Origin of the sequence: Ornithinibacillus halotolerans (assembly GCF_014637405.1) — a bacterium.
Classification (GTDB): domain Bacteria; phylum Bacillota; class Bacilli; order Bacillales; family Amphibacillaceae; genus Ornithinibacillus; species Ornithinibacillus halotolerans.
The window spans coordinates 1-57,671 of the sequence record NZ_BMEY01000013.1; the positions used below are offsets into that span (position 1 = coordinate 1).

54 protein-coding genes and 1 rRNA gene (1 of these 55 running past the window's edge) are annotated in these 57,671 nt (G+C 34.1%); 11 read left to right on the forward strand and 44 right to left on the reverse strand.

Features of this window, described 5'->3' with window-relative positions:
• The 5 genes from IEV35_RS12720 to IEV35_RS12740 form a co-directional block, all read right to left on the reverse strand.
• Nucleotides 1-343: ribosomal RNA gene (locus tag IEV35_RS12720) — 16S ribosomal RNA — on the reverse strand; the annotation flags it as partial.
• 693 nt (nt 344-1,036) lie between these two features.
• The gene (locus IEV35_RS12725; protein WP_188385037.1) at nt 1,037-1,390 is read right to left on the reverse strand and encodes a DUF1360 domain-containing protein; all 354 of its coding nucleotides are present in this window, start codon (nt 1,388-1,390) and stop codon (nt 1,037-1,039) included.
• A 104-nt stretch (nt 1,391-1,494) separates the two neighbouring features.
• Complete coding sequence (locus tag IEV35_RS12730; RefSeq protein ID WP_188385038.1) at nt 1,495-2,133, reverse strand: DUF3889 domain-containing protein; 639 nt, start codon at nt 2,131-2,133, stop codon at nt 1,495-1,497.
• Nucleotides 2,134-2,336: 203 nt separating this feature from the next.
• Nucleotides 2,337-2,606 carry a GNAT family N-acetyltransferase gene (locus IEV35_RS12735; RefSeq protein ID WP_308419790.1) on the reverse strand — a complete coding sequence of 90 codons (270 nt, stop codon included), beginning with the start codon at nt 2,604-2,606 and terminating at the stop codon, nt 2,337-2,339.
• A 34-nt stretch (nt 2,607-2,640) separates the two neighbouring features.
• Complete coding sequence (locus tag IEV35_RS12740) at nt 2,641-3,624, reverse strand: ring-cleaving dioxygenase (protein WP_188385040.1); 984 nt, start codon at nt 3,622-3,624, stop codon at nt 2,641-2,643.
• A gap of 193 nt (nt 3,625-3,817) precedes the next feature.
• Between IEV35_RS12740 and IEV35_RS12745 the strand changes: the two genes are divergently transcribed.
• The gene (locus IEV35_RS12745) at nt 3,818-4,276 is read left to right on the forward strand and encodes a DUF2512 family protein (protein ID WP_268237929.1); all 459 of its coding nucleotides are present in this window, start codon (nt 3,818-3,820) and stop codon (nt 4,274-4,276) included.
• A 52-nt stretch (nt 4,277-4,328) separates the two neighbouring features.
• Here the strand turns inward: IEV35_RS12745 and IEV35_RS12750 are convergent, their stop codons facing one another.
• The gene (locus IEV35_RS12750) at nt 4,329-7,067 is read right to left on the reverse strand and encodes a UPF0182 family membrane protein (protein WP_308419789.1); all 2,739 of its coding nucleotides are present in this window, start codon (nt 7,065-7,067) and stop codon (nt 4,329-4,331) included.
• 143 nt (nt 7,068-7,210) lie between these two features.
• Between IEV35_RS12750 and IEV35_RS12755 the strand changes: the two genes are divergently transcribed.
• A complete protein-coding gene (locus tag IEV35_RS12755) occupies nt 7,211-7,801 on the forward strand; it encodes a DNA-3-methyladenine glycosylase (protein ID WP_188385042.1) in 591 nt (196 codons plus the stop codon).
• A gap of 64 nt (nt 7,802-7,865) precedes the next feature.
• Nucleotides 7,866-8,348, forward strand: coding sequence for a cyclic pyranopterin monophosphate synthase MoaC (gene moaC / locus IEV35_RS12760; protein WP_188385128.1), 483 nt, complete (start codon nt 7,866-7,868; stop codon nt 8,346-8,348).
• Nucleotides 8,349-8,412: 64 nt separating this feature from the next.
• Here the strand turns inward: moaC and IEV35_RS12765 are convergent, their stop codons facing one another.
• From IEV35_RS12765 to IEV35_RS12825, 13 genes are all read right to left on the reverse strand, one after another.
• Nucleotides 8,413-8,925: a MogA/MoaB family molybdenum cofactor biosynthesis protein gene (locus IEV35_RS12765; protein WP_188385043.1), complete on the reverse strand. Its 513-nt coding sequence runs from the start codon at nt 8,923-8,925 to the stop codon at nt 8,413-8,415.
• Between the two features lie 16 nt (nt 8,926-8,941).
• A complete protein-coding gene (gene mobA / locus IEV35_RS12770) occupies nt 8,942-9,529 on the reverse strand; it encodes a molybdenum cofactor guanylyltransferase (RefSeq protein WP_188385044.1) in 588 nt (195 codons plus the stop codon).
• A complete protein-coding gene (gene mobB / locus IEV35_RS12775) occupies nt 9,526-10,029 on the reverse strand; it encodes a molybdopterin-guanine dinucleotide biosynthesis protein B (RefSeq protein WP_188385045.1) in 504 nt (167 codons plus the stop codon). Before mobB ends, mobA begins: the two co-directional genes overlap by 4 nt.
• A gap of 1 nt (nt 10,030) precedes the next feature.
• Nucleotides 10,031-10,264, reverse strand: coding sequence for a molybdopterin converting factor subunit 1 (gene moaD / locus IEV35_RS12780; protein ID WP_188385046.1), 234 nt, complete (start codon nt 10,262-10,264; stop codon nt 10,031-10,033).
• Nucleotides 10,264-10,737, reverse strand: a complete 474-nt coding sequence (locus IEV35_RS12785; RefSeq protein ID WP_188385047.1) for a molybdenum cofactor biosynthesis protein MoaE — start codon at nt 10,735-10,737, stop codon at nt 10,264-10,266. Before IEV35_RS12785 ends, moaD begins: the two co-directional genes overlap by 1 nt.
• The gene (locus IEV35_RS12790) at nt 10,730-12,040 is read right to left on the reverse strand and encodes a molybdopterin molybdotransferase MoeA (protein ID WP_188385048.1); all 1,311 of its coding nucleotides are present in this window, start codon (nt 12,038-12,040) and stop codon (nt 10,730-10,732) included. The genes IEV35_RS12785 and IEV35_RS12790 overlap by 8 nt, the downstream gene beginning before the upstream one ends.
• A gap of 11 nt (nt 12,041-12,051) precedes the next feature.
• Complete coding sequence (locus IEV35_RS12795; RefSeq protein ID WP_188385129.1) at nt 12,052-13,062, reverse strand: MoeB/ThiF family adenylyltransferase; 1,011 nt, start codon at nt 13,060-13,062, stop codon at nt 12,052-12,054.
• Nucleotides 13,063-13,091: 29 nt separating this feature from the next.
• Nucleotides 13,092-14,099 (reverse strand): GTP 3',8-cyclase MoaA, encoded by a 1,008-nt coding sequence (gene moaA / locus IEV35_RS12800; RefSeq protein WP_188385049.1) that lies wholly within the window; start codon nt 14,097-14,099, stop codon nt 13,092-13,094.
• A gap of 83 nt (nt 14,100-14,182) precedes the next feature.
• Nucleotides 14,183-14,995 (reverse strand): formate dehydrogenase accessory sulfurtransferase FdhD, encoded by an 813-nt coding sequence (fdhD, locus tag IEV35_RS12805; protein ID WP_188385050.1) that lies wholly within the window; start codon nt 14,993-14,995, stop codon nt 14,183-14,185.
• Between the two features lie 11 nt (nt 14,996-15,006).
• Entirely contained in the window at nt 15,007-17,358 is a 2,352-nt protein-coding gene (locus IEV35_RS12810) for an FdhF/YdeP family oxidoreductase (protein ID WP_188385051.1), read from the reverse strand.
• Nucleotides 17,359-17,439: 81 nt separating this feature from the next.
• Nucleotides 17,440-18,732 carry an L-lactate MFS transporter gene (locus tag IEV35_RS12815; protein ID WP_188385052.1) on the reverse strand — a complete coding sequence of 431 codons (1,293 nt, stop codon included), beginning with the start codon at nt 18,730-18,732 and terminating at the stop codon, nt 17,440-17,442.
• Nucleotides 18,733-19,002: 270 nt separating this feature from the next.
• Complete coding sequence (locus IEV35_RS12820) at nt 19,003-19,632, reverse strand: helix-turn-helix domain-containing protein (protein ID WP_229740752.1); 630 nt, start codon at nt 19,630-19,632, stop codon at nt 19,003-19,005.
• A gap of 69 nt (nt 19,633-19,701) precedes the next feature.
• Complete coding sequence (locus IEV35_RS12825; protein WP_188385053.1) at nt 19,702-20,607, reverse strand: hydroxymethylglutaryl-CoA lyase; 906 nt, start codon at nt 20,605-20,607, stop codon at nt 19,702-19,704.
• 348 nt (nt 20,608-20,955) lie between these two features.
• Here IEV35_RS12825 and IEV35_RS12830 point away from each other — a divergent pair, with 348 nt between their 5' ends.
• The gene (locus IEV35_RS12830) at nt 20,956-22,536 is read left to right on the forward strand and encodes a peptide chain release factor 3 (protein ID WP_188385054.1); all 1,581 of its coding nucleotides are present in this window, start codon (nt 20,956-20,958) and stop codon (nt 22,534-22,536) included.
• Nucleotides 22,537-22,664: 128 nt separating this feature from the next.
• Here IEV35_RS12830 and IEV35_RS12835 read toward each other — a convergent pair whose 3' ends face one another.
• The 3 genes from IEV35_RS12835 to IEV35_RS12845 form a co-directional block, all read right to left on the reverse strand.
• On the reverse strand, nt 22,665-23,906 hold the full coding sequence (locus tag IEV35_RS12835) for an EAL and HDOD domain-containing protein (RefSeq protein ID WP_188385055.1): 1,242 nt from the start codon (nt 23,904-23,906) through the stop codon (nt 22,665-22,667).
• A 152-nt stretch (nt 23,907-24,058) separates the two neighbouring features.
• Complete coding sequence (locus tag IEV35_RS12840) at nt 24,059-24,508, reverse strand: hypothetical protein (protein ID WP_188385056.1); 450 nt, start codon at nt 24,506-24,508, stop codon at nt 24,059-24,061.
• A 23-nt stretch (nt 24,509-24,531) separates the two neighbouring features.
• Nucleotides 24,532-25,395, reverse strand: a complete 864-nt coding sequence (locus tag IEV35_RS12845) for a DUF421 domain-containing protein (protein WP_188385057.1) — start codon at nt 25,393-25,395, stop codon at nt 24,532-24,534.
• A 94-nt stretch (nt 25,396-25,489) separates the two neighbouring features.
• On the opposite strand from IEV35_RS12845, the gene IEV35_RS12850 reads away from it, so the two are divergent.
• The gene (locus IEV35_RS12850) at nt 25,490-25,828 is read left to right on the forward strand and encodes a DUF4363 family protein (RefSeq protein ID WP_188385058.1); all 339 of its coding nucleotides are present in this window, start codon (nt 25,490-25,492) and stop codon (nt 25,826-25,828) included.
• Nucleotides 25,829-25,878: 50 nt separating this feature from the next.
• Here IEV35_RS12850 and IEV35_RS12855 read toward each other — a convergent pair whose 3' ends face one another.
• The 3 genes from IEV35_RS12855 to cyoE form a co-directional block, all read right to left on the reverse strand.
• Complete coding sequence (locus IEV35_RS12855) at nt 25,879-26,922, reverse strand: FUSC family protein (protein WP_188385059.1); 1,044 nt, start codon at nt 26,920-26,922, stop codon at nt 25,879-25,881.
• A 236-nt stretch (nt 26,923-27,158) separates the two neighbouring features.
• The gene (locus IEV35_RS12860) at nt 27,159-32,354 is read right to left on the reverse strand and encodes a S8 family peptidase (protein ID WP_188385060.1); all 5,196 of its coding nucleotides are present in this window, start codon (nt 32,352-32,354) and stop codon (nt 27,159-27,161) included.
• A 529-nt stretch (nt 32,355-32,883) separates the two neighbouring features.
• Complete coding sequence (cyoE, locus tag IEV35_RS12865) at nt 32,884-33,780, reverse strand: heme o synthase (RefSeq protein ID WP_188385061.1); 897 nt, start codon at nt 33,778-33,780, stop codon at nt 32,884-32,886.
• Between the two features lie 295 nt (nt 33,781-34,075).
• Between cyoE and IEV35_RS12870 the strand changes: the two genes are divergently transcribed.
• Nucleotides 34,076-34,636 carry a cysteine hydrolase family protein gene (locus IEV35_RS12870; protein ID WP_188385062.1) on the forward strand — a complete coding sequence of 187 codons (561 nt, stop codon included), beginning with the start codon at nt 34,076-34,078 and terminating at the stop codon, nt 34,634-34,636.
• A gap of 46 nt (nt 34,637-34,682) precedes the next feature.
• On the opposite strand, the gene cspD is transcribed toward IEV35_RS12870, so the two are convergent.
• The 8 genes from cspD to IEV35_RS12910 form a co-directional block, all read right to left on the reverse strand.
• Nucleotides 34,683-34,883 (reverse strand): cold-shock protein CspD, encoded by a 201-nt coding sequence (cspD, locus tag IEV35_RS12875; RefSeq protein ID WP_188385063.1) that lies wholly within the window; start codon nt 34,881-34,883, stop codon nt 34,683-34,685.
• 231 nt (nt 34,884-35,114) lie between these two features.
• A complete protein-coding gene (locus tag IEV35_RS12880) occupies nt 35,115-35,570 on the reverse strand; it encodes a DinB family protein (RefSeq protein WP_188385064.1) in 456 nt (151 codons plus the stop codon).
• A gap of 108 nt (nt 35,571-35,678) precedes the next feature.
• Complete coding sequence (locus IEV35_RS12885; RefSeq protein ID WP_188385065.1) at nt 35,679-36,797, reverse strand: PcsB-like coiled-coil domain-containing protein; 1,119 nt, start codon at nt 36,795-36,797, stop codon at nt 35,679-35,681.
• Nucleotides 36,798-36,979: 182 nt separating this feature from the next.
• Complete coding sequence (locus tag IEV35_RS12890; protein WP_188385066.1) at nt 36,980-37,789, reverse strand: DUF6612 family protein; 810 nt, start codon at nt 37,787-37,789, stop codon at nt 36,980-36,982.
• Nucleotides 37,790-37,939: 150 nt separating this feature from the next.
• Nucleotides 37,940-38,215 carry a hypothetical protein gene (locus tag IEV35_RS12895; RefSeq protein ID WP_188385067.1) on the reverse strand — a complete coding sequence of 92 codons (276 nt, stop codon included), beginning with the start codon at nt 38,213-38,215 and terminating at the stop codon, nt 37,940-37,942.
• 91 nt (nt 38,216-38,306) lie between these two features.
• Entirely contained in the window at nt 38,307-40,277 is a 1,971-nt protein-coding gene (locus IEV35_RS12900; protein ID WP_188385068.1) for an elongation factor G, read from the reverse strand.
• 56 nt (nt 40,278-40,333) lie between these two features.
• Nucleotides 40,334-40,900, reverse strand: a complete 567-nt coding sequence (locus IEV35_RS12905; RefSeq protein ID WP_188385069.1) for an NADPH-dependent FMN reductase — start codon at nt 40,898-40,900, stop codon at nt 40,334-40,336.
• A gap of 178 nt (nt 40,901-41,078) precedes the next feature.
• On the reverse strand, nt 41,079-44,165 hold the full coding sequence (locus tag IEV35_RS12910; RefSeq protein WP_188385070.1) for an efflux RND transporter permease subunit: 3,087 nt from the start codon (nt 44,163-44,165) through the stop codon (nt 41,079-41,081).
• Nucleotides 44,166-44,270: 105 nt separating this feature from the next.
• Here IEV35_RS12910 and IEV35_RS12915 point away from each other — a divergent pair, with 105 nt between their 5' ends.
• The 3 genes from IEV35_RS12915 (at nt 44,271) to IEV35_RS12925 (ending at nt 47,996) form a co-directional block, all read left to right on the forward strand.
• Nucleotides 44,271-45,104 carry a TetR/AcrR family transcriptional regulator gene (locus IEV35_RS12915; protein ID WP_188385071.1) on the forward strand — a complete coding sequence of 278 codons (834 nt, stop codon included), beginning with the start codon at nt 44,271-44,273 and terminating at the stop codon, nt 45,102-45,104.
• Between the two features lie 142 nt (nt 45,105-45,246).
• Nucleotides 45,247-46,644 carry a TldD/PmbA family protein gene (locus IEV35_RS12920; RefSeq protein WP_188385072.1) on the forward strand — a complete coding sequence of 466 codons (1,398 nt, stop codon included), beginning with the start codon at nt 45,247-45,249 and terminating at the stop codon, nt 46,642-46,644.
• Nucleotides 46,644-47,996, forward strand: coding sequence for a TldD/PmbA family protein (locus IEV35_RS12925; RefSeq protein WP_188385073.1), 1,353 nt, complete (start codon nt 46,644-46,646; stop codon nt 47,994-47,996). Before IEV35_RS12920 ends, IEV35_RS12925 begins: the two co-directional genes overlap by 1 nt.
• Nucleotides 47,997-48,036: 40 nt before the next feature.
• On the opposite strand, the gene IEV35_RS12930 is transcribed toward IEV35_RS12925, so the two are convergent.
• From IEV35_RS12930 to IEV35_RS12950, 5 genes are all read right to left on the reverse strand, one after another.
• Nucleotides 48,037-48,792 (reverse strand): DUF4181 domain-containing protein, encoded by a 756-nt coding sequence (locus tag IEV35_RS12930; protein WP_188385074.1) that lies wholly within the window; start codon nt 48,790-48,792, stop codon nt 48,037-48,039.
• 138 nt (nt 48,793-48,930) lie between these two features.
• Complete coding sequence (locus tag IEV35_RS12935) at nt 48,931-49,794, reverse strand: NAD-dependent epimerase/dehydratase family protein (RefSeq protein WP_188385075.1); 864 nt, start codon at nt 49,792-49,794, stop codon at nt 48,931-48,933.
• 123 nt (nt 49,795-49,917) lie between these two features.
• Nucleotides 49,918-50,070: a hypothetical protein gene (locus IEV35_RS12940; protein WP_188385076.1), complete on the reverse strand. Its 153-nt coding sequence runs from the start codon at nt 50,068-50,070 to the stop codon at nt 49,918-49,920.
• 164 nt (nt 50,071-50,234) lie between these two features.
• Nucleotides 50,235-51,446 carry an MFS transporter gene (locus tag IEV35_RS12945; RefSeq protein WP_188385077.1) on the reverse strand — a complete coding sequence of 404 codons (1,212 nt, stop codon included), beginning with the start codon at nt 51,444-51,446 and terminating at the stop codon, nt 50,235-50,237.
• Between the two features lie 15 nt (nt 51,447-51,461).
• Nucleotides 51,462-51,863 carry a MarR family winged helix-turn-helix transcriptional regulator gene (locus tag IEV35_RS12950; protein ID WP_188385078.1) on the reverse strand — a complete coding sequence of 134 codons (402 nt, stop codon included), beginning with the start codon at nt 51,861-51,863 and terminating at the stop codon, nt 51,462-51,464.
• A 244-nt stretch (nt 51,864-52,107) separates the two neighbouring features.
• On the opposite strand from IEV35_RS12950, the gene IEV35_RS12955 reads away from it, so the two are divergent.
• Together IEV35_RS12955 and IEV35_RS12960 are read left to right on the forward strand one after the other, a co-directional pair.
• Entirely contained in the window at nt 52,108-52,935 is an 828-nt protein-coding gene (locus IEV35_RS12955) for an FtsZ/tubulin family protein (protein ID WP_188385079.1), read from the forward strand.
• Nucleotides 52,936-53,250: 315 nt separating this feature from the next.
• A complete protein-coding gene (locus IEV35_RS12960; RefSeq protein WP_188385080.1) occupies nt 53,251-53,871 on the forward strand; it encodes a YqaA family protein in 621 nt (206 codons plus the stop codon).
• Here IEV35_RS12960 and IEV35_RS12965 read toward each other — a convergent pair.
• From IEV35_RS12965 to IEV35_RS12985, 6 genes are all read right to left on the reverse strand, one after another.
• A complete protein-coding gene (locus tag IEV35_RS12965; protein ID WP_188385081.1) occupies nt 53,868-55,208 on the reverse strand; it encodes an ISL3 family transposase in 1,341 nt (446 codons plus the stop codon). The two genes, IEV35_RS12960 and IEV35_RS12965, sit on opposite strands and share 4 nt — an antisense overlap.
• 114 nt (nt 55,209-55,322) lie before the next feature.
• Entirely contained in the window at nt 55,323-56,219 is an 897-nt protein-coding gene (locus IEV35_RS12970; RefSeq protein WP_188385082.1) for a DUF2268 domain-containing putative Zn-dependent protease, read from the reverse strand.
• The gene (locus IEV35_RS12975) at nt 56,203-56,976 is read right to left on the reverse strand and encodes a MerR family transcriptional regulator (protein WP_144928813.1); all 774 of its coding nucleotides are present in this window, start codon (nt 56,974-56,976) and stop codon (nt 56,203-56,205) included. The genes IEV35_RS12970 and IEV35_RS12975 overlap by 17 nt, the downstream gene beginning before the upstream one ends.
• 293 nt (nt 56,977-57,269) lie before the next feature.
• Nucleotides 57,270-57,479 carry a hypothetical protein gene (locus IEV35_RS12980; RefSeq protein WP_188385083.1) on the reverse strand — a complete coding sequence of 70 codons (210 nt, stop codon included), beginning with the start codon at nt 57,477-57,479 and terminating at the stop codon, nt 57,270-57,272.
• 35 nt (nt 57,480-57,514) lie between these two features.
• The gene (locus IEV35_RS20210) at nt 57,515-57,634 is read right to left on the reverse strand and encodes a DUF6254 family protein (RefSeq protein WP_229740753.1); all 120 of its coding nucleotides are present in this window, start codon (nt 57,632-57,634) and stop codon (nt 57,515-57,517) included.
• Nucleotides 57,635-57,660: 26 nt separating this feature from the next.
• Nucleotides 57,661-57,671 carry the 3' end of a hypothetical protein gene (locus tag IEV35_RS12985; RefSeq protein WP_188385084.1) on the reverse strand. 157 nt of this gene lie beyond the right edge of the window, so the window shows 11 of its 168 coding nt (coding positions 158-168); its start codon lies off the right edge, out of view — the gene reads right to left on this strand; the stop codon is at nt 57,661-57,663.

Consider the following 57,671-nt stretch of genomic DNA (forward strand, 5'->3'; position numbering starts at 1 on the left):
TCCCAGTGTGGCCGATCACCCTCTCAGGTCGGCTACGCATCGTCGCCTTGGTGAGCCGTTACCTCACCAACTAGCTAATGCGCCGCGGGCCCATCTGTAAGTGATAGCTTACGCCATCTTTCATCTTTCCACCATGAGGCGAAAAGTATCATCCGGTATTAGCTCACGTTTCCGCAAGTTATCCCAGTCTTACAGGCAGGTTGCCCACGTGTTACTCACCCGTCCGCCGCTAGATCCACTAACATCACCTCAGATGAGGATCAGTTAGTTTCACTCGCTCGACTTGCATGTATTAGGCACGCCGCCAGCGTTCGTCCTGAGCCAAGATCAAACTCTCCATAAAAGACTTGCTTTTGGTTTTGCCAAAAAAGTAAAGTTTATAATAATTGAACGAGTCAATTACATTCTTAGCTACTAAAGCACGCTAGCTTTAGATTTATTTAATAGAAAAAACAGGGGATGTTTTTTCTTACATACTGGTTGTTTTGTTCAGTTTTCAAGGAGCAAAAATCTTTGTTGTTTTTCAGCGACAACTTTTATATCGTATCATTTTTCGATTCTCGTTGTCAAGAAGTTTTTAAAAGATTTATTTTCGTTAAGTTGTCTACTTTTTTAGCGACATTTAATAACTTAACACATTTCAAATAAATAAGTCAACAACTTTTTAATTAAAAACCATCAATAGTAGTATGAACTGATTACTACTGAGTGGCGGATATTTATAGTACTATCATTTGTACCATTGGTCAAGAGGTTATACATATTTATTTTTTGTAACCAAAAGGAAATATACCCACTTTTTTTCCAAGCAATCTTAAAATAGACAATGTCTGCTATCATCCTAAAAAAATATCACTCAAATCTCCCCTTCTATGAATACAGAGTTTCTGAGTGATATTTATGTCGATTACTTATTGTTAGCTTTTCTCTTACCGCAACCACAACCAGAACGTTTTACTCTTTTCCGTCTTGGTTTAGGTGAGGACGTATTCGTTTCTCTAATTTGTTTTTTCATGTCTGTCCTCCTCCAATGTAATTATTCTATTATTCGTTGTAAGATACTTTCAATAATACCTGCAGCACCAGCAATTGCTAGTAAAGTAATTAGTACATCACTACCAACTGGCCAGAGCCAGGCTATCAGTAATAAAACAGCAGCACACCAAATACCTGTACACCAATAGCAACTTAATAGTTCACCAATCCAAGCACGTAATCCATTTCCTTTAATCTCTATATAACTAATCAGTTCACCATCTGAATCAATTTCTTCAATTTCCTGATGGAAAGGTTTGCGAATCAAACTAGTTATTTTATCAAAAACAATTAATCTAGTTAGACGAAAGGTTGCTAATATTAAAATTGTAAATTCTAGCCATCCATTTATCATAAACGTCATCCTTGTATCCTTTTTAAAGAAAAATATGCCACTGTTTAATGCTCAATAATAGTATATTTCTTTAAATGAGAGTTTGACACGGTCTTTTACCTAGATTAAATCTCTGCTAAGTCAAAAGAAATAACTCTGTCTGTTTGGGGATTGTAGACAACATTGCCCCTAACTGTAATCTCTTCATTTTGTAAATGTAAAATAAAATCAAATGTTTCTTTTACCCGCGACTCAGAAAGTTCCTCTTTTTTAACTGATTTATAATCTGTCACTTCAAACTCTGGATAAGCGGTCTGAACTAGTTCAAGCAAATACTTCCCCCATTTTTCTGCTTCTAATTCAGGGGAACTGATAATCTCCACTTTCATTACCCCTTGGTTAAGATTCACCCCTAAAGTTTGAAATGCCCTACGATGTAAGTTAATACGATTTTGAGGATAACCAGGTGCTTGATCAACTACTGTAACAATAACTTCCCTACCATTTAAAGGATTTCTTACTTTTAATGCGTCTCCACACTGAAATAGCGAGTCTTCGCCAACCGCTACAGTCATATATTCATTAGTGGACCATGGTAGACCACATTTTGTAATTTGCCCTCCAGAAGTCCAAGTTGCTTCTCCAACTATTACCTGTCTAAATTGTTCTTTTGCATACACTTTATCCACTGTTGGATAATATGGATAAACAGGATAATGCGGCATTTGCCTGTATTGATACATGTATGGATTATAATAATACATTTCATATCCCCCTAATTAAGACGAGAATTGTCTTTAAGTTTTAAAATGAGCCATATTAAAAGAATATGAAAATAGATGGTTGGACTGTTACATTTTTAGCGCTAATCTGTAATATGATAAAGAGTTAAGCCAGTCCGGAAGTATAAACATCAAAAAAACCAGTGTGGCTATATAACCACACTGGTTTTTCTTTTCATCAACTATTAAAGAAGGTTATTTTTTTCAATATACTTTTTTGCATAAGAACATTCTGGAGTGAGTTTAACTCCTTCTTGCTTCGCATAGCCAACAACCTTTTCAACAAGTTGTCCTGCAATTCCTTGTCCCCTTAGTTCATCTGAAACAAACGTATGATCAACAATTAGATTTCCTTCAGAATCTTTTTTGTACGTAATTTCAGCTTTGGGACTATTTTCAGTATCCCTTACGTAGAACTTATTTTGACCATGAATAATTTCTGCCATATCGTGCACCCCTATTCTTTTGTAATACAACTAAAGTATAAAATTATTCATATTCTTTTTCAAAGTCTATTGTACTTCTTACTGTATCAATCGGTCTTACAAGTTTTTCTATTTCTTCTCTTTTCGATTCAAAGAATGGTGGTAATGATAATTTTTCACCTAAAGTTTCATAAGGTTCATCCCCCATAAATCCTGGGCCATCTGTTGCAAATTCGAATAGAATCTGTGGTGCAACATTGACATACAGCGATCCGAAGAAAAATCTATCAACAAAACCTGATGATTGAAAACCAAAGCTGTGCACACGATCCATCCAAGTTTCTAATTCCTCTCGATCCTCTACACGGAATGCAGCATGGTGAACAGTCCCATATCCTTGACGTGCTCTTGGAAGGATAGGATTATATTCTACAACTACTTGGGCTCCATTTCCCCCTTCCCCTACTTCAAATAGATGGAAAGCACCATTACTATCAATTTCCTTAAATAAAAATACTTTTTCGAGCATTTCTTTGAAGTAATCAAAATTAGCAACTCGAACAAAGAGCGGTCCTAATCCTGTAATTGCATACTCTAATGGTATTGGTCCTTTTTGCCATGGTAAACCAGATTTTACACCAACATTGTGTTCATCTGAAATCAATTGGTATTGTTGATCGTCAAAATCAACAAATTCTATATGTTTCTTTCCAAATTGCTCTTGAATTCCCTTATGCTTTACACCAAGGCGGTTGAAACGTTTTTCCCAATATATAAGCGCTTCGTCACTAGGTACACGAAATGAAGTCTTGTAGATTTCATCTGTTCCATGCATTCCCTTTGGTATGCCAGGAAAATCAAAGAATGTCATGTCTGTTCCTGCATTCCCCTCATCATCTGCAAAGAATAAGTGGTAAGTACGAATATCGTCTTGATTGACAGTCTTTTTGACTAAACGCATCCCTAAAACGAATGTAAAAAATTTATAATTCTCTTCTGCGCTACTCGTAATTGCAGTTACGTGGTGTATCCCTTTTAAATGGTTCAAAATATATCCCCCTAAAATAATTATAAAAATAAACAAAACAATTAATTAAGATATCTTTAATTCAAGATAAATATATCATAATTAATTTTCGGTGTCAATGACCTTAGTATGTGTAACATACTGCACATTAATGAATAAGAAAAGAATGAAATACTAGGGGTAGGGGAAATTAGTTAATAGTATGAATTGAATAATGGAAGATAGGGTGATTATTTTGAGACATGTTACACCATTTTTAATAAAATTCGCTATGACAACTGTAATTTTGTGGATAGTATTAGGAATTTTCTATAACGCTTCAATAGGAAATATACTAATAATTAGTTTGTTACTTAGTATTATTTCTTACATTGCCGATGTATTTGTATTACCTAATGTTAGTTACTTTTGGGCTACCATTGGTGATTTTGGTCTAGCTTTTATTGGGATTTGGTTTCTTGGTAATTATGTATTTGAAGGTACCACAGCTGTAGAAGATGCTGCTCTCATTTCTGCTGCAATAATAGCTATTGGAGAAATTCTATTCCACCGATATATGAAACAAAATGTATTTGAGGATATAAAGTTGGTTACTCCGAGAGAATTAGCCATTTCTAATCGCCTCCAGACAGAGTTTAGCAAGGAATTAGATGAAAAAGATAAAAAGGAATAATGATAAAAATAAATGTAAAAGAGGCTGAATTTTGTAATTCAGCCTCTTTTTATTATTGAATTTCTTCTAATATAGTTTCAATTTCAATCATTAATTCTGCTGCTTTTTGCCAATCTCCTTGTGTAAGGGACGACTGATAGTCATCAAACAATTCGGATAACTGCTGTAAAGTCTCCTCCGCATTCCGTAATGGTTCTTCCGTTTCTTCCTCTTCTTCATTATCTGTTTCAGGATCCTCTACGTCGCTTGGAGCACCATTAGGGTCGACAATTTCAAGCATTTTATCAAGTGCTTTTTCAAAACTTTCTTCCATAACAATATAATCTTCATATGCAACTACTACTTGTTTTACTTCAGGTAGTGAAGTTTCATTGGATGATTCAATATATATAGGTTCTACATATAGAATAGTATCCTCAATTGGAATTGCTAAGAGGTTTCCACGAATTACTTCGGAACCACCTTGTGACCAAAGATTCAATTGTTGAGAAATTACACTATCTTGGTTAATTCGATTTTCAATTTGCTGTGGTCCATAAACACTTTTATGTTTTGGAAAACGATATACGAAAATTTCACCATAATTTTCCCCATCATTCCTTACTCCCATCCAAGCAATCATATTTTGCCTATTCCTTGGTGAATATGGTTGCATTAAAATAAACTCTTCTTCATCACTATCTGGGAGTTTCATCGTTACATAATATGGTTCCATCTCAACATCTTCATTATAATATTTCTCCGTTGGAATCTCCCATACATCTTCTCTATTATAAAAAACTTCTAAATTTGACATATGATATGTTCCAAATACAGATGCTTGAACTTTAAAGAGCATTTCTGGATAGCGGAAATGAGATTGAACATCTTCCGGAATTTCCTCCTCGAAAAGCTCTGGGAATATATTTTGATATGTTTGAAGTAATGGATCACTAGAATCAACAACATAGAAATTCACATCACCACTATAAGCATCCACAACAACTTTAACAGAGTTACGAATATAATTATCCCCACTATCTGTATAAGGTTCTGCATATGGGTACTTTTCTTCAGTTAAATAAGCATCAATCATCCACGCTAAGCTACCGTCTTCTCGAATAAAAATGTACGGGTCAGAATCATAGGTGAAAAATGGAGCTATTCGATTGACACGATCCATGATGTTACGTGTATGGAGTAAATAACTATCCTTTGTAATTTGATCAGATACTAACATACGGAAATTTCCTGTTTCGATGGCAAAAAGTAATCTATTTAAACCAGTCATTGGAATACCTTCCGATGCCTCATAACGAGATGTGACATTATCTCCACCTTGTGGATAATCGAACTCTTCTTTTTTACTATTCACGATGATTTCATCATAGGACTCTTCACCAAAATATATTTGTGGTCTAGTAATATCCACTTCTCCTTGTGGTGGTAAATTAGTTACCATATACTCTGGTTGTCCCTGTGGTGTCACTTGATTTACATGGCTCATAACAATTCCATAACCATGCGTGTATCGTAAATTTAAGTTTTCCCACGTTTTAGCTTGCTCTGATAAATCTTCAGTACGTAATTCCCTTGCACTAATAAATACTTGTTCATAATCACCATCTATCATATAACGGTCGATATCAACATCATTAAATGTATAATAAGGGCGAATTGTTTGCGTTTGGTCGTATACATCTTGTAATGGTCTAACGTCATTAATACGAACATTTTCAATCGTTTTCATATTACGTTCAACCATAGCATTGTCTAATGTATCATTAGCTGGGTGTTCCTGTTCTTCAATACCAGCAAGTTGGTATGCTGCACGAGTAAATTCAAGATTATGCGCTAAATACTGTTCTTCTCTTGAAAATTCATTTGGTGATACAACAAAACTTTGTACAGCAATACTAGCAAGTTGTCCAATAACTACTAGTACTAAATATGCCGCAATTGGCATCACCATGGAAATGAGTTTGCCACGATTCATTGCAATGATAATCCAAATCGCACCGATTACAGCAACAGCAGCTAATACATAGGACTTCGGTATATTAATTAACTGATCTGTATAACTTAGACCATATACAGCACTTTCTTGAAAAATATTAACTTGATTGGTTAATAATGTTTCATATGGTGCTAGTAAGTGAAGTCCAGCAAGTAACAAACCAATGAATCCTACAGTAATTCCCATATGTACTTGGGCTTTCTTACTTTTTCGATACATAGAAAAAACGGAATAAAAACCAGCCTCTATGAAGAAGAAAAATATAGCAAGACCTAATAAAAGATTTAAAACAATTTTCAAGACTGGTAAAGTATACATATAAAATGAGATATCCATATTGAAATGTGGGTCTGTAATACCAAAACTTGCTTGATTTAAGAATTTTAATAATGGTTCCCAACCTATTCCTTGTACTAATGAACTTCCTAATAGACCGATGACGATAGAAATTCCATAAATAATAGCATTACTCTTCTTTTTTTCTAAAATTATCGACGGTAGTTGTTCTCTGTTTAAGTGACTTATATAAGCACTTCGAACCCAAAAAAAGGTAAATGCTGATAATACAAGAAATAATACAAAACCTATCCCAGAAAGTAATAATTTACTTCCAAGTATTGTTGTAAAAATAGTTTTAAAACCAAGATTATCCATCCAAATAAAATCAGTAATTAAACTTAACGATAATGCTCCAGAAATAAGAAGTATAATAATAACTGCCAATGCAATAATTTTAAATTTTGACATTGCAGGTTTCTTTTTAGAAGCCTTATTCTCAAAAACTGTAAAATCCAATGCTGTTCCTCCTAATTCACAAATTTATTGGCAAAAAACTCTAATAGTTATCATAACAGATTCACCAATATTTCTACTATTAATACGGTAATAGTTGCTACTAAGTTTCATATTTTTATGTAATAAAATGGAGAGAAATTATAATGACTAATTCATTCACCCCACTTCCGAAAGAATTTTATGAAGAACCAACTCTTACTTTAGCCCAAAAATTATTAGGTTGTGTGTTAGTAAAAATTACTGATGAAAGTATCACTTCAGGAGTAATAGTTGAAACAGAGGCTTATCTTGGTGCTATAGATAGAGCTGCACATAGTTTTCAAAATCGAAGAACGAAACGTACAGAAATCATGTTTAGTGAACCTGGTCTTGTATACACATATCAAATGCACACCCATTGTTTAGTAAATGTTGTTTCTGGACCAATAAATACCCCTGAAGCGATACTAATACGAGCTGTAGAACCGTATACAGGTATACATACAATGTTGAAACGAAGGCCAGTTCCTCTAATTAAAAATCTGACGAATGGACCCGGAAAACTTACAAAGGCTCTTGGGATTGGAATGGAAGACTATGGTAAACCGTTCTATCATTCTAATATTATTATTGCCAAAGGAAAGGAACCTAAGACAATTGTACGTGGAAAGCGTATCGGAATTGGAAACTCCGGCGAAGCAAAAGATTACCCTTATCGATTTTGGGTACTTGATAACCCATTTGTATCCCGGTAACCATAGTTGTAATTATCCTATTTCTACCATAAGATTAATATAATAGAAATTTGATAGGGGGAATATAAACATGCTAACTCATTTTAATAATGATGGGCGTGCTAAAATGGTAGACATTTCGGAAAAGAATTCTAGTAATCGTATCGCAATGGCAAAATCAAGTATTCAAATGAGTAGAAAAGTCTATGAAGCGATTAAAAATCAAAATATAAAAAAAGGGGATGTATTATCTGTAGCCCAAGTCGCTGGAATTATGGCTGCAAAACAAACGTCCTCCTTAATACCAATGTGTCACCCTATACCTATAAGCGGAGTAAATATTGATTTTGAATGGAAAAATGTCGATGAGCAAATTGAATTGATGATTAAAGTAGAAGTAAAAACAGTTGGAAAAACAGGGGTAGAAATGGAGGCTTTAACCGCTGCATCCATTACAGCCTTAACTATTTATGATATGTGTAAAGCCGTAGATAAAAGTATGATAATTGGATCTACATATTTATTAGAAAAAAGTGGTGGAAAAAACGGAGATTATAAACGAAGCTAAATTAAGTGTGATAGGAAGGGGGCATTTACATAAATTTAATGTAAATGCCTTTTCGTCATGATTCTCAATCCAAATCTTTGGTAATCTCCTTTACTGCATGACTAAGTTCCGGTAGAATTAATTTTTCCATTGCGAGTTTTACTGCTTTAGAAGATCCAGGTGTTGAGAAAACAATTCGATTATTAACCACTCCACATGTTGCTCTAGATAACATGCTTGCAGAACCAATATCAAACTCATAACTTAACATTCTAAATAACTCTCCAAATCCAGGAACCTCCTTTGTAAAAAGAGGTTGGATTGCTTCTATTGTTACATCTCGAGATGATATCCCAGTCCCTCCATTGATTAAAACTGCATCTATCTCTTTCAATGCTGTAATATCTTTAAGTGTCTCTTTAATTTCACTTTTTTCATCTGGAATAATTTTATAATGATTTACACGATGTCCATCCTTTTCAAGTAGATCAATGATTATTTTCCCACTTTTATCCGTCTCTTTCGTCCTCGTATCACTAACGGTAAGTACAGCACAATTGACAGATTTTTTTGCTTGGTTACGGTGTTTGCTTAACATACTCTCGCCCCACTCTTTATTCCTTGACGTATTGTTCATAATCAGCCTGATAATTTATATTCAGGAAGGCCCTATCATAATCCATTTCTACAAATCTCACATTAGCTTTTGAAAATAATTGCTTAGGAGATAATGCTTTCTGGTCTAATTGATCTTTAATTTTACTTTTTAATGATTGATGAAAGATAGAAGTAATTGGTTGCATTTTTCCTTTAACAACTGGAATAATTGCATCAACTCCATTTTCAAAATGGTTTAAAAGGGAATGATAAACGGATGTCTCTATAAAAGGTACATCAATTGGTGATACTAGATATAATTCAGCATCCAAATGGTCCATCCCAGAATAAATACCTGCAAGTGGACCAAGTCCTGCATAATTATCTACGTCCGTTATGATGCTTAAAAATGGTTTTGTTTCTTGAAATCGGTGGATTAGCTCATCATTCGTTACAAGTACCATTGAATCTACTATTGGCTTCATTGCATTAATGGCATAATGATAGAATGGTAGACCAGCTCGTTCTACAAATGCTTTCTGCTCACCAAATCGTCTCGACCTTCCTCCCGCTAATATAATTCCCCCAATTGAATTTTTATTCATATTTTCCCTACCTCCAGCATGTGACCTAACCAATCACAAACTTGTATGGAATCACTTTTATCAAATATTGGAATATCATTTCGTTCAATATGTAATTTTTTATTCGTTACAACAGCAATAATAGAAGTTATATCCTCTAATAATCGCATATCCTTTTCATCTTTTAACAATACAATCTTAGGGTATTCAAGTTTTTTAAACCCTTCTAAAAACAATACCTCAACTTTAAGAGTTTGATAGATTGTTAGTATATCTTCTATATTCCATTGTTCTAAATGTGAAAGTTGTAGTCTATTTTCACCTATCACACCCGCAATAAGTGAGCCTGCTCTTTGGTGTTTTTCACTATCTGTATTCTCAATTCCAACAGGTGCACCACCATGTCCATGGTTTTTTAATGATGCAACTTTTACACCTTTATTAGAGAAATAGTTAATTAAATCTTGAGTTAACGTAGTCTTTCCACTATTTTTGTACCCTACTATTTGGACAATCTTCATATTATCCTCCACTAACAGGTGGAATTAACGCTACTATATCTCCAGACGTAATGAGATCGTCCGGTAATGCATATTCCTCATTAATGGCTGTCATCACTTGATCTACTTGGGGTATATTATACTTCGATTTCAATTTCTCTTTTAATTCAGTTACAGTAAGTTCAGAAGCGTCGACTTGAATACGCTCTTTCCCAACTACCTCTTGAAGTTGTGCAAATAATAGAACAGTAATCATTAGTTACCCTCCTTTATAATTGGTGGTTCACCACTAGGATAATTTACTTTTTCTAGTTGATCACCTATCCAAGTTTCTCCATCTTCCCAATGTTCTTTTTTCCATATTGGTACTATTTGTTTAATTCGTTCGATTGCATATTCGTTTGCTTCATAAGCTGCTTTGCGGTGTGGAGAAGAAATTGCAATTGCTACAGCAATTTCGGATATATCAAGTCGTCCAACCCGGTGAGTTATTGCTACTTCTGTATTTTCCCATTGTTCTTTTATTTCTTTCCCAATTTGTGCCAGCATTTTTATTGCCATCGGTTTGTATGCTTGATATTCCAAGTAAATTGTTTTTCGACCGTTTGTCCATTCTCGAACCGTACCTAGGAAAGTAGTGATTGCACCTGCTTCCCTTCTTGTAACCTTTTTTATGATCTCCTCTACTTGGATAGGCTCATCAACAATTTCAAACATTGACTTAAACATGGCGCATACTCCTTCTAGTATTTATATCACTTTCAACAAAACCATCCAATGTTGTTCCCTCTTGATCTTCAAGGAGAATAACAGATACTTCCATACCTTTTTCATAACCCCTTGTTCCACCAGGAAGTTGGATTAATATATCCGCATGTCCAAGTGAAGATACAACGTTTGATTTATCAAGCCCAATTGGACTTGCAACTAATCGACCGTTTTCATATCCTAAATACCCACGAACAAATCGGTCAAATGGGTTTGCCTTTGTAAAGTCCTTTCCTAAAATAGCAATTTCTTTCTTAAGAAAAGATTTTTCCACAAATAAATACTCCCGAATGGTTGGTCTAGTAAATAATTCAAATCCAACATAGCAAGCTGAAGGATTACCAGATAAACCGAATAGTATCTTCCCATCTAGTTCTGCAACAGTTGTTACGCTACCAGGTCGCATAGCAATTTTATTAAATAGAACATTTGCACCAAGTTTTTCATAAATATCTGGTAGATAGTCATAGTCCCCAACCGAAACTCCACCTGTAGTAATTAAGAAATCAACCTTTTCCAGTGCCTCTTTGACTTGATAAAAACATGTTTCAAAATCATCACTAAACTGGCCAAAATAAATTGGTTCCCCACCTGCACGCTTTACTTGGGCTTGCACCATATATGCATTACTATTTCGAATTTTTCCAGGTTCAAGGGGCTGATCTACTTCTAGTAACTCACTGCCAGTTGCAATTATACCAATTTTAGGTTTTGAACTAACTGGTACATTTTTATACCCAAATGTTGCAAGAAGCGCAACAATCCCAGGATTGATATATGTTCCTTTTGTAGCAAGTACAGTTCCTTTTTTCGTATCCTCACCTGTAAAAGATATATTCTCTCCAACTTTTGATTTTCTTTTTAAATCAAAGTATGGTTTTCCGTCTTTTGTATATTCATTTGCTAACTCTAACATAACGACAGCATTACATGATTCTGGAATTTGTGCACCTGTCATAATACGCACCGCTTGGTTTTTTCCAACTGGTTCATTAAATACACTACCCGCTCCAATCTCACCTATTACTTCAAACGAAACTGGATTATTCCGATTTGCATTTACCGTGTCTTCTGCACGAATGGCAAATCCATCATATGGTGAACGGTCAAAAAAAGGCACATCATGATCAGCGATTAAATCTTGACCAAGAAAATGCCCATAGGAATCTTCTAGTGGCACATATTCTATACGGCCATGCTTAGAAAACGCCATTATTCTTTTCATTGCTTCGACTACTTTTATTGGTTTCCTTTTTTCAACCATGATGCACTCCCCTAACCAACTAATTGATAATATATATTTCTAGCTTTTTCAGTTGAATCTGTACCATGAATTAATACTCTACCATCTCGAAAGATGACAATACGGTATTCATCATAATTTAAGGATATCAAAAATTCATTTTGGTTCACTATACCAATATTACTAAGTTGCTTAGCTAATTCACCTAAGTGGATTTCTCGTTTTGCTCTTATTTGTACAGTATTACGACCACATAACACTTCCATTTTTGTTTGTGCATCATAAGTAAGTTTGGGGTATACTGGATTTTCTCCACACGTTAAACAAGTATCTTTTTTTGAACGATTGATATTTACTGAATGATAAAGATTATTCCATAAATCAAAGGTGACAAGCTTATTTCGCAATGAGCTATAATCCTCAACTAAGATTTTTAAAGCTTCTACCTGTTGGTGTGCTACTACCATTTGAACAGTAGGGGCAATAATTCCCACTGAATCACAAGTTGCTCCTGTAACCGGTGCTGCATTAAGTAAACAATTTAAACACGGTGTTGTTCCTGGTAAGATCGTATAACTCATCCCTGTGCTACCAACACAGGATCCAAATATCCAAGGAATATTATATTTATGAATTAGATCATTCATAATAAATCGTATATCAAAATTATCTGTTGCATCAATTACTAAATCGACATCTACCAACAGAGGAACTAAATTTGTACTAGTTCCATCCATAACAAAACTTTCAATCTCAACAGAGGAATTAATTTTTTGCAAATGAACCTTTGCTGCCACAGCTTTTGGTAATTGATCAAGACAATCTTGTTCCGTAAATAGTTGTTGTCTTTGAAGGTTACTAGATTCAACATAATCTCTGTCTATAATCGTAAGTTTCCCAATGCCTGCACGTACTAAACTTTCTGCATTTGCCGTCCCTAATGCCCCACAACCAATAATAAGGACGTGTTTATTTTTTATTAACTTCTGACCATCCTTACCTATTGGTTTAAAAAGTTCCTGCCTTGAATATCTATCTTTCATCATGCTTATCCCTCTCTAAAATAAAGTAGCTAGCCACCGATATAAGACATTTCAATTCTATCTTTATTTTTTGCTGATTCTTCTGTTCTTTCAGCCGAGTAACGATCAGTACGCTGATTCCAAATAGTAATAATTTGCTTTTCTAATTCCTCATCACTTTTACCTGTCCTTAGAAAATCTTTAAAATCAAAACCCTTCGCAGCAAACAAACATGTGTATAGTTTACCGTCTGCGGCAATGCGCGCCCGTGTGCAAGTTGAACAGAATGATTCAGAGACAGATGTAATAAAGCCTACCTCAGTATTCGAGCCCACATAACGATATCGTTTAGCTACTTCTCCAATATAATCAGGATCAACTTGTTCCAATTTAAAATGACTCGATAATTGATCAAAGATCTGTTTCTTTGTCACTACTTTACTGAAGTCCCAGCCATTTGTTTTTCCTACATCCATAAATTCTATAAAGCGTAATGTAATTCCTTTTTCTTTAAAAAACTTCGCCATCGGTACAATTTCATGTTCGTTCATACCTTTTTTAACTACCATATTTACTTTAACATGTAATCCCACTTCTTGGGCTTTATCAATCCCTCTAAGAACTCGTTCTGTTGAAATGCCACTGTCATTAATAGATTGAAAGAGTTTATTATCTAATGCATCTAAACTAACATTAATTCGTTTTAAACCAGCTCCTTTTAATTCTCCAGCTAGCTTTTCCAAAAGAGTCGCGTTTGTTGTTAAGCCAATGTCCTCTAATCCTTCAATTGCAGATAATTTACTTATTAATTCTGGTAAACCTCTTCTAAGTAAAGGCTCACCGCCCGTTAATCGTATTTTTTTTACACCTAATTTCACAAAACTAGTTGCTAATCTTTCAATCTCTTCAAAAGATAATAATTGTGACTTAGGTAAGAATGGATAATCCTTTCCAAAAATCTCTTTTGGCATACAATATGTACATCGAAAATTACATCGATCTGTTACAGAGATCCGCAAATCTTGTAAGGGTCGACCAAATTTATCTGTTATCCTCATGAACGAAAGGCCTCCTTTAATTATGCTTAACAACCAATCTATGATTAGGAGCTGTATTCTATTCTAAATACAGCTCCTAACATTTAATTTGAACAAGATTCTTTATTCAATTCTAAAATGCGTTCCGGATGTGTATAAACATTCATTTTAGTTTCTCTAGCAAAACCAATGACAGTAATACCAAGATCTTCTGCTAGATTAAGAGCTAAGTTGGTAGGAGCTGACTTTGAGAGTATGATTCCAACCCCAATTTTAGAGATTTTTAATAATACTTCAGATGAGATACGGCCACTAAATACAATTAATTTATCCTTTAATGATATTTTTTGTTTAAGAACTGTGCCATATATTTTATCTAAAGCATTATGTCTACCAATATCTGTCCTTACTTCGAGTAAACCTTCTGGTGTTGCTAGACCTGCATTATGCACTCCACCAGTTCTTCTAAATTGTTCTGATCTAATTTGAAGTTCTTGCATTAAATTATAGCATTGTTCGACAGCAATAGGTAATTGACTTGTAATAGTTTTAGCTGTTTTCACATCACTTTTAAAGTAAAATTGTCTACTCTTACCACAACAGGAACCAATAAAACGTTTAGAATGATCTAAATCATGAATATCAACTTCTCTGTACAAGTCTATATATGCAAAACCTGTACTTTCATCCATTGATAAATTCCGAATCTCTTCGTAAAATCGAATGATACCTTCTGAAGCAAGAAATCCTATTAGTAGCTCTTCCATATTAGTAGGTGAACATACCATCGTTGCAAATTCTTGACCGTTTAATAGAACCGTTAGTGGAAATTCTTCAACGATTTCCTCTTCTACACGAACTGCATCCTTCCCATTAAACCGGATAAATTCAAATAATCCAGTATTAACCTCGTTCATAATCTCACCTTCTATTGTGGTTCCATTTCCAATTCTTCCACACGTTTTTCTACATACTTTGTATCTTTGTGTGCGTAATATGTTTCCGCTTTCTCTACGATAACCGCGGTGTTATATTCAGGTATTCCGGCAAAGTCCTCATATACACCTTTAGGTATGAGCGAATTACCCTCTGGCCAGTGTACTTCTATGTTACCTGACTTTATCGGTTCGAATTTAGCACGACCTGTAAACGAACCATACTGATTAAACACAACGATACTATCTCCTTCTTTAATATTAAGTTCACTAGCATCTTCTTCATTCATCAATAAATCATATCTATCTGCATCATTAAATGGATCCTTCTCACCATATATCATAGAGTTGAACTGTTTTCCACGCCTTGTTGTAACATAGAAATGACCTTCAGGTTTACGTAACTCTGGAATTTCAACTGTAATTAGATTTCCTTTTCCATCTGGTGTTGGGCATATCCCGCCTTCACATAACCAAGCACCACCCCATTGAAATACATCCCCGCGATTTTTCAAATGCTGGATTCCATCATAATTAGGTGCCGCTTTAGCAATCTCTTCACGTATTTCGGAAGCATCTTTGAAATCAATTAACTCTTTTTGTTCAGGTTTAACTCGTTTTGCTAAATCCACATAAACTTCCCATTCTGATCTCGCTTCTTCTATTCGTGGGCCCTTGATTTCTGGAGAAAAATATACCATTCTTTCTGTTGAAGTTGAGGTTCCACCACCAGGTTGCTCATATCTTGTCATAGCAGGTAGAACAACAACTGCTTCTTTTGCATCCAGTAAAGTCGAAGTATTGAAAATGATGTCTTGGTGCACGCGAATATCTATATTTTCCAGGCTAGTTTTTACGAAATCTGGGTCAGGCATTGTTTCTAAGAAATTACCTCCAGACATATAATAAAGTTTCAATTTTCTCTCATGATCTTCAGGTAATAGAGCGTTCTCTAATGACACTCCTACAATATCTCCTTGCCATTTCGGTATTTCAAATCCCCAAATTTCTTCGACTCGTTTCCTATTTTTTTCGTCAAGTCCGCCACCTGGTAGTGAAAATGGATCGGCACCCATTTCACCTGAACCTTGAACACCAGAATGTCCACGTATTGGCATTAAACCGCAATGTTCTCTTCCAAGGAATCCTCGTAATAAAGCTAAATTTGCTACTTGAGATATATTATCCGTCCCAAAGCGATGTTGTGTTAGTCCCATTGACCAAACAAATACAGCCGATTTTGATTTTGCCAACAACTCGGCCAACTCTAGCATTCTTTCTTTAGAAATACCAGATGACTTTTCTAACTGCTCCCAGTTATAAGATAGTACTTTTTCTCTTAATTCTTCTAAACCATTGACATGTTCTTTAATGAACTGATGATCAAGTGCAGATCCAGGATTTTCTTCTTCCATTTCAAACCAATGTTTCATAATTCCATGCATAAATGCAATATCTCCGCCAATATTAACTTGATAAAAATCATCAGCTATTTTGGTTCCAAATAACGCAGATTCTGGAATGGAAGGAACCCAATATTTATCCATAGCAGGCTCATGATACGGATTAATGATAATAATTTTTGTTCCCTTCCGCTTGGCTGCATACATATATTTTGTAGATACAGGTTGGTTATTTGCAGCTACTGATCCCCAAAACACTAAAACATCTGTACCTATCCAATCTTTATAATTGCATGTAGATGCTCCAACCCCTACAGAACGAGAAAGAGCTGTTTTCGAAGGTGAGTGACATATACGTGAAGCATTATCAATATTGTTTACGCCTAGATATCTAGAAACCTTTGCTAATGTGTAATAAACCTCGTTCGTTATCCCTCTTGACGTAGTATAGAATGCAGTCTGTTTAGGCTGAATTGCCTTCATCTTATCTGCAATTGTGTCCATTGCCTCATCCCATGTAATTCTACTAAATTTTCTGTCACCTGGTCTTCTTATTAATGGGTAAGGAATTCTCCCAAGCCTTCTAAGCTCTGTACTGTCCATTTTACGCAACTCATCAATATCAGCATGTAGTATTTCTTCCTTTATCGGCCCCATTGTATTTAAACGTAAAACATTTAGTCTTGTCGTACACACATGGGGACCTGCTAATGTTTGATCCTTTAATCCAGATACTCCAAGGGCACAACCATCACAAACACCTTGCGTGAGAATTCTAGTAGCATAAGGCAAGTTATCCTTATTTTCCCATACGACTTTCATCGTATCACGAATATGATGTGGTTTTATTTTACCCAAGCCAAATGGTACTTTACTAACCCATAATTTAGGATCTGGCTTTTTTGGTAATTTAATAGGACCTGTATGTTTTGTGTTTCCCAATCCATTCCCCTCCATGATCTAGTAATATACAGCATTAGGGTCTACCCGTTTAATAATGGCGACCCAAATGCATTTTATCTTTTATATTTCCTTCGTGGCAGCTGTAGCATGTTGTACTGCAAGCTTTCTTTGTTGTTCACCACGTAATCTTTTAATATCAACTCGGATCCATAGAGATAATCCAAGTGCAACTGCAAACATGATTGTAAAGATCATCATTGTTAAAGTATAATTTCCAGTATTATCATAGATTAATGACAATAGAATTGGACCAACTACCCCTGCCATAGCCCAAGCTGTTAGAATATAGCCATGAATTGCACCAAGCTGCTTCGTTCCAAATAAATCTCCAATATAGGCAGGTATCGAAGAAAATCCTCCACCATAACAAGTTAATATTGCAAAAAGCAAGACTTGGAATAGTATCGGGTTTGAAGCAAATGGTAGAATTGCAAAAGCAATTACTTGGATTAAAAAGAACGCAGTGTAAACATTCGGACGCCCTATATAATCACTCAATGAAGCCCAGCCAATTCTTCCACCTCCATTGAACAATCCAAGTACACCAACCATGGCAGCAGCTGCAACCGCTGTCATTCCAGTGATTTCTTGAGCCATAGGTGAAGCTACCGCAAGAATAGCAATACCACAAGTTACATTAATGAATAACATGAACCAAAGCATCCAAAATCGTCTTGTTTTAATTGCTTCATTTGCAGTAAGCTGAGACAAATCAGGGCGAATTTTAACTTTCGTTCTACCAGCCTCCTGTTTCACCACAAATCCTTTTGGAACCCAACCTTCAGGCGGCGGAGATAAATATTGTGCTGAAGCAGTCATAACTAGAAAATAAATAGAACCAAGAATAAAAAAGGTATTAGAAATTCCCACTAAACCAATAAGTGCTTCAATCGCTGGACCACTAAGCATTGCTGCAAAACCGAATCCCATAATAGCAAGACCAGTTGCTAGTCCACGGCGATCTGGGAACCACTTTACTAGCGTTGAAACTGGAGATATGTACCCTATACCTAGGCCCATTCCACCAATTACTCCATAGAAAAGATACAATAATATTAATGATTCCAACATTGTAGCGATACCAGAGCCAGCCACTCCTATTCCAAAGAAAAGTGCCGCTAACATACTAGACTTTCTGGGACCATTCTTCTCTACGAAACGTCCCATAAACGCTGCTGAAAAACCTAAGAAGAAAATTGCAATACTAAAGGCAGTTGATACTTGTGTCTGAGTCCAACCATAGGTGTCAATCATTGGATTCGTAAAAACGCTCCATGCGTATGCCGAACCAATGGATAGATGCACGCCGAGTGCGGAAGCCGCAATCAGCCATCTGTTTTTTACCTTCTCCATAAACATCCTCCTTGATTAATATATATTTAGATTTCTAGTTAAATTAACTAGAAACTAAATTAAAAAGGAAAATTAAATGTTAGTTTCACAGAGATGATAGCAAATCTTAAAATGGACACCATGAATAAAGATAATTGTCTGTTAATTCTAATTTTTTATATAATTATGTCCCATATAATATCATGGAAACGATTACTCTTCAAATGTAATGTTCTTACTTTTAATAACTAAAGAAAAAGCCCTATACAATAAATAAATTGTATAAGGCTTTTATAATGGACTATCTACAAAAAATGTAAGGACTTTCGCTTCTTTCTCGTCAACTGGTATAAACAAATGGGGTTTTGAACCTTTGAAGCAAGCACTATCTCCCTTTTCCATAAAAAATTTCTTTCCGTCATAGTAAAGATAAATCGAACCTTCTAAAATAAATATAAATTCATCTTGTGTATGGGTATAAGTTTCCTCTCGTAAATTAAGATTCTTCGGTGTAACATGAACAATAGTTGGCTCAAATCCAGATAATGAGGATCGATTCGCTAGTAGTTCATAGGAATAACCCATATTTTCATCACCGATTTTTGATTTTCTATTATTCTTTGGTAAAAGAACTAAATCCTGTTCATTGCGCTCATCTAATAACCATGAGAGAGAAACATCAAGCGTTTCACTAATTTTGGATAACGTTGCAATTGCCGAAGCTGTTTGACCATTCTCTATTTTAGAGAGCATACTTTTCGATATGCCTGATGCATCTGCGACTTGTTGTTGGGTTAATTTTTTGCGGAGTCGGAGTTCCTTTATTTTTTTTCCGATTGTTTCTAGATTAATTGTTGTTCCCCCTCTCTTGTTGTCAGAATTATTTATTCTATCATAGATTAGTTTTATGAATAACGTCAAGATGAGGGACTTTAAATAAGTTGAATAAACTAAAAAAGTGTAATCTATAAAAGATCACACTTTCTAAATCTATGCTGTTCCTTCAATAAAAGCTACGGACCGACTTGGTAGTTTTTTACCTAATTTATTTTGAATATAGATAGAAGCTTCTTGTAATTTTTGTTCATCAATTCCAGTATATATGCCTAACCCATTTAGTAAGTATAATACATCATTTGTAGCTACATTTCCTGCAGCTCCTGGAGCATATGGACAACCACCTAATCCTCCTATCGAAGTATCAAATCTTGTGATTCCAAATTGTAAGGAAGTCATAATATTTGCAATAGCCATTCCTCTTGTATCATGAAAATGCATAATTATTTTTTCCTTTGGTAGACGTGTTACAATTTCATCTAACAATGCTTGAACTTGAGAAGGAACTGCAGAACCAATCGTATCTCCAAGTGAAATTTCGTCTACCCCATCCTCAAGCAATTGATCACAAACTCGTAACACTTGTTCTGGAGAAACTCTGCCCTCATATGGACAATCAAATACAGTTGAGACATATCCAGTTACTTTTTTCCCTTCTTCATTTGCCGTATCAATGACCTCTTTCAGAACAGGATATGTTTTATCAATTGATTTGTTTATGTTTTTCAAATTATGTGATTCACTAGCCGACATGAATACGGAAGCTCCATCGATTCCTGCTTCTAGTGCATTCTCTAACCCCTTCATATTAGGTACTAGTGCGGAATATAGAACTGAAGGATTTCTTTTAATTCGTTTACCAACTTCTTTAGCATCAGCGAGAGCAGGAATCCACTTTGGATTTACAAACGAAGAATACTCTATTTCCTTTATGCCTGTATTCGAAAGCATGTTTATCCATGTTACTTTATCTTCTGTAGATAAAAATTTCTTTTCATTTTGCAAACCATCACGAGGCCCTACTTCTTTAATCGTTATAAAATCAGGCCAATTTCTCATTATACTTCCTCCTTTCGTATAAATCAGATCATAAACCAAAACGAAGTAAGCGTTTCCAACGTAAAATAATATTATTAGTAGTAGATTATGCAAAAATTTAATATATGTTTTAGTTAAGTTTGTTCAATAATGTCCCATTTCATTCAACTTTGTTGAATTAAGTTTAACTAAGTATCCTTTCATTGTCAATAGTTTGATTAAATTTTCTGTATATTAAATATATACTAAAGATAATTAAGTTCTTACAATCCAGCCACTTTAATAATGGACATGTATTTTTAATTAAAATAATGTATGATAAAAAAGTATTTTACTTAATGCAGATTTTATATTGGAAAGGGAACTTCTATGAAGATTAAAGATGAAGTAGCGAAAAGAAAAACATTTGCAATTATTTCTCACCCCGATGCTGGGAAAACAACATTAACTGAAAAGTTACTACTGTATGGAAATCTAATACGTTCTGCAGGAACAGTTAAAGGTAAAAAGTCTGGAAAATTTGCTACATCGGATTGGATGGAAATAGAGAAGCAACGTGGAATTTCTGTCACATCCAGTGTAATGAACTTCCCATACAAAGATTTTCAAGTTAATATTCTTGATACTCCCGGACACGAGGACTTCAGTGAAGACACATATCGAACATTGACAGCAGTTGATAGCGTAGTTATGATCATTGACTCTGTTAAAGGTATCGAAGCGCAAACTATTAAGTTATTTAAAGTATGTAGAATGCGGGGAATCCCAATTTTTACATTCATAAATAAATTAGACCGAGAAGGAAGAGAACCATTAGAACTTCTAGAAGAAATTGAAGAAGTTCTAGAAATAGAAACTTACCCAATGAATTGGCCAGCTGGTATGGGAAAAAGATTTCTTGGAATATTTGATCGTTATAATCACCAGTTTATTAAATTTAATGGTAATGAAGCCGAAACTCATATTCCACTTTCCGAAATAGAAGGTTTTGAAGAACTTATAACTAAAGAAGAATTTGTAGCTGCAAGTGATGAATTAGATCTATTAAATGAGGCAGGTAACCAATTCTCACTAGAGGCTGTATTACGAGGCGAGCAAACTCCAGTGTTCTTTGGGAGTGCAATTGCGCCATTTGGTGTTCAAGACTTTTTTGATACATTTATTACACTGGCCCCCACTCCAGGTCCTCGTAAAGCAACAGAAGGTATTGTTGCTCCTGATGATCCTGATTTTTCCGGTTTTATATTTAAAATCCAGGCAAATATGAATCCTGCACACCGAGATCGAATTGCTTTTGTCCGAATTTGCTCCGGAAAATTTGAACGTGGAATGAGTGTAAAATTATCCCGCACTGGTAAAGTGTTCAAACTAGCTCAATCCCAACAAATTGTCGCTTCATCTCGTGATACGATTGACGAGGCATATGCTGGAGATATTATCGGAATCTATGATCCAAATGCATACCAGATCGGTGATACACTTATTGAAGGAAAAGCTAACTTCGAATTTGACGAGTTACCGAAATTTCCACCTGAACTATTTAAAAAAGTAATGGCTAAAAATGTGATGAAATCTAAACAGTTTAAAAAAGGTATCGAACAACTAGTTCAAGAAGGTGCCATTCAATTATTTAAAGATAAACGAACGGAGTCTTATATACTTGGTGCAGTTGGTGAATTACAATATGAAGTATTTAAATATAGGATGGAAAATGAATATAATGTTGAAGTATTATTTGAACAAATAGGAGAAAGAATCCCAAGATGGTTAAAAACGGAACAAGTTAAAGAATCCCTCTTTGATGACCGTAATCTATTAGTCCGAGATCGAAATGATAATTATCTCGTACTATTCCGAAATGAATTCTCATTAAATTGGTTTAAAGATAATCATAAAGAAATTGATTTGATTGACTTATTTGAAGTCAATTCATATGGACAATTACATTAAATAATTGGAGCAAAGGAATTATTCCTTTGCTCCAAATTTGTTAGTGATAAAAAGCTTTCTCCAAAATGAACATATGAATTATTCATTTTATTTAATGACTACAATATTTTAGATACCAGCATCAGTTGCTAAACGGTTAGTGTTCCTTTTAAAACATCGATTGCCCAACTAACAGATTGATGATATAACACGTTAAATTTCTCTTGTTTTATATTCATTTGATGTAATAACTGCTCCATTGTTGACCAATCTCCTTTTTCTGCTGCTATAACTAAATTACAGACAGGGCTTAAAGCAGTTTCTGTATCTAACAATGTATCACGGATAATTCTATCAACAGGGATTTTATAAAGTAAATATTCTAATGGTTGTTTAAAGATTGTATCCATTAATGAAAATAACCCTACCAAAAATGCACTTGAAGCATTTTTACTTTTTCCTAAGTGTAAAAAGATTAATTCGCATGCCTTCGCTCTCGTTAAACTCAATTTAATTACTTCGTCAAGTGGAGCTTCTAATGTGCGAAGTTGTTCTCGATATGATAGGACAAATATCCATTTTCTTAATTCAATTAGGCCTAATAACATAATCGCCTGTCGTATCGATTTTATTTCATAAATAAGTCCTAATGAAGGAGAATTTAATAACCGAAGTAATTTGTATGATAAGGCTAGATCTGACTCAATAATCTCTGCTATCTTGTTAATATTTGGTTCTTCAGTTGAAATTGCACTCATAATTAGAAATAGATTATGACTTAGTATAGGGATGTCACTCGTCGATAATATTATCGGCTTACTAAAGAAATATCCTTGAAACAAAGAATATCCATCAATTAAACATTGTTCAAATTCTTCGCGTGTCTCTACTTTTTCAGCTAAAAAGGTAACGTTTTCCGACATTAATTTCTCAATCATCCACAGTTGTTCAATTCTGCCAGTCTTTTGTATATCTATTTTTATAATATCTGCTAATTCTATTAATCTATTAAAGTTATGACTGGATTCCCTAAGCTCAAAATCATCCAATGCAATTTTATAACCCATCTCTTTTAACCTAATACAATTTTGTATCACTTGATCAGTTGGATTAACTGATTCTAATACTTCAATAACTATATTTTTAGGCCCTAAAATAGTTGGTAAATCCTGTTCTAGCAATGTCTCAGAAAAATTAATAAAACAAGGCTTATTTTCCGAAATTTCATCTATACCAATTTGAAGTAAACTATTAATTACTTCGGAGGTTGCACGCTCATTATTAATCATTGAATATCTATTATCGTAATTATTATTACGATAGAGTAGTTCATAGGCAAAAACGTCTTGTTTTGTTGTCAAAATCGGTTGTCTTGCAACAAATAGTTCCAAATTCCCACCTAATTTCTTGTTTTATAGTAAAATAATATCATATTATGTAGAATAATTAATAATGAAATATAAATATTCAAAAAATAATAATGAACATCATCTTATTTATATATACTAAAAAGAAGAAAACAAAAATGTTTTCTTCCATATTTTTAATTTATCAAAGCGTCCCGAAATTTAAACACAGATTTTTTGGCACTATCTGTTATTACAAAAATATCTATTTGCTTTGTATGTTTAGCTAATTTAGTTTGATATTTAAACTCTTTCCATGTATCTTCTAATAAAATAGCTGGTGAAGTTTGTTCTTTTATAAATTTCCCATTTACATCTGTCTCAACTAACTTGATTTGCAATGTTTCATTTCCTTTTAGAACAACACTAAAATTTACCTTTTCACCAGAATGAATTTGATCTGTAGTGAATACAAAACCTTCACCAGCAGTTGCACCATCTGTTGATACAGAGAATTCAGCTTGATCAATCTCCTCAACTGTCGCACCAACTCCAAAATATTTTGTTTGTATTTCTTCTTGTGCGATAACTGAGTTACTACAGAATAAAGTAATGAATAATAATAGCAATATGGATAACCATTTCATTTTTTTGCCTCCTTTTGACATAATTATTTATTTATATTAGGTGAAATATTTTCTATCATAAGCTGTAATTTTTCCGCTTCCCGTGTATACAATTCTTTTACCTTTTGATCTTCTGACTGTATTGCAATAGTTTCAAATTCTTCTTTTATTTTCTTCAATGATGCAGCAACATTAGGTTTCTGTTTCAATGTGTTTCGTTTTAGGTTATCTTCATATAGATCAACATATACATTTCCCATTGAATCAACTTGTGCTAAAAATACATCTTCTAATTTCGATGCCCCTTGTTTTTCAATTTCAGCCAAAATCCACTCTTTTGAGATACCCAGTTTACTTATACTATTTTCCATTATATGCCCATCAGAAATAATAATAGTTGGACCATGGTCTCTTTTCACTGGGGTGCCTAACAATTTAGGAGTAACAGGCTGGACTTCAGATTTTTTTAGTACACTTATTTGTCCATTCGTTTCAAAAATAGCCATTTCTACTTCCTCTATGTTATACACATTTTTCTCACGTAGAAGGATCATTAATTCCTCGATAGCTAGTTGATTTTTCCGTAAATTTTTTTCTAATATTTGCCCATTTTCTATAACAACATCTGCTTTTCCATCTGTAAGCTGGTGAAACCACTTCGATTTCAATCCAAGTACTCCTAGTACTAATGGTATTATTCCCCAAATTAATAGAGCAATTAATCCATTGGTTATCTTAATACCTTGATCGACAGCCAGACTTGCTGCAATAGAACCTATTGTTATCCCAACACAGTAATCAAAAAATGTTAATTGAGAGATTTGTTTTTTCCCCATTATCCTCGCCATAATAAGTAATAGTATGAAAGCAATAACGGAGCGGATGATTGTTAATACGTATTCAGGCATGTAGTTTATCCTCCGACCCATGAAATTTTACAAAAACATTTATTTTGTAGTATTGGATATTATAGAAATAACATTCATAAATAGGAGGATGTATATGTATAAAAGAATTAGCCTCTTTGTACTGTTAATTTTACTTTTATCTGCTTGTAATGAACCAATTGGTGGAAAGAATTTTTTCAATAAAGTAGAGGTATTAGAACAAGAGATTTCCAATGACAATTGGAAGAATTCACAGCAATATTTAGAGGAGCTTCACCGTTACTTTGAGAAAAACCTATGGAAATTACAACTTTTTGGAGATGAAAATGAGTATGAAGGAATTCAAGAAAGTATGAACCGTTTGTTTGTAACCATTCAAGAAGAAGATCGAACACAAGCTTTAATTGATTTAGTCACAATTAAAGCTCATATTGAGGAGATTTACTCTTTTTAATTTAAAAAAACCTAGTATGAATAAATTTACTACATACTAGGTCATTATTTTTAGTTTTCTTTTCCTTCTCTAAATCGTACAAATCGTTCTAATTTATTCAATTCAAAAAATAACTCGATAATACTATTCGCAATTGGAAATACAATTGCCCATTTCGCGAACTCCGCTCCTTGTAACTCATCAATTAAATTGTTGATTGTAACCTGCATTGCTGCCTTAGTTTCTTTTTGCAAATCTTTATCTAGGACAATTTTTCCCTCGTATAATAATATTATATTTTCACTATAAGCATTAATTTCTAGAATCAACTTTTTAATTAATTGGGATTTATTAGATGGCATCATTTCTATTTCATTAAAGTTTTTTTCTAATTCACGAATTAATGTATGTTTCTTACATAACACTTGAATCATATGTTTGTAAATAATAATATTACGAAAAAAATTAATCCGTTTTCGAATAAACAAACGGTTTCTTTCATCTGAAATAATTTCATAATAGCTTTTTGCTTCATTAATTAATTTCTCTGCTTCTTTATCCTCAACCCTCATCTGAGGTACACTCATCGTTTTGTTCGAGATTACTCGCAGTAGAAAATTAGTCTGTTCACTAGCTTTTTTTATCATAGAAAATAATATTTTTTTATGATTTGGTGGCATGACTAACGCATTGATTATAAAGGCAGCCAATACTCCAATTGCTACTAATGATACTCTTTCAATAATATACAAGTAACTAATACCACCTGAACCACCAAGCATCATTGTAATAATGGTTAGAACTGTTAAACTTACAGTCTTATTTAGCCCTATTTTAATATTAATTGCAATTGAAATAATAACAACCGCACCAACAGATAATGGATGGTTTCCTAATAAAAAATATCCTGCTAACGCAAAAATGATACCTACACTATTGGATATTACGACTTCTTTAATATAAGCATAGGATCGCATGATTGAAGGTTGCATAGCTAATACAGCAGCAATTGCAGCCACAATCTCTAAATCTAGGTCTAATAAGTCTGTGATGAGAAGAGTTAATGCAACAGCAAGCCCCGTTTTGACCATCCTCGGGCCAATATTAAATTCCATAGTTTGCACCTCGAGTACAAATGTATTTCTAAATATCAAGATAGAACTATTATAGTGACTAGTTAGCTAAAATTCAATCTCTTTTGTTCGGGAACTATTCGACATTATCCACACATCTTGCATATTAGTAAAACAATACTCTATGTAACTATATTTATAGCTGTTAATAATAGGAAAAAGGTGTAGACGGTTAATACTACACCGTCTACACCTTAATAAAGTTAGAGAAACAATAATTAGTTTTTACCTAATCCAAAACCTTTTCCAGGATTGTTCCCTTTACCTTTTCCTGGGTTATTGCCTTTTCCTTTATCCTTTCCTTTTGCTTTTCCAGGATGACTATTATCTTCGCTTCCGTCTATAATGAACAGTTTACCAGCTGCTTTTGCTCTAGATTCATTACCAAAGCTATCAACTGCTTTAACTTCAATAACTGCACCATTAGCTTCAACACCTCTTGGTACTGTCCAATATGCTACATAATGTCCATCTGACATTTCATGCATAGGAAGTTCATTCACATTATTTGTTTGAATATTTGTTAAAGGCAAATGAATTGTAAAGGAAGCGTCTAAACCAGATTCACTGTCAAATGTAATCATGACAGTTTCTCCCACTTGTAGTTCTTTATCTTCTGTTGGCGTCACATTATCAATTTCTGGTGCAACGAAATCTGCGATAACTGTTGCAACTTTAGTTGTCGTATTTCCAGCTGCATCCGTTGCAACTACTTCCACTGTATTTTCTCCATTATCTAGTAAAATACGGTGAGAGAAGAACCCTTCATTAACAGATGCTTCCTGGCCGTTAACTGTAACAGTGGATAGATTCACATCTTGAACTAAGCCTTGAACTGTTAGAGTTTCACGATTTGTTTTGTCACCATCTTCTACATTTGACAGAACAAGATCAGGAGCAATTGTATCAAGAGTAACCGTAACCGTTTCTGATTCAGTTGCTTCCTCGTCGTTAATGAATGTCTTAGCTTGAAGTTCGTTAAGACCTTCTTCTAATTCGATATCGAAGCTGAACGCTCCATCATCACCAATTTCAGCATTTCCAACTTCTGAACCATTATTTAGTAAGCTTAATGAAGTTGAATGAGATGCAGTTCCTTCAACCGTTACATTAGATTCATTTGTAAATGAACCGTTAGTTGGTGAAGTAATCACTGGATCAGTAACTCCATAGGCTACTCTTGCACGAATCATATAGTTACCTTCAGCAGCAGGTGATGGAGACCATGCCCCACTTACCATTTGATAACTTCTACCTGCATTTGGACTATTTTCATCTGTTGCAAGTCCTGGTGCATTTGGATTGGCAATTGTTTGAACATAAACCATGAAGAAATCTCCATTTACTTGAATGTTATGTTCACTTAAATCAACAACTGTCCATTCGTTTAGATCTCTAATTGCTTCTGCTTCGATTGGCCCAGCTAATTTTTCAGCTGGTAACCCATCTTCACCGGCACTCCAAACTTCAACAGCAAATTCTGTTCCGCCTGGTGTTGGCCAGTCTGTACCATGGAATTGGAATACCCCATCAGTAACAATTGCTTGCTCTTTTCCTTCAGGTAGTGACATTTTTACAGCCCAAGCATTTCCAGCATCATAGTACGCACGAGCATTTTCTGCTGTTCCATCATCGTAGCCAATTTCTCCACCAGGAATAGTAAAGAATGGCTCTAGCTCTATATCTAATGTCTTATCTTGGTCAAAAGTTACTTCAAGCTCCTGACCATAGTAATCTTGTGCTAGTACTTTAATTGTATATGTTCCTTCATATGCAGTAATGGAGAAGTTACCATTTTCGTCTGTTTGCACAGGTTCAATATTAGCATCTTCAACAACTAAAAGTGTAGCCCCTGCAATCGGATTACCAGACTTCTCACTTGTTACCGTACCAGAAACCGTTGCTTTTGGTAACTCTTCTAACACGAAGTTTGCAGTAGCAACTTCATCAGCATTAACTGTTACAGTTTGCTCTTGAGCTCGGAATCCGTAAGTTTCTGCAACTAATGTGTAATCTCCGGATGGTAACATTAATGTATATGAACCATCTTGTGGATTAGTAGAAACAGAGCGTCCGTTTTCAAGCACTGAAACCGTTGCAGCTAATGGTAAACCACTTACTTCATTATCAGCATTTACCTCTACAGTAGATTGTTGTTTAGCCACATTTTTAGACTCTGAGTTTTTATCTTTAGCTGCTTCTTTTTCTTTTTCTTCTTCTTCACTATTTGTAGTGATTTTGTCTGTAGCTGGGTTATTTGCTAGATTTAGAGATTCATCAGATAGTACTACATCATCAATATACCATCCCTCTTTAGTAATGCTTCCGTCAGAGTATGCATAGAACCCTACATTAATTGTTTGCCCAGCATATTCTGATAGATCAACTTCTGCATCAACCCAATCTCCAGAAGTACCATTGAATTGAGAAAGTGTTGTCCAAGTAGTCATATCTGTTGACACAACAACTCGACCATAATCCCATGCTGTTCCTGAAGAAGATTGTTCGAATTCATGCCAGCTCTTAAATTGTAAATAAGCTCCTTCTTCCGGTACACTTACTGCCGGCATAATTAATGTTCCATCCATTCTAGTTGGATATTGTCCCGCTAAATTTGTAGCGTAAACATTAACTCCAGATACTGCACCATTTGGTCCAGATGTTGGTTCCCCTAGTTCCCAAACATTGTTAGCGCCAATTAACGTCCAACCAGCTGGGTCATTTTCGAAATCCTCAGAGTACCCAACAGTAATACCATCACTTAATGGAACTTCATATTCTGGACTCTCTACCACGTTACCCGCATAATCACTAACCGACCATTTATACGTAATCGCATCTCCAGTCATAGCTTCTCCTGGGATAACAGCAGAGAAAGTACCTTCCAAATCACTTCCATCATTTAGTTCTGCGTCAAGTTCTTGCCAATCACCTGATGCATCTAAATATGAAAGTGTCGCTCCACCAATTCGTAAATCATCTTGAACCATTACACTTAATGGTAAAGCCATATTGCGATATGCCTCTAAAGGAGCATCATGTTCAAATGTTGGTGCAACTTCATCACCACTATACATAGATTCTTCTGTTAAAGAAACATCGTCAATATACCAACCATCTCTTGTTACACTTCCATCAGAGTATGCATAGAATCCTACATATACTCGTTCACCTAGATAATTACGTAAATCTACCTCAATACTGTTCCAACCTTCAGAAGCCCCAACGAACTCTTCAACTGTTGTCCAGTTTTCTAAATCAGTAGAGATTTGCAATTCACCATAATCCCATGCTCTACCAGAAGAACTTATCTCAAAATTATGCCAGCTCTTGAACTGTAAGAAAGAGTTGCCTTCTGTAGGTACATCGATTGGAGGCATTACTAGATGATTATTCATATTAGTTACATAATCACCAGCTAGATTAGTTGCATAAACGTTATCACCAGAGTAAGCTTCTCCTGGACCAGAAGTAGGTGCTCCCCACTCCCATACATTATTAGAACCAAACTTTTGCCATCCGACTGGATTAGTTTCAAAATCCTCAAAGTAACCATTAGAGATTCCTGGTTTTACTTCAACTTCGTAGGAATCAGTCACAACTTCATTGTTACCAAAATCATTGATAACCCAATTGTAAGTGAATGTGCCTACCTCAAGCTCATCACCAGAAATTGTCACTTCATATTCTCCAGCTTTAAAGTTCCCATTTGTACGTGTTGCATCAATAGTTTGATCTCCATACTGTAATTGAACAGATGTTATGCTAACATTGTCACTTACGTCTATATTTAATGTTAAATCTAGACCAGCATATGTTTCAGAAGGTGCTACATGCTCAAATTCAGGAGCTTCTGTATCTTCCCCGTCCATTGTAACTTGACCTTCTACAGAGCCAAGTCCATCAGCGACAGTAGAAACAGCTGCAAATGCATCAACAATTCCGTGTCCATAGCCATTATTTGGACTTTCAGGATATTCATCATCTGTTCGTGGAACTGCAGTATCCATAAGGATTTGTTCGATTTGATCTACCGTTAAGCTTGCATTAGCAGCTCTTAGTAATGCAACAACTCCAGCAACTGCAGGTGTTGCCATTGATGTCCCATTATAACTTGCATAGCCTCCGCCAGGAATTGCTGAACGAACTGCAACACCAGGTGCAGAAACTTCAGGTTTTAATTCTCCATATGGAGACGGTCCTCTTAATGAGAAACTAGCTAGCATATCATTACTATCTGTAGCACCAACAGCGAATGATTCAGGATAGTTTGCAGGTGTGGCAACAGATCCTGGTCCACCCGGGTTAAATAAAGTTGTATTTCCCGCAGCAAATGCTGGGAATATTTCAGAGTTTCTCCAAGCTTCTACCATCGGACGATAAAACTCATCAATTCCAGATCCTCCACCCCAAGAATTGTTAACAACATCTGGAGCTTTTGAAGCATCGCCACCAGGAGCTAAAATCCACTGTCCTGCTGCAATTAGATCATCATCATATGCACCATTTGGTGTAAATGCTTGAACTGCAATCCATTTAGCACCTGGAGCAACTCCAACTTGGTTGGAACCATTTGACTCGCTACCAACCATTGTTCCCATCGTATGTGTTCCATGACCATCAATATCGTGCGGTGTAGAAGTTGTGCGATTTACAGCGTCATAAAAACTATACGTATGGTCAACTTCTCCAGTTGCAGCGTTGTAACCACGATACTTTTCCATTAGTGCTGGGTGTTCCCAATCAACACCAGTATCAATATTTGCAACTACTGCACCAGATCCATCAATTCCAAGCCCCCATACATCTGGAGCATTCACTCGGTCTACGCTCCATTCAATATTTTGTGGCTGAACTAAAGAAGATGTTTCCATAGAGACTGGCTTAACCAATTCACGTTTTTCGTTAGGTAAAATTTGTTCTACTTCTGGAAACGAAGCAATTTTTTCAGCAATTTCTTTCGATGCAGTAACTGCTACTATGTTCATAATATAAAATTCTTCAACATCTTTTACATTACCTGCTAATTCTTCCTTTTCTAAAAAGCTAACAACATTTCTTTGTGAAGTCGTTGCGGTTGCCTTAAGTTCAGAAATAACTGCTGAACGCTGAGCTAATTCTTGGTTAAAAGCTGATAAATTAGCTTTTTGTGCTTGCTTAAGACCATCTTGTGCAGCCTTAGCAGTATCAGCTTTATCTTTGAATTGAATTAAAAACCTAACTTCTTCATCTTTTTCAAATGCAGTCATTAAGTTTTTGTTTACTTTTGCTTCTACTACCTCTTTTGTATCAACTAAAGAAGTATGTATTGAGGTATTTGATGCAGCACCTGCAAAAGCAGGAGTAAACAATGAGAAAATCATTAAGATTGTAGCAATAATACTAAATCTTCTAGCGAATTTTCTTCTCTTCAAGTAAATTCCTCCCCCGATATTTTTTTACAACAAAACCAACCCTAAACTTGCCCTCCTTTCTTCAAAAAGTAAGTCAAGCCTTGTTCTAAGATGCTAGTCTTGTTGTTGTAATACACTATAATCCATCGGGGATGTCATATATCGTCGAATTATGGGGTATTTTTCTGAATATTTGAAAATGATTAATTATTACTAGTTATAAATAAATAGTATCTAATGAAAAAGTTATAAGTAAATTCAGTAAGTAATTGACAACCTATTGATTTCATTGACTTTTTTGATCTAGTCCTATTTTTATAAGATATAACTTTCCTTGTTTAGGAATGAAAATTAATTATAAAGTCTTGATTATTTTGGGGTGCAAATGGAGTAATTGTTTATATTTATTAAATAAGGGGGCCATTTCATTATTCTATAAAACTTAATTCTCATTTATATTTCTGACAGCCAGTACTTTTCACCTACTAGAAAAAGCAAAGCTAATCTAATAAATTAGAATAACTTTGCTCAATATAAAATTAATATTTTGTTATAAATTAAAGATTATACCCATTAAGGAATAAATGATAATGGTCGAAAACATCATAGTCATATATAAAAGTGAGTAAATAAATAACATCTTTGCCCACTTAGTTGAATCTTCTTGTTTATAAGCTACTATACTGATAATTAACCATATACCACCAAGTAACAATCCCACGAACATAAGTCCCCTACTTAAAGTACCTAATAGAAAACTAGATAAAATTAAGATCGTAAGATAAATATTCGTCTGTATAAAGGTACGTTTAATCCCTTTAACAACTGGAAGCATTGGGACATTTGCAGCTTTATAGTCATCATGTCTTCTGATGGCAATTGCATAGAAATGAGGCATTTGCCAAATTATTGCAATGATAAATAAACCTAATAAAGCAGGATGACTTATATCTGGATATATTGCAGCCCAACCTATTAATGGTGGTACTGCACCTGAAAGGCTACCTACCTCTGTATTCCAAATAGTTCTTCGTTTTGTCCAAATCGTATAAGGTACTACATATAAAAACAGTCCTAAGAATCCTAATAATGCTGCTAACCAAGTAGTTAATAACAAACTTCCAATGCCTAAAATAGTCATAATGATTGCTAGCCATACAGTAGTTTTTATACTTATAGCACCAGTTACAGTTGGCCTAACTTTTGTTCGTTGCATAATCGCATCAATATCTCGATCATATAAATTATTAAAAGCACCTGCAGCTCCAATAATTAAAGCAGTTCCAATACTAGCAAAAATCATTTCTGGTATCTTATCGGTTATCTTATAATCATACGTATACATTGCTAATACTAAACCAGCAAACATTGGTATAAGGTTGGATGTAATTATTCCTGTTTTAATTGTTTTTGCTATTGTCTGTTTTATTTCCTGAACGTTTGACATGTTACAATTTATATTCCCTTCTAATGCCCTACACTATGTAAGACTATATTACTCAGTTACACTTCTATCATTGTATCATTTCTTTTATCGTTTTTCCCAATATAATAGCAAATTTTGTTGAACAAACTGTTAACTTGACTAAGAAACAACTAGATTTAAGTATTAAAACATTATGTAAGCAGGAAAAACTAAATTCATAGCGAAATATATAGAGAGTAAATAAGAATTAGGGGGATTTGCCAGTGTGGAAAAATGAGAACGCAAAATAGTTAACAAAAATGAAAGGTGATATTATATGGATAGAGTATTGCTCGTTATCGATGTACAAAATGGTATTGTAAATTTCCGAGATTTCTCGAAGGAAATTTCTTTAATAGAAAATATAATAAAAGATTTTAAGAATTCTAATGCACCAGTTATTTTCATCCAACACTTTGATCAACAGGAAGATAGTACACTCCACCGAAATTCTGATGGTTCTAATCTTTACCCTAAATTAAAGGATTATGCTGATTATGTAGTTGAAAAAGAAACACCGAGTGCCTTCTTTAATACAAATCTCAGTGAATTGTTGAATAGTTTAGGTACTAAACAAGTATTTATCACTGGATTTAACACTGAATTTTGTTGTATGTTTACTGCAATTTCAGCTTATGACAGAGGGTTTAAAGTTACTTTTATTGAAGATGCAACAGGAACTGTAAACACTGGTGAAACTTACGAAATGAAAGATCTTGATATAAGAGATTTTATTGGAACAGTTCTATACTGGTCAGGATCAATCGAAGTATTAGATATTGAAGAGTATGAGGACATATACAAGAGTAAATGGATGGAAAATAAATTATCTACTTAAAAATTAAAAAAACCTCTTCTCAGATGAGAAGAGGTTTTAATCGCTATTATAGTTTAACTACGTTAGCTGCTTGTGGTCCACGGTTACCTTCAGTAATATCGAAAGAAACTTGTTGACCTTCTTCTAATGATTTGAAACCTTCGCCTTGAATTGCTGAGAAGTGTACGAATACGTCGTCTCCACCTTCAACTTCGATAAATCCAAAACCTTTTTCTGCGTTAAACCATTTTACTGAACCTTTGTTCATAGAAAAAACCTCCATGTGCATAATAGCACGAATATTACTAATTTCAGTTCTAGATAATAATTCAAGACGATAATCACTAATAAGTTATTACACTAATCTTGTATTTGCCACGAACATCAATAAGTTAATCTTATTATAACACCTATAACCAATAATTCATACCTTTTTTATAAAATAATTTAAATTAGTTTCTGTATCAATCCAAAATGCATATAGATGTTATGTATTCCTTTAATACTTATCGTAGAATTGTTTCATTGTCTTTATAGTACCTAATAGCTCTGCTTCTCGATAAGCTAACATGATTAATAAATCTCCATGTGTTTCCACATGACCATAAGGCACTTTAAATTTAACATCAGATTTCCAAAAAAGTTCATCAAAATTGTTAATTCTATTTTGTTGATCTTCTAATTGCTCCATTAACTCTTCCAATGTTGGTGCTTCTACATACCAATCTTTAGCACTAACATCTGAGCTAAAAAGATCTCGATATTGTTCTGGCAACTTATAAGAATTTTTACTTACAAATAGTAGTTTCTCATGCATTAATAACGTGTTCCCTACATACCAGCGAATTGTATTATCAAAATATTTTGTGTCACGATCTAACATATCTTTATCTAAATCCTTAATGAAAGTAAGAAGTGATGTTCTTGTAAGATTAAATTGCTTTAAAACTGACATAATAATTTCCTCCTATCAAATACATACCATTATAATCGAACTTATTAAGAAATAAAAGAGATGTGTCGTTATATCGGATATTCTCCAACAAAACAACACATCTCACTATTATTGTATAGTCACTTTGACTCTGCGTATTCCCCATTTTAGTGCATCTGCTTTATTTGGGAGAAATACATCAATTTTATTTCCTTTAATGGCACTTCCAGTATCTCCTGCAATTGCATACCCATATCCTTCAACATGAACCACTGTTCCAAGTGGGATTACAGTTGGGTCAACGGCAATTACTTTCATATCGGGGTTCTCAATTAAATTAATTCCCGTATGTGTAATCCCAGAGCATCCTTTACATTTTGCTGTATAAGCAGTAGAGGTTACGGTTATTGTTTTTCCATTAACATGCTTTAAATCAGAGTCTTTTTTACCATTAGATTTATTGGATTTGTTACTAAGAAGTTCTAATTCTCTAGCTTTTTTTGCCTCCGCCATTTTCCTTTTTACTTCTGTTTCAACGGATGCAAGACTTTTATCTTCTTTCTTTAATTGATCAATTAATGATATTAGGTTATTTTGTTTTTCTTCTAACGAAGCAACTCTCTCTTCATTTTCTGCCTTTTGTTCTTCAATTAATGCCAGAGCAGCTTCTTGTTCTTTTTTCATCCCATTTAAATCATTAAGTTTAGTCATAGAAAGGGTCTTTTTTTCTTCAACCATTTGTATATCTAGTTCTAAATCCTCAATTAGGTCAGCATCAGATTTTGTAATTGTATTTACCATCGTAATTCGACTAATAAAGTCACTGAAGCTATCCGAACCAAATAATACATCTAGAAAATTAATATGTCCACCAGTTTTCTGATAAGATGATAATCTTTCGTTTAATATTTCATGGCGCTTTTCAATATCAGATTCTAATTCCTTAATCTCTTCTTGTAACTGCTCAATTTCATTTATAGTGGCACTGATATTTTCTTCTGTCTCATTTATTAATTTTATATTTTCTTGTATTTCTTCATTAACACGATTTATCTCAACATCTAACTCATCTATTTCAGCCATAATTGTTGAAATATCCGCTTGTGCACTTGTTAATTCGTTCTTTATTTTCTCTCGCTTTTTATTTATATCTTCTAAACTATTATTCCCAGCAGCAAAAACTTGAATGCTAGTAAAAGCACTGAAAACAAATAGTAAACTCAAGGTTAGTACAGTTAATTTTCTCAACTTTTTTCCCCTGCTTCCTATTTCTCTAGTAAGTAAATTATTATTAATAGCAAGTTAGATTATAACATTACTAGATTTCAGGCTTTTTAGCAGGTTATTACATTTATATTTCATTTTTAAGCACTTACGAATTCTATATAATAAAAATAACTCGAATACATTGGTTGTATTCGAGCTAATTATTATAGTCCTGCATCAACTGCAGATTCTAATATTTCTTCTGGTATCTCTATATTATCAATTGTATTTATACTTTTATATTCTGACTCCACATGTTGGACAATATCAATGGTCTCACCTTCGACGGTCATTGTCATATCCATATCCAAATTATACTGTTTTATTTCATAAGTCTTACTGTCAATGATCATCTCTATATATAGCTTTTTGATTTCCATATCTTCTAATATTTCATTTATATTACCAAGACCAGCTGTAACTTCTTCTGGCAAGTAATTTTCTAGCATTTCTTCTGTTAACTCCATAAAACCTTCTCCATCAGCATCTAAAGTAAAAATATATTCGTCATCTTTTTCTTTAAAATCAAAGTCATTTATATATTTTTCCATCATCTTTAATTGTTCAGATACATCTGGTTGATTTGCAGTTATTGTATCAATTGGAATTAATGAACTATCCGCTTTAATCCATTGACCAGAAAGAGACTCATAAACATACATTTCCTCATCTACGAAATAAATTTCAGTATCCATTTCCAATGGAGTTTCACTTCCCATAGACATAGCCATTGTACCTTTCTGATGCATTGCTATTGGATCAATGATAATTGAACCTTCCATATCACTTTCAATAATAATACTACCAAAATCCCCCATTGAGATTTCTTGTTCCAATGCCGTACTTACTTCAGCACTTCTCATTTCATTTGAAGTCTCAATCGCTTTGTTATAAACATCTTCTGCTTTTTCACCACAAGCTACTAAACCTATTGACAGTACAATCAATGTAAAACTTATAAGCCATTTTTTCAAGAGTATTCATCCCCTTTTTTATCGTATAGTCTTTTTACGACAATTGGCTAATAAAAGTTTCATTAAGGGGAAATATTGTAATACTTTGAATCAAAAGTCCTATAAAAAAAGAAGACATAAGATTATACTCTTAGTCTTCTACATAAATTGTTACGGAATGTCATTAATATTTTGTTGTGCTTCTTGTACTTGTTGTCTAATATCATGAAGTGATTCAAATGCTTGCTGAAACTGTGCATTCTCAATAGCTTCTCTTCCAGCTTGGTGTTGTAAGTTTTGCAATTCACGCTCAACTTGAATAAGAGTTTGTTCTGCTTGTCCTAATGGCTCAAGGTCACGTCCTTGTGCCTGTATTACAGCACCCTGTGCTTCCTTAAGCATTCTACTGGCTTCTTGAAGCTTTTCGTGTAAATTTACATATGCCACTTTCTCCAACCTCCATTACAGTCAATATGTCTAGCAACACTATCTTTATTTTTGCCTTTTTTAACTGTATTTATGTAAGAAAGCAGATAGTTTAATTTAACTCATGTACCTTACAATGCATCATACTTTCCGCTTCATCCCATTTCACACTAAAACCGGCCCCTTTTGCACAAAACACAGAGGAAGACGTGTATTCCGGGTCACTATCTTTATCGTAATTCATTAATTCAATGACTTCCTGTCGATTATGGCAAATATCATAACCCGCAAATTGTAAAGAAATAGTGCCTTTTCCCTTTGTAAAAGAGGCAAGAACGGAGCTATAATCCATAAATGTTGCAACTGGTACGGTACCTGTTATTATAGTGTTCCCTTCTTTAGTTAACGGTTCATCAAACGTTCCATGCGCTGTCTGTATATCTGTTATTACCCTACCAATTTTGTCATTAGGTATTTTTATAATAAATCGATAATAAGGTTCGAGCAGTACATTATTTGCTTTTTCTAATCCCTGCCTTAATGCTCGGAATGTAGCTTCACGAAAATCTCCACCACTTGTATGTTGATGATGTGCTCTACCAGTTAACAAGGTCACTTTAATATCTGTCAATCCAGAACCAGTTATAATCCCATGATGTTCACGTTCATGTACATGTTTTTCAACTAGATGTTGTAATCCTTCAGATAAATCATCGACATGGCAAATACTACTGAATTGAATTCCACTATTTCTTGGACCTGGTTCTAATGATAAATGAACCTCAGCATAATGTTTTAAAGGTTCAAAATGCCCGCAGCCAATGATACTAGAATCAATTGTTTCTTTATAAATTATTTCTGGTTTCATAAATGATACTCTTAATCCAAATCGTTCAAAAACAACTTGTTCTAGAACTTCTAATTGGATAATTCCCATAACATGAATTTGTATTTGCTGTAGTTTTTCCACCCAAGTAACTTGTAATGAAGGATCTTCAGCATCTAACATCTTAAAATAAGCTAAAGCTTCTTTAATATTAATTTTTTCATCTTCAAATACAACTTTTGAGCGTAAAGTAGGGATTAACTCAAAAGAAACATTTTCCTTTAATGAACCGACTCCATTTCCTACTTCTGTTTTAGACAGACCTGTTACAGCAAATAATTCTCCAGGTAGAACTTCTTGTACTACATTATATTTATCACCATTATACTTTCTAATCTCAATAACTTTCTCAATACACTGATTTCCCTGGTCCCCATATGGCAAAACATCTCTAACTTTTAATTTTCCGCTTAAAGATTTAATAAAAGTTAATCGATTGCCTGAGATATCATAACGAATTTTGAAAACTCGACCTTGAAAGTCACCTCGATTATTATATGTTGTAATTGTTAATTGATTAAACATATCAAGAAATTCTCGAATCCCGATATCTTGAAGCGCAGAACCGAATGTACAAGGGAAAGTCTTCCCAGTCTTGATCATTTCTTGCGTTTTAGTTACCCACTCTTCATTAGAATATCCATTTTCCAAATAGTATTTTAATAATTCCTCATCACGCTCGGCTAGTGATTCAATTAATTCAATATCCTGAAGAGAATTTTCAGTCCATGTTGATACGTCCAAAACATCTTCTGATAAATTCATTTTAATTTCACTAAGTACTTTATTAATATTGGCCCCGACTCGATCTGATTTATTAATAAAAAAGAATATTGGAACTTGATGTTTTCTCAGTAGATTCCATACCGTTTCCGTATGACCTTCTACACCTTCAACAGCACTGACAATGATAATCGCATAATCTAATATTTGGATAGTTCTCTCCATCTCCGGGGAAAAATCAACATGTCCAGGGGTATCTAGTAAAAAATAAGTCGATTCTTTATAGTGAAATATGGCTTGGTCAGCAAAGATTGTAATTCCTCTTTGTTTTTCTAAATCGTGACCATCAAGAAAAGCAGTTTGGTGATCAACCCTACCACGTTGTTTTATAGCGTTTGAGTGAAAGAGAAGTTGTTCTGAAAAAGTAGTTTTCCCCGCATCAACATGCGCAAATACTCCAATAGTTTTCTTCATCGGAAATGCTCCTTTAAAATTAGATAAAAAAAACCTGGTGTCTCTACCAGATTCTACTAAAATCCATATTCCGCTGCTTTTATTTTCTGAATGCTTTGGTAGGTTTTTGTTATTGTTATTAAATCATCCACAAGTCGATCAATTCTTAGTAAAACATCATCATTAATAATCTGTTTTTGATAGAAGTCCTTTTCTTCAATAAATACATACGTTTGAATAATTTGTGCTTTCATATATGCTAAAATCGGCTTCAGATGTTGTTCTGCCATTAAAAAATGTTTGGATGAGCCAGCTGTAACAATAATTCCAACTACTTTATCTAATAATGCTTTTTCCGGTAATAGATCAAAAATGTTCTTTAATGTTGCTGGTATAGAAGCTTGAAAGACAGGCGTTCCAATAATGACTGCATCTGCCTCCATGATCTCCCTAGTTACATATCTTGTATCTCCACTATAGTCTAAATAATTTCTTCCATCACTAAACTGTATATTAAAATCAGCTAGGTCGATTAAATTAACATCAACACTAGGAAAGTTGTTAGCTATTGAATTCATCGTATATTCCATTGCTGTCCTTGTTTTGGAACCAACAATTGAACCAGAAAGTCCTACAATTTTCATTTGATGTTCCCCCTATTTCCCCCTAAAAATGTAATTATTAGTGTACTGAATTATTAAACTAATAAATACTTCTTACATGGTACACTACCTAGATTGAGAATTGCTATTAATGTGCTTATAAAAATAGCGGGGTGCTATTTAAAGCTCCCCCGCTAACTTTTATCGCTTATTATGATACTTAGTTCTCTTGAATCTCTTTACGATTTTTCTTAAACAGCTTAGATAAAATTTCATATACAATTGGAACGATAATTAATGTTAATAATGTTGAACTTGCAAGACCACCAATAACAGTAATTGCAAGACCTTTAGAAATTAATCCTCCACCTGCACTTCCAAACAACATCGGTACTAGTGCACCCATTGTCGCTATAGCAGTCATCAGGATTGGACGAAGACGTGTTGCACCTGCTTCTAGGATCGCTTCTCGCATTTCCATCCCTTCTCGTTCCATTCGGATTATCCGGTCAACAAGTACAATAGCATTTGTTACTACGATACCAATTAACATTAGTAATCCCATCATTACAGTAACCGAGATAGTTTCTCCAGCAATTAATAGTCCAACAAAGGAACCAATAATTGCAAAAGGTAGAGAGAAAAGAATCGCAAACGGTGCTAATCCTTCACCAAACGTAACTACAAGAATGAAGTATACAATTAAAATTGCTGCAAGCATAGCAAATCCAAGTTGTGTAAATGTTTCTTCCATATCAGCAGATACACCTGCAACACCTTGTGTTACTCCTTTTGGAAAGTCTAACTCGTTAACTGCTTCATCAATTTCAGCAGAAGTCTTTGAAATATCATCATCAATAATCGTACCTGTTACTGATGCATAATATTCGCCTTCACTTCGAGCGAGTGTATTTAAAGTAGTTCCTTCTTCTACTGTCACTAACTCAGATAATGGCATTGTTATTCCCAGTGCTGTTTCAACTTCGATAGCTAACATATCATCAATTGATTTCGGTGCTTCTACTTCATTTTCTTTCTTCACAATAACGTTTAAGTCATGACCATCTTTTTCAATCGTAGTTAATATATCATCTGTACGATTTGGATTTAACAACATAAATATTTGACCTGTCGTTAAGCCATATTGTAACAGTTCCTCTTGATCCACTTTAAATGTGTATTCTACATATGACTCTTCTTTACTAGATGAAACGTCTTTTAACCCATCATTCTCACTCATAACTTCTTCAACCATAGTAACAGCTTCATTTAGTTTATCTAAATCTTCACTGTATAAAGTATACGTTAATTCATTAGATGAAAATGCCATGGCAGAGAAGTTTTGGCTCTTCCATTCGCCAGACTGCCCAATATTGAACACATACTCTTCAATTTCTTCACGAGCTTCAGGGAAATTATCCATATCCGGGTCAAATATGAGGTACATTAACGCACCACCACCGCCACCACCTGCCATCATAGCAGCTTGTGGATCATTGTCCGTGATTGAAACTTGAACGATATCAATATCTTCATGATTTAACAGTTCTTCTTCCACTTCAGTTACATTCCGTTCCGTTTCTTCAGCTAATTCACCAGTTGCTGGTGTATAAGTTAAATACATTACTTTTTCTTCTTCACTGCCTAAGAAACTAAATCCAATTAGCGGCATAAGCGCTAAACTACCAACTAGCATAATGATTGCTACGGCTGAAGTAATAATCTTGTGATTTAATGTCCAACGTAAAGCTTTTTTATACCAACTTGCCAATTTCCCTGCATCTCTATGTTTAATTTCTTGTTTCTCACTATAAAGTTTTTTCTTAAATAATGTGTGAGACAACGCAGGTACAATCGTAATTGCTACTAATAATGATCCACCTAATGCAAATGTCATCGTAAGTGCAAATGGGATAAATAATTCACCGACCATTCCACCTACAAAAATTAATGGTGCAAATACAGCTACAGTTACTAATGTAGAAGATGCAATTGGTTTGAACATTTCAATTGTTGCTTCTCTTACTAAGGCACGACCAGTTAATTTTTCCTCTTTTAGGTGAATTCTTCGATAAATATTTTCAACAACAACAATCGAGTCATCAATAACACGACCGATTGCCACAGTTATTGCACCAAGTGTCATAATATTTAACGTAATATCTAACCAATTTAATAGCATTAATGCAATAAATATAGAAATAGGTATTGAAATAACAGATGTTATTGTAGATTTAAAATCACGTAAGAATAAGAGAATTATAAGAACAGCAATTAATCCACCAAAAACGGCTTTTTCAACCATTGTAGCTACTGATTCTTCAATTGGTTCACCTTGGTCAAGTGATACATCAATAACTAGTCCTGGAAGATTGCTCTCTTCTTCCTCCAATAATTCTTTTACACCATTAACAACATCAACAGTATTTGCATCTTGCCCCTTTACAACTTGAATGGCAATTGCTTCTTCACCATTTGTACGAGACACAGACTGAACTTTACCTACTAATTCAACCGTTGCAATATCTTTTAATTTAATGAATGGTGAGGCTTGAGTTTCTGTTGGAGTAACTGGGATAAGCATTTCTTTCAGGTCTTCTTCTGACATGAATTTACCATCGATTGCTACTGCTTGTTCCCCTTCCTCAAACTCATATAATCCTAAAGAAATAGCCATGTCACTAGCTTGGATCATTTGTTTAACATCATCTTCTGTTATTCCAAACTCAGCCATTTTCTCTTCATCATAATGTAGTTCAATTTCCTCAATATGTTGACCAGTGATTGTTGCTGATGCTACACCGTCTACTTTTTCTAATTTTGGTAGTAGAATTTCCTCAACAGTTGAAGTTAATTCGACAATATCTTCAGATTCACTACTTACACTAAATACAACAACTGGCATCATATCCATGCTTATAGTAGTAATCATTGGCTCTTGAGCGTCTTCTGGTAGCATTACATTATCTAGCGCACTTTCTAATGCTCTCTTGGCCTCATCCATGTCTACCCCATAATCATATTCTATTTGAATACTTGCCATATTGGCATATGAATTGGAGTAAACAGCCTTTACATCTTCTAAATTCTCCACTACTTTTTCAATTGGAATCGATACTTCATCCATCACTTTCTCAGGCGTTGCCCCAGGATAAACATCACTTACCATTAAAAATGGAATGGAGATGTCCGGAATCATTTCTGTTTTCATTCTTGTTCCAGAATAAATACCGGATATAACAATAATAATCGTCAAGAGCCAAACTGCTAATTTATTCTTGACTACAAAGTTTACAAAATTTTTCACATCTACACCTACCCTAAATTGACTTTATTGACTCATTTTCTTATACTAATGACTAACCGGTCATTTTGTCAACTAAATCTACGATATTTTAGGAGAAATTTACAAATGAGTAAAAAACAATTGATAATGGAAAAAGCTGTTGAACTTTTCTCAAAACAAGGATTTGAAGCTACATCAGTCCAACAAATAACCGATTATTGTGGTATTTCAAAGGGAGCCTTTTACTTATCATTTAAATCTAAGGATGAACTTATTCTTGCTTTAATCGATTATTACATGCAACAATTCTCAACGGAACTTGACTACACGGTCAGAAACGAAACAAAAGAGAATACTTTATATCAATTCTTCTATAAGACATTTCATGCTTTTTCCAATCATGTAGAATTTGCCAGATTGCTTATGAAAGAACAAACATATTCATTGAATGAAGCGTTACTCGATAAAATGCGCTACTATGACCAATTAACTAATGAAACGATATTAACTATCATAGAAAAAGTATATGGTGATGCAATAAATGATATAAAGTTTGACCTAATCTTAGCTATTAAAGGGTTATTAAATAGTTACTCTAGCTTACTTTTATTTAATAAAGTTGCATTCGACGAAGAATTAGCCGCAGAATCACTAGTTGAAAAAACAAATATATTAGCCACTTATATGAGCACACCGTTCATTACGGAAGAACAGGGTAAAATGTTTCAGCATTTTTCAGTTGAAGATATGTCAAAAGAACAACTTCTTTCCTTAATGTCCTCAATAGCTGATGATATCGAAGACTCTCTTGAAAAAGATTCTTTAGTTTTATTAAAGGAACAAATTGATCATACTTCATTTAACCTAGCTATCATAAAGGGACTAATTGAAAATATTCGAGCTAACAAACAATGTAAATGGATCGCTTATTTACTTGAAAAACATTTTAATCTGCTCTAAAAAGTACCGTCAAAGGTGCTTTTTTTTATTCCTCCAACTTAAGTCTGAGATGCTTTCCACCTCTAGTTTAATTTCTTTCTGAATTCAACTAATGTATAATAAATTCAGATAATTAATAAAGACTATAATAAGGAGGAATAACATGTTAAGTAAAGCCCTACTAGAAGATGTACTCACACAAGCATTAACAACTGGTGGCGATTTTTCTGAGGTATTTGTAGAAGATCGCTTTACAAATTTAATGAGGTTACAGAGCAGTAAACTAGAAGGAAGTTTATCAGGTCGCGACTTCGGTGTCGGAATTCGTGTTTTCAAGGGTCTCAATAGTGTATATGCATACACAAATGATGCAACAAAAGAAGGTCTATTAGAAGCAGCAAATGCTGCTGCACAAGCGATTCAAGGAGCTACTTCTGAAAATACAATTGTTCTTCCGTATGAAAAACAATTGATAAATTCCGTACATCCCATCGAATTAATGCCTAACAGTGTAGAAAAGATGCGAAAACTTCAAGTGTTACGGAACGCTGATGATATTGTTCGAAACTATCATTCTTCTATTTCTCAAGCAATCATTGCGTTAGTTGAAGAAGAGCAAAATGTTTTAATTGCTAATTCAGAAGGTACCTATGTAGAAGATAAACGAGTGAGAAGCCGCTTAGCTATTAATGCCATTGCAGCAAATGAACATGATATGCAAGATGGTTTCTATGGACCTGGTCGACATCAAGGATTTGAATATATTGAAAACCTAGATTTAAATCATTATGCAAAAGAGGCAGCAAGAATGGCGGTCACGATGTTAAATGCTGAGCCTGCACCTAGCGGGAAATTTCCAGTGATAATTGACAACGAATTCGGAGGAGTTATTTTCCATGAAGCATGTGGGCATGGGCTAGAAGCAGCTTCAGTTGCAAAAAACAATTCTGTCTTTGCCAATAAGATTGGTGAAAAAGTAGCCTCTGATCTAGTAACTTATATTGATGACGGAACAATAACAAATGAATGGGGCTCTATTAACATTGATGATGAAGGAGAAAAAGCACGTAAAAATGTATTAATTGAAAATGGTATTTTAAAAGGTTACTTGATTGATAAATTTAATGCACGTCGGATGAATTCTGAATCAACTGGATCTGGGAGACGAGAATCTTACAAGTTTGCTCCGACTTCTCGGATGACTAATACGTATATAGCTCCTGGTACTTCTACACCTGAAGAGATTATTAGCAATACAGAACATGGTATCTATGCGAAGTATTTAGGTGGTGGACAAGTAAACCCAGTGACAGGAGATTATAATTTTGCTGTATTAGAGGCATATCTCGTTAAAAATGGAAAAATTGACAAACCATTACGTGGGGCAACACTAATTGGTAATGGAGCTAAAACAATTCAAAAGGTTGATATGGTTGGGAATAATTTAGGGCATGGTGCTGGGATGTGCGGTGCTTCTAGCGGAAGTATTCCTGTAAATGTTGGTCAACCAATGGTTCGTATTAGTGAGATTACTGTAGGCGGAACGGGGGCGAATAATTAATGGATTTACAAGTATTTCGCGAACAACTTTTTACTGAAGGTGAAAAATTAGGATTTTCAGATTTAGAGATTTATTATGAAAAGCTATCTAGTTTTGGGTGTCAAATATATGAAGGTGAGATTGACGATTATCGTTCTTCAACTGTAAATGGAGTCTCTGCACGTGGCATTATTAACGGTAAAATGGGCGAAGCATTTACCGAAAAATTGGATGATGCATCGGTATCCTTTCTATTACATAATATGATAGAAAATGCCAATATTAGTGAAGATGAACCCGGAGAATTATTTGATGGAAAAGCAGAATACGAAGATTTAAACTTTTTTTCACCCACACTATCAGAAGTTACAATCGAAGAAAAGATTGAATTTTTAAAACAAGTAGAAAAACATATTTATGATTATGATCCAAGGGTCGTTCAAACTGGGTATGCTGCTATCCAGGATCAATTAATTGAAAAAGCATTATTTAATAATAAAGGACTTGAGTTAAACGATAAAAATAATTTCCTTTTCTTTGTTTTCTCTGTAGTTGTTAAAGAAAATGATGAAACAAAATCAGATTATTATTTTAAAATAGTAGATGATTTCTCGTCTGTTGATCCTAGGCATATAGCTAAAGAAGCTTGTGAGAAAAGCTTGCGACTTCTAGGTGGAAAGTCATATCCAAATAAATCGTATCCGGTAATATTAGAAAGTAATACAGCATGTGAATTATTAGCCGTATTTACACCAGCGTTTTCAGCAAAATCAGTACAAGATGACCAATCAAGGTTAAAAGATAAGTTAAATACTACGATTACTGCAGATGTTCTAACTTTACAAGATAACCCACACTTAACCAATGGGATTCGCAGTAGCACATTTGATTCGGAAGGTGTACCTACAAAACCATTAACAGTTGTTGAAAATGGAGTGTTAAAAACATACTTCCATAATTTAAAAACAGCAAAGAAAGATGGAGTTAAATCAACTGGACATGGGCATAAATTATCTTATCGCGATCCGATTGGTGTAAGACCGTCTAATTTTTATGTAGTACCTAGTGAAGTCTCTAAAGAAGAACTGTATAGTGATCTAAAGGAAGGGATTATAATAACAAGTCTTTCCGGTCTGCACTCTGGTGCAAATTCTATCTCTGGTGATTTCTCTTTAGCTGCAGAAGGATTTTATGTTAAGAATGGTAAAATTGCTAGTCCTACTAACAAGATGACCATTGCTGGAAATTTCTTTGACTTATTAAAAGATGTAGAAAAAGTTGCATCAGATCTTGAATTTTCCCCAATGGATTTTTATGGTTACATCGGTTCTCCATCTCTGAAGATTAAAGAATTAGCTGTAACAATTGATTAAAAAGGTAGCCTTCATTGGCTACCTTTTTCTTTCCCTATCCTTAAATCTCTGGATCATGCCATTCTATATTATTGTCATTTAACAAATCGTAAACTTTATTTTCACCTTTTACATTAAGCCAAGTCAGTTCACCTGTATTTAATGTCAAAAATTTATCATAAACTGTTATTTCAATACTTTGATCGCCATTAAAATAGAGACGGTAATAATTATTTAAGTTTACTTTCGATACATCCCTCGTTTGGAGTTCAGTTTCAGAGAATGCTGCTAATATTTCCGTTATCAACTTGGAATCATCAATGGTAGCTTCACCCTTGTAATTCATTGCCTTTAACACATCTCTAACATTTTCATCCCATGCATAATTAACAATTTCTATTTGCTGAATAGATTCTGGGGTAAATGATTTAATTTGTTGTTCTGCTTCTTTATATGGTTCCATATATTGAATCCCATAAAAAACGGAGCTAACAAAAAGAATAAATAATCCTAAAGTAGAAACAAAACTAAGCAGATACTCCCTCTCTTCTCGATCATATTTATATTCCATAAACGTCCTGTAGCTTAAGAATAAAACTGCAAAGCCAAATAGGATATAGATATCCGCTGGGGTTAAAACAAAATAAATAACGGCAAGTATTATGACGAATCCAATAATAAATATCCGCTGTATTAGTCTATCTAAATTACTATACGCTCTCAGTGGAACAGGACCTACTTCGATTTTCAATTTTCTTTTTAATATTGTCTGAATAAAAATGGTGATAAGTGAGACACAAATAACAAGTAATAGCATATGACACGCCCATTCTTTTTCATAATTTTACTAATATTTTAGCACAAGGACTTACAATATGGCTATTTCTACATAAAATCTGAAGCGTACAAAAAAAGAGATGCGGTTCAAATCCAATTGATCCACACCTCTCAACATTTATTTAGATAAATAAGCGACTAAATCCGGTAACCAATCTTGAAGATTTGTAAAGTTATATCCAAGATTTTTTGCTCGATCATTACTAATCGTCCATGTTTCTTTAATTCCATATGGAGATTCTGCAAGTTTCTCCGTTGTAATGTTTATCGTTGCATTAGTTTTCTTAGATATCAATCTCATTAGGTCTCCCATTGAAATTGTACCATTGGCACAAACATTAACTGGTCCATTAAAATTGGTATCTGCTACCCAAGCTAGAAAATCTCCCGCCTCTTTCTGGTGAACAAAACACATTTCCGCTTCAAGATTTGGAAAGTAAATCTCCTTACCTTCCTTAGCAGACAAAACATAATGTAATAATCGTTCGGTATAATCTTGTTCTCCAAGGACGATTGGAATACGCATGGCTACTACTGGAAAAGATGTTTTTTGGAAAAAATAACTTTCAGCTTGTCTTTTTCCTTCTTGATACGAAACCTCTTGTCTATCAACCATCTTCAAATCATATGTGTAGGGATCGAATTTTTCTTCTGCCATATTTTCTCCATAATCATAGACTGATAATGTTGAAGTGAATACATACCGTTTCATTCTTCCAGTTAAAGTATTTGCTATTATCTCGGCATCATTTGATGAGAAACATAATTGGTCAAAAACAACATCCCATTCTCTCCCGTGAACAGCAGATTCTACCGAAGAATGATCAAATCGGTCCAATTTTAGCCGTTCAACTTTATCACCAAATGGATCTTCACTTGTTTGTCTCGTAGCAATAGTAACTTTTACACCTTGATTCAATAAATTCTCTACTAAGTTCACGCCAAAAAATCTAGTTCCACCAAATACTAATGCTGTGTTCATATTTCTTCCCCCTTACTATCATATTTTCATAATAGCATGATAAAACAAAAAATAATAACAAGAAAACAGTTGCCTTCTTGTTATTATTTCCTTGATATTGCAGCGCCCTTTTCGAAGAACAGATTAACTTACTTCTCTAGTATGGTATAAGTGGAATTGTTGTTTCTTCATATTTCTTAATTTCTTTTCCTTTTTTAATCCATTTGAACCAGCTGCATATTTTCTCATTTCTTTTAATCTATTCTCTATAACCATTCTATTGAAATCCATATACATGTTATTTCCTCCCTTAGTTATCTTACTCTTATCATATACAGTTACACTTTTTTTAACCTCGGGATGGCGACTGATATTTACAAACAAAAAATCCCTACTAAAAGAGTAGAGATTTTCAGTCTGAAGGCTGATACAATTTTTTCTGTTAATTTGTGCTTATATTACTATACATTTTCTACTGGTACTTGTTCTTTCACTTTCTGCTCTTTTCCTTGCCAGGATTGTTGTAACATAAACATACCAAGCACAATCAATAGCAATATAGCACAAGTAATGTATAATACTTGGAAATTAAACATTGCTACAATTAATCCAAGTACATAAGAACCTGTTGCTATTCCGATATCCCAGAAAATATAAAATGTTGCAGTAGCATGTCCACTTCTACCGGGACCACCAGCTTGGATACACATCGTTTGGAAACTAGGTAACAACGAACCACTTCCTAATCCAATTACCGCTGCGGCAACAAGAAACATCCATGGTGAACTTGTAAAGCTTAACAACACTAGACCTGAACTAAACACTATTAAACTTGGAATAATGACGTATTTTGGCCCTTTTACATCAAATAATTGTCCTAATGATGGACGAGCAAGAATCATAACTACAGCAAAGACAACAAAGAAATAACTAGCAACATTTTCTAATCCATTTGTATTCGCAAATACACTAATATAAGAAAGAATACTAGAATAAGCCACACCTACAAATAAGCTAATTGCAGCAATCGGTAAAGCTTTTGTTTCAACTAAATCATGGATAGAGAATTTCCTCATTGTATTTTTTATTATTGTATGAGTTATTTGAGGGACCTTAACTTGGAAGGCACATAGAACACTCAGGAGGATTATAATACTTACAACAAATAGAAAGACCTTAAAAGAAATAAACTGAATCAATGTTAAACCTAAAAACGGACCTACTACCATAGCTATATTGGTAGCCATAGCGAAATAACCAAGTCCTGCTCCTTTTCTTTCATTTGGCACTACATCAGCTGCGATTGCACTTACTACAGTCGTTAATACACCAAAAGAAAGACCATGTATAAATCTTAGAATCATTAAGCCAATAAAACTATCTACGAGCAAATAAAAAAACATGGTACCCGAAAACAATCCCGTGCCCCACATTAATGTGTTTTTCTTACCTACTTTTTCTATTAAATTACCTGATATTGGACGCATAATGATTGCAGCAATTAACATAATCGTTACAACTAATCCGCCCTGGGCCTCCGTACCTCCCAATTCTTTCATAACATAGATAGGTAATGTTGTTAATAATGTATAAAATCCAATGAAGACAATGAATTGAACTAAGGAAATGTTAATAAAATCTTTTGTCCATATTTTAGTACTATGATTGCTCATGCTATACTATCTCCTCTAATCTAACTTATTTAGTAAATGATATAACAACTTTTTTTCTTCTTCGTTTATGTTGGAAAGTACCTCTTCATCATGCGTTGATACAATAGCTTCTATTTCTAAATAACGTTTCTTTGCCATATCTGTAAGTTCTATATACCGTTCACGACGATCAGCGCCTGTAATCCGAATAACCCAGCCATTTTCTTCCATTCTTTTCACGGTACGTGTAATAGTCGGTGCATTGACATGAAAATAATTCATAATTTCCTTCTGTGTTTTTGCCCCATGATTATTCAAATAGTAAAGTATTGACCACTGGGCATTATATAACCCATACTCCTGTAAACTTTCATTCAATTTCTTATTAATCAACCGTACACGCTGATTTAAAAGATGAATTAAATCCTGGTTCAACACAACAAAGTCCCCCAATTAGTTACCTAGGTAAGTATTTTGCAATAAAATATATATTACTTTATTTATATATAATTGTAAAGTGTTAGATTGATAATAACCGAAAAAAAATTAAATAATCACCCACTATGATTAAAATAGCTTTCAACAAAAATAGTCCTTTTTCTTAACACAATGTGACAAACTTTCTCTGTTGTATCTGTTATTATGGTGAAAATAATGAAATATATCAGTAGGGAGAGGCGACATGGAAAGAATTTTTGGACCATTTATGATGGACACAGATTTCTCAGATAAAAAACAATCGATTATTGCAGAACTAGAACAAGCTGATATGTGCTTTTATCGTTTTATAGGTGGAAATCCTAGTGAGACCCAAGAATTAAGGAATAAATTAGAGTCCTTACGTGAAAGAAAACCATTATTAATTGGAGTATTTCGATTTCCGTTTTCTTTTGAAGGAAAAAGAAGAGCTCTAACTGCTAAAGAACAATATTTCATAATGAAAGATTTCTGTGATGCAGTAATCTTCTTCGACAGTGATGGATTAATGGATACAATCGCCCCAACTACTCCAATTCATGAAGCACAAGAAACTTTTGACATGATTGAAGAGCATACAATTAATACGTTACGTGAAATGGTTGATGATACAGGAAAAATTAATATTGACTATCAGGATATAAAAACATTTATATACCGAAATAGAGGGCCACTTTTCATACATACAATAGAGGGCCGAAATTTTGATCAACCTTTAAAATATTTTATTCAAACCCCCTATCTTCCAAATGATTTCACTGAGGCAGAACAATTAATCATTAATATTGGCTATACTGGTGAAGTCGATATGGAGGCATTTAAACAAATTAATCTTAGGTTAAACGACCTCTTTGATAAGGCAGAGCTCTTTAAAATTGGTTCTTATTTTATCAATGAACCAGGACATAAATTTAGAATTACGTTACTTGTTAATGGACTTTCAGATCCAGTAGAAACACCTATAGTAAAGAATAAGAAAACACGAAGTAAATATAAAAATTTTATTCAAAAATGGTTAGCTGCTAACCGATAACAAATATACTGTGTTATCCCAACCTAATCTGTTATACATGATTCTCTAAAAGTCGTTCAGACTATTGAGTAAGGAGGGATAACCATGGCTAAAGATAAGAATAAAAAACATAAAAGTAAAAAGGAACTAAATGAAATGAAAGGTAAAGTAAGGTATCCAAAGAACAGGCAATAACTCCTTGGACTAGCTCCTTAATTCATCTACAATCAAGAAGCTAAGTAACAGTTTTCTACAAAGTTAAACACTTTAATAGAGACTGTTACTTTTTTTATGATATAATTTCCTAGAAGTAAAGCTCAATAAAGGAGATATGTCATGGTCCAACAAGTAAGTGATTTTTTTGAAGATTTTGGTTTTATTGGGATGTTTATTCACTCTTTTATCGACGCCATTATATTCCCAATACCTGCTTTTTTCACCCAAGTTTCACTCAGTCTTATAAACCCTCAATCAGCCATATTGTTAGCTACTGTTGGCTATATAGCATGTCTTCTAGGCACACCAATCGGATATTTAATTGGTCATAAACTTGGAGAACCTATACTGCATAAGTTCTTGAAAAAAAAATGGATTGACAAAGCTACTGACTCCATCCATCGAAATGGAGAAGCAGCCATCTTAATTGGAGCTTTCACACCTATACCATTTAAAGTATTTACCATTCTATCAGGATGTTTTCATTTTTCTATATGGAAATTAATCGGCTATGCCGCAATAGGTAGAGCATTTAAATTTTATATCGTAGGTATTTCTTTTTATTTATTTGGACAAGCATCTGAGGAATTTATTACTAATTATCTCACCTATATAATGGGTGGAATCGCTATAATCTTGCTGGGCCTCTTTTATATAAAAAGGAAATTCGGAAAAGGAAAGAAGCAATCTGTAGAGAAACAAAAAAAGGGTAATCGGAAAATAGTGTGGAAAGAGGGTTAAAAAGTACCCTCTTCCATAGCCTTAGACAGTGTGGAAAAATCAGCACCATAAATTTCTTCATACACCCATTCATAACCAGTTTGTGACCAACTTGGGAATTGATCGGGTAACATTTTTCCAAAAGTAACTTCAACTTCTTTGAATTTCTTTTTCTTTTTAACTTTACGATAGCCTTGAGTAAACAAAATCTTTGCTCTAAGGGCTTCAAAAGAATAACCACGACCAACATGGTTCATTGTCTTAATTAAACGATTGAGGGATTCCGTATAAGCGTTTGTAATAGGAGAATTGAAATAGTTGAATATTTCTTCTTCCCAATTATTCATAGCCCTAATCAGATCTTCAAAATAAGTCATTAATTCTTTAGGTACATTTGAAACCCAATTTTGATAGAGTATATAGGCATCGTTGATTGATTCAGCTTCATAGATGTCAAAGAATTGCTCTTTGAGTTCATAAGCCTGTCCGAGTAATGGAAAGTTCTGAGTCCATACCTGTAGCTTTATCTGGTCATCAAAGTCTGTTAAGTCTTTACTCCTTGTAAGAAGCACATAACGATCTCTCATAAGTTGTCTACGTTCTTTGGCTGTAATATTTTTACGGTTAGCTTTTCGGATTTTCTCTAAGGCTTCATTGGCTAATTTAACGACATGGAATTTGTCAATTACGATTTTGGCATGTGGTATCACTGTGTTAACAGCACTCTTATAAGGATTCCACATATCCATTGCTACAAGTTCAATTTTATCAATGTCTTGGAGCTTTGAAAGATAACTGATAACATTATCTTTATTGCGTTTGCGTAAGATGTCAATTACTGACTTGTTTTCAACATCTGTGATGACACAACGATAGTTTTTAAGTAAATGGACTTCATCAATACCAAGCCATTTAGGAGTTCTAAAATCAGTTTGAGCTTCAAACTCATCAACGTAGTCATTAAAGATGTTTCGTCCAGTCTTTTCGTCAACGCCAATCTCTTCTGCAACACTGGTAAACGTTTTTACAAGGCTTGCTTCTTGAATCCAATTAATTAGCCTATTGGTAACAGAACGGCCTTCATCTATATCTGGAAGACTTTCAAAGAATGTAGCCCCACACTCATTACATTTGTAACGTTGTCTTTTAACGAAGATGCCAACTCGTTTAGCGTGCATCGGCAAATCAAAGAATAATTGTTCCTTTTTACCATGCTTATATAGATTAGCAACCGTACCACATTTTGGGCAATAAGAAGGAGGTGGCAATGTAGTCTCAACTAAGAACCTATAATCATATTCACTCTCCTTCATATCAAGAATCTTAAAACTTGGTAGATTGAGCATATTAGTTGTCATTATTTCATTTCCCTTTGTTTATTGAGCATTTAATAAGAAAATCATATGAATTGCAGTTAAATAAGAAAGGCATTACTTAGCTATCACAGTAATGCCTTCATTAGTACAAACAGGTTATTTAGAAAACAGTCCACAATTGCTTAGTATTTCATCTGTGCCAAGTAAGGTAGCTTCTTCTATCCCCACATTATTGGTTTCCATGAAAGACTGCACTGCATGGTAGCCTACTGCATAACCAGCAAATGATGATAAGCCAACAGGTTGATAGCCTTGTTCCTTTGCAATGGTATCACCAAACATATAACTGCTGACCTCAGCAAACCCTTTAATATCTAAAGCATCCTTTATAACTTCTTTTGAATATTCTAAGTCCTCTTTATCAAAAGAAGTAACCCAAGGTCCTAAAAGATCTTCTCCATAAAGTTCTTTTGCAAATGACTCAGCTAAACCCTCTATAATTAAGTAATCACCAACGGTAACGTCTCCATGATCCCAATCAAAATATGAAAAACGGATATTATGATGGAATTCATGTGCAATTACAGCAGGAATCCTTGGAATATTATAGGAGTTTGGGTAAATAGATACTTGAATAAACCCTGGAATTCCTCCAAAACCACAATAACCTTTTTGTAATTCGAGCTTCTTCGGGTCAGCTATATACATACCAAATCTCAATTCATCAGCATTAATATTTATATTATTTTTTTCAATAAAATCAATACAATGATTCAAAGTGCTATGTGCTGTTTGAAGAGCCTGAATTTCTTTTAAACTTTCTAATGCTTGTCTTCCAGTTTGAGTATCTGATACATTAAGATAGCCAAGCATATTTGTAGCCATTATTACATCATACCCATTAGGTTGCTTAGCCTTTAATGGAACATTAATCATATTCCACATCTTTTCAAAAGGCTTCATCATTGAGTACCGATAAAAATTTTCTTTATCTTCTTCCATTGAAAACAATTTATCGTATTGTTCAATTGTATCCTCAATTATTATTTTCATTGCTACCACCTCTTATTTGATTATTCGTAAAGACCTCCATCGCCTCACTCATGAGTTTTGCTAAACCCTCACCATACTGATCTATATTTTTTGTGAAACGTTCATCATTAATATAAAGTTGACCTAATCCATAAAAGGCATCAAGAGAGTACTTACTAAAATTTTCATTTAAAAAGTCATACCATTGTTTAATTGTTGCTTGTACCTCTTGGGATTCGGGGGATTGATCACGAAGGCATGCAAGTTTATTGAAGATCATATCCCATCTATCAGATAAATCATTTTGTTCATCTTTGGACATTCCCTTTAGTTTTGCGTTTATCTCATCAATAGATTGATTTCCCCAACGGCGACGAGCCTCTTCTTCAAATTGGTTGAATCCAACGTTAATTCCCTCAAACCTCTCTTCATTCGTCATTTGTATTTCTCCCGCCATATGTTTAATCGTCTTATCAATGGTTTCAATCATTTTATCGACTTTTTTTCGTTTCTCAATCAACATTTTTCGTTGTAAAATCAATGCTTCTTGTCGGTTAAATAAAGGGCTGTTAATAATCTTTTTAATTTCCTTTAAGGTGAATCCAAGTTCCTTGAAAAATAAAATTTGTTGTAATGTTTCAAGGTTTTCTTCTGAATAGAGTCGATAACCAGAATCAGTGATTTCTTTTGGGGTCAACAATCCAATCTGATCATAATGATGAAGTGTACGAATACTAACACCAACCAATTCTGCCACTTCTTTTACCTTCATATCCATCACTTTGCACCTCCTTCAATTACCACTATAGAGTATTACGTTACGTTAGAGTCAATAGAAAGAAGATACTTTATAAAAAGGGATTTTGTATTGAAATACTTATTTTTAAATGAAGAGCTTTTTTGTGAGCAATTATGAGGGTTTATAAGAATTCCACACTATTATCCGATTTACGATAAGATAAACATTATCTATTTATTTGGGGTTTTCCACACGATAATCCGAATACCCCAAAAAAATTATGCAGGGTAAGCCAAAAGAGGTAGATTGATGAATCTACCTCTTTTTTGAACTTATTCATGAATAAAATAGGTTAATTGATCGGCTTCTTTATCCCATTCAACTCCTACTTCAATTTCTTTTCCTTTACTATTTCCAACAAAAAAATTTCGATCACCATGTTCACCTGCAACAGAGAGTTGTTTTTCAAATTCTTTTGAAACATCCTCACCTAAAATATTGTTTACGTGATTTATGGCTTTTTCATGTGATAAGTACTTCATTCCTATGCTCCTAATTCGTTTTCATGGGTCATTTACTATTTATTTTTATCTACTTCTTCAGCTAATTGTTCAAATGGCTTTACTTTACCGTGTGGGTTATTTGCATTTTTCTTAGCACGCTTTTGCCTTTCTTTCTCTCTGTTTGTACGAGTCAATTTGGACACCTCTTTTTATGATATAATTACTGACTTT

Bases quoted from the DNA above. Each gene is read 5' to 3' on its own strand.
- IEV35_RS12725 (WP_188385037.1), bottom strand. From the start codon at position 1,390: ATGATAAATGGATGGCTAGAATTTACAATTTTAATATTAGCAACCTTT.
- IEV35_RS12730 (WP_188385038.1), bottom strand. From the start codon at position 2,133: ATGTATTATTATAATCCATACATGTATCAATACAGGCAAATGCCGCAT.
- IEV35_RS12745 (WP_268237929.1), top strand. From the start codon at position 3,818: ATGGAAGATAGGGTGATTATTTTGAGACATGTTACACCATTTTTAATA.
- IEV35_RS12755 (WP_188385042.1), top strand. From the start codon at position 7,211: ATGACTAATTCATTCACCCCACTTCCGAAAGAATTTTATGAAGAACCA.
- IEV35_RS12765 (WP_188385043.1), bottom strand. From the start codon at position 8,925: ATGTTAAGCAAACACCGTAACCAAGCAAAAAAATCTGTCAATTGTGCT.
- mobA (WP_188385044.1), bottom strand. From the start codon at position 9,529: ATGAATAAAAATTCAATTGGGGGAATTATATTAGCGGGAGGAAGGTCG.
- mobB (WP_188385045.1), bottom strand. From the start codon at position 10,029: ATGAAGATTGTCCAAATAGTAGGGTACAAAAATAGTGGAAAGACTACG.
- moaD (WP_188385046.1), bottom strand. From the start codon at position 10,264: ATGATTACTGTTCTATTATTTGCACAACTTCAAGAGGTAGTTGGGAAA.
- IEV35_RS12785 (WP_188385047.1), bottom strand. From the start codon at position 10,737: ATGTTTAAGTCAATGTTTGAAATTGTTGATGAGCCTATCCAAGTAGAG.
- IEV35_RS12790 (WP_188385048.1), bottom strand. From the start codon at position 12,040: ATGGTTGAAAAAAGGAAACCAATAAAAGTAGTCGAAGCAATGAAAAGA.
- IEV35_RS12795 (WP_188385129.1), bottom strand. From the start codon at position 13,062: ATGAAAGATAGATATTCAAGGCAGGAACTTTTTAAACCAATAGGTAAG.
- moaA (WP_188385049.1), bottom strand. From the start codon at position 14,099: ATGAGGATAACAGATAAATTTGGTCGACCCTTACAAGATTTGCGGATC.
- fdhD (WP_188385050.1), bottom strand. From the start codon at position 14,995: ATGAACGAGGTTAATACTGGATTATTTGAATTTATCCGGTTTAATGGG.
- IEV35_RS12815 (WP_188385052.1), bottom strand. From the start codon at position 18,732: ATGGAGAAGGTAAAAAACAGATGGCTGATTGCGGCTTCCGCACTCGGC.
- IEV35_RS12825 (WP_188385053.1), bottom strand. From the start codon at position 20,607: ATGAGAAATTGGCCTGATTTTATAACGATTAAAGAAGTAGGGCCTCGT.
- IEV35_RS12830 (WP_188385054.1), top strand. From the start codon at position 20,956: ATGAAGATTAAAGATGAAGTAGCGAAAAGAAAAACATTTGCAATTATT.
- IEV35_RS12840 (WP_188385056.1), bottom strand. From the start codon at position 24,508: ATGAAATGGTTATCCATATTGCTATTATTATTCATTACTTTATTCTGT.
- IEV35_RS12845 (WP_188385057.1), bottom strand. From the start codon at position 25,395: ATGCCTGAATACGTATTAACAATCATCCGCTCCGTTATTGCTTTCATA.
- IEV35_RS12850 (WP_188385058.1), top strand. From the start codon at position 25,490: ATGTATAAAAGAATTAGCCTCTTTGTACTGTTAATTTTACTTTTATCT.
- IEV35_RS12855 (WP_188385059.1), bottom strand. From the start codon at position 26,922: ATGGAATTTAATATTGGCCCGAGGATGGTCAAAACGGGGCTTGCTGTT.
- cyoE (WP_188385061.1), bottom strand. From the start codon at position 33,780: ATGTCAAACGTTCAGGAAATAAAACAGACAATAGCAAAAACAATTAAA.
- IEV35_RS12870 (WP_188385062.1), top strand. From the start codon at position 34,076: ATGGATAGAGTATTGCTCGTTATCGATGTACAAAATGGTATTGTAAAT.
- cspD (WP_188385063.1), bottom strand. From the start codon at position 34,883: ATGAACAAAGGTTCAGTAAAATGGTTTAACGCAGAAAAAGGTTTTGGA.
- IEV35_RS12880 (WP_188385064.1), bottom strand. From the start codon at position 35,570: ATGTCAGTTTTAAAGCAATTTAATCTTACAAGAACATCACTTCTTACT.
- IEV35_RS12900 (WP_188385068.1), bottom strand. From the start codon at position 40,277: ATGAAGAAAACTATTGGAGTATTTGCGCATGTTGATGCGGGGAAAACT.
- IEV35_RS12905 (WP_188385069.1), bottom strand. From the start codon at position 40,900: ATGAAAATTGTAGGACTTTCTGGTTCAATTGTTGGTTCCAAAACAAGG.
- IEV35_RS12915 (WP_188385071.1), top strand. From the start codon at position 44,271: ATGAGTAAAAAACAATTGATAATGGAAAAAGCTGTTGAACTTTTCTCA.
- IEV35_RS12920 (WP_188385072.1), top strand. From the start codon at position 45,247: ATGTTAAGTAAAGCCCTACTAGAAGATGTACTCACACAAGCATTAACA.
- IEV35_RS12925 (WP_188385073.1), top strand. From the start codon at position 46,644: ATGGATTTACAAGTATTTCGCGAACAACTTTTTACTGAAGGTGAAAAA.
- IEV35_RS12930 (WP_188385074.1), bottom strand. From the start codon at position 48,792: ATGCTATTACTTGTTATTTGTGTCTCACTTATCACCATTTTTATTCAG.
- IEV35_RS12935 (WP_188385075.1), bottom strand. From the start codon at position 49,794: ATGAACACAGCATTAGTATTTGGTGGAACTAGATTTTTTGGCGTGAAC.
- IEV35_RS12940 (WP_188385076.1), bottom strand. From the start codon at position 50,070: ATGTATATGGATTTCAATAGAATGGTTATAGAGAATAGATTAAAAGAA.
- IEV35_RS12945 (WP_188385077.1), bottom strand. From the start codon at position 51,446: ATGAGCAATCATAGTACTAAAATATGGACAAAAGATTTTATTAACATT.
- IEV35_RS12955 (WP_188385079.1), top strand. From the start codon at position 52,108: ATGGAAAGAATTTTTGGACCATTTATGATGGACACAGATTTCTCAGAT.
- IEV35_RS12960 (WP_188385080.1), top strand. From the start codon at position 53,251: ATGGTCCAACAAGTAAGTGATTTTTTTGAAGATTTTGGTTTTATTGGG.
- IEV35_RS12965 (WP_188385081.1), bottom strand. From the start codon at position 55,208: ATGACAACTAATATGCTCAATCTACCAAGTTTTAAGATTCTTGATATG.
- IEV35_RS12970 (WP_188385082.1), bottom strand. From the start codon at position 56,219: ATGAAAATAATAATTGAGGATACAATTGAACAATACGATAAATTGTTT.
- IEV35_RS12975 (WP_144928813.1), bottom strand. From the start codon at position 56,976: ATGGATATGAAGGTAAAAGAAGTGGCAGAATTGGTTGGTGTTAGTATT.
- IEV35_RS12980 (WP_188385083.1), bottom strand. From the start codon at position 57,479: ATGAAGTACTTATCACATGAAAAAGCCATAAATCACGTAAACAATATT.